Raw genomic sequence first — 57,671 nt, forward strand, 5'->3', positions numbered from 1 at the left:
TCCTGATGTTCCATCACGGGGAAGGAAACTAGCATCCGCGCACGTTCGCAGTTTCTCGGCCCCGTGTCCCCCAACCCCTTAAGGTCTGGCTGTCCGATCACATGATCACGGGACAGGCCCTAGTTCGGCCCCGGCGGGGAGGTTGGCGGTGGCGGGGTTGCGGGTGAGTGCGCGGACTTTGTGGCCGGCGCGGAGGAGTGCGTGGACGAGGGGGCGGCCTACTGCGCCGGTGGCGCCGGTTACCAGGATCATGGTCGGTAGTTTCATCCAGATGGATGAAGTTGTCAACCAAATGGATGGATGATGGGCGCTAGCATGCGGGGCGTGGAGGAAAAGGGGCCTCGGAGGGCGCCGCGGGACGGTGAGCGCAAGGTGGACGCCGAGCGGTCGCGGCGGCTGCTGCTCGACGCCGCGCTGGAGGAGTTCGCCGCCAAGGGGTACGCCGGTGCCCGCGTCCAGGACATCGCCGATCGTGCGGGCGTGAACAAGCAGCTGATCAGCTACTACTTCGGTGGCAAGGAGGGGCTGTATCAGGAGTTGGGGCGGCAGTGGCTGGAGCATGAGGCCGCGTTCAACGATCCCGATATTTCGCTGGAAGAGCTTCTTATGCGTTACCTGCGCGATTCGCTGGACGATCCGCGCGGTGCCCGGCTGAACGCGTGGGCGGGGCTCACTGGGGACGTCGTACCGGAGGATCCCGCGGAGGATCTGTCGGATCTGCGGCGTCGCCAGGCGGAGGGGGAGATTGCGGCCGAGCTTGAGGTCGAGGCGGTGATGCTGCTGATGACGGTGATGGTCGCGGCGCCCGCGACGATGCCGAACGCGGTGCGGCGCATTTACGGGATGAGCCCTGACTCGCCCGAGTTCAAGCAGCGGTACACCGAGCAGTTGCGGCGCATCGTCCGGCGCCTGGGCCAAGTGGAGTGAATCTCCGCACGCGCTGTGCGCCTGGGAGTGAAGGTCGGTGGACGGTACGAGCTGACGCACGGCCCCATCCGCGGGGGGCGGGTGGCCCGTGACACCGAGCTGGGACGGGCCGTCGTGCTCAAGCGGGTTGAGAGCACGACGGCGTTCAAGGCCCGGGCGTTGGCGCGGTTCAGTCATCGGCATGTGGTCACGCTCTATGACGCCGTGCGCGGCCGGGGGCGTTCCTGGCTCGTCCTGGAGTACGTGCCGAGCGGCAGCCTGGACCGGTGGCCGACCATCGAACCCGAGCTCGCGGCCCGTGTCGGCGCCCAGATAGCCGATGCTGCGACTGGCACAGCACCACCCGCGACCAGCCGCTGACCGCGGCGGACGGTAGCCCGGCCCGGCTGCGGGGCTACCACGCCTGCCCCTATTAGGGCGGCCGCCCGGCGGTTGAGATGGTCTACCTCGGTGTCCGAGCGGCTATGTGGCGGTCAGGCGGGCGCCGCCGCCCCTAACCGGACGTTCTCCGGACGTTCGGCGCTGGATGTCGGAGGCATCGCCTAGCGTGGGCCGCTATGGACGATCAGCTCCCCGACATGCCGGACACCTGGCGCCGGCAGGTGCATCCGCGGCGCGGTGGCCGCCATGTTCCCGAGGTCGAGATCGACGCCTCCGCCCCGGGTCGCCTGGCCGCCTGGGTCGAGGAGCACAGCGCCCACGTCCAGAAGGCACTGGAGGCGGGCGGCGAGCCCGCTGCGGTTGCGAGCACCCGCCGTTACCTGGGCGGCGAGGCTGATCCGGTGGGTGCGGCAGTGGTGGTCCTGCTGTTGGTCAGCGCGACCCCTGTGCGTCCGGGGCCGCTGCCGGACTGGATCGTGGACGCCTGGACGGCCCAGCACGGCCTCGCGTTTGCTGCGTGCGCGACCGTGCATCTGAACGCGGTCGAGGTCTACCAGACGCCCAACTCCAGCGCCCTGTCCATCCATCACCGGGACGACGGCACCATGCGCGTCCGGGGCAATGCCTGCCTGCGCCGCGCGCGCATCCTTCTGGCCGCGGCGGACGAGGGTGACTACGGGGCGGCCGTCGAGGGTCTGGAACGGCATCGGAAGTCCTCGGAGCAGCGCCTGGAGGCGGCGTACCTGGCCCCCACCCGGCACGACTGGGTGGAGGAGTGCTGCCAGGACCCCGCGGTCAACGATTACCGCGCGCGGTTGAAGCACTGGATGCTGATGTGCTCCGTGGGCACGCAGGCCCACGCCGACCTGATGGCGCTCCACTTCGAGCCGGTCCACTACGGGTATGACGAGGACGCCATCGCCACCCTGGTCGACGGGCTCGGCGCGGCCGCCGTGCCGTTGCTGAAGGCGTGGCTGGACAGGTTCAGTGTTGAGTCCGGCAAGCAGCTTCTCAGGGGCCTGGCCATTCTTCCGGCGGACGAGGCGTTCCAGATCCTGGTCGACCGGGTCGACGACAAGCACGCCCAGCCCGTGCTGATCGACGCAATGGGGCGGTTCCCCGTCCGGGCGTTGCGGCTGCTGGGGCCGGTCGCGGCCGGGACGTCCCGTACCGCCGGGGTCGCCGCCGATCTGCTGCGCGGCCACCTGCGCGCGCACCACGACACGGTGGTGTCCGCGCTGCCCGGTCTCCCGGACGAGGCCCGCGAGGCCGTCGCGCCGATGCTGGAGGCCCTGGCCGGAAGCCGGGTTCCGGACGCGCCCGCCGACGCGCTCCCGAAACTGCTGGTTGAACCGCCGTGGGCCGCGCGCGGCAAGAAGGCGAAGCCGGTCGTCATCAACGGCCTGACGGCTCCGGAGAGCCGGTCGATCGTCTGGGCGCCGGGCGAGCGCGAACGCTGGGCGACGCCGCGGTACGGCTGGGGGATCCACTGGAAAGACGAGGACGACCCCGTCCAGGTGTTCCGCCGGTACGGCGTGCACAACCAGCTCTGGGTGCTCGCCAGCGCCCCCGAGGAGCAGGCCCGGTCGCTGCTGCCGATGTGGGCGCCCAACTACGACCACGTCTACCCCGCCGATCCCCGCGTGCGGATGATCCTGGCGAGGTTCGAGGACGACGCGTTCCACGTGTTCTCCGCCCTGCTCAAGGCGCAGCAGTCCGAGACCGGCGATCTGGTGCTGCCGTTCCTGGACGCGGAGACGGCGGCGTACGCGGCCCGCTGGCTGGTCAGGGTGCGGCGGCTGCGTAAGGTCGCGCTGGCCTGGTTCGACCGGCACGGGCTGAACGCCGTCCCGTACCTGCTGCCCGCCGCGCTCGGCAAGCAGGGCGCGGCGCGGGGCAATGCCGAGGCCGCGCTGCGGCTGCTGGCGTCCCGGCACGGCACCGGCCCGATCGCCGAGGCCGCGCGGGCGCACGGCGACCGTGCCGCCGACGCGATCGCGGCGATGCTGGCCGCCGACCCCCTGGACGCGCTGCCGGCGCGGATGCCGAAGATCGGCGCGTGGGCCGACCCGGAACTGCTTCCCCAGGTGCTGCTGCGCGACCGCGAGCGGGCCCTTCCCGCGCAGGCCGCCGGGCACCTGCTGAGCATGGTGGCGATCTCCAAACCGGACGAGGTGTACCCGGGCGTGGGCATCGTCCGCGACCTGTGCGACCGCGAGTCGCTGGCCGAGTTCGCCTGGGAGGTCTTCCGCCGCTGGGACACCCACGGGGCGCAGTCCAGCGACGGGTGGGCGCTCGCGCAGCTCGGCTGGCTCGGCGACGACGGCACGGTGCGGCGGCTGACCCCGCTGCTGCGCACGTGGTCGGCCGATCGCCGCACGCCGAGGGTGGTGGCCGGGCTGGACGTCCTGGCCGCGATCGGGTCCGACGTCGCGCTGATGCGCCTGAACGGCGTCGCCCAGTCGGCGCGGTCCACGTCGCTGCGGAAGCGGGCCCGGGAACGGCTCGACGAGGTCGCCGCGGAGCTGGAGCTGACGCCCGAGCGGCTCGCCGACCGGCTGGCGCCCGACTTCGGCCTGGACGCCGACGGCGGCATGACCCTCGACTACGGGCCGCGCCGCTTCCGGGTCGGCTTCGACGAGCAGCTCAAGCCGTGCGTCATCGACGAGGACGGCAAGCCGCGCAAGTCGCTGCCGCGTCCGGGCGCGGCCGACGATCCCGAGCTGGCGCCGGCCGCGCACAAGCGGTTCGCCGCGCTGAAGAAGGACGTGGCCGCGGTCGCGGGCGACCAGCTCCACCGGCTGGAACGGGCGATGGCCGACCTGCGCGAATGGCCGGTGGACGAGTTCCGCACCTTCATCGTGGAGCACCCCCTGGTCTGGCACATCGCCCGCCGCCTGGTGTGGACGTCCCGGTCCGGCGACGGCGCGTTCTCCTTCCGGATCGCAGAGGACCGCTCCTTCGCCGATGTCAAGGACGCGGAGGTGACCCTGCCGGAGACCGCGCGGATATCGATCGCGCACCCGCTCCACCTGGACGGGGAGCTGGGCCCCTGGTCGGAGCTGTTGGCCGACTACGAGATCATCCAGCCGTTCGCGCAGCTCGGCCGTCCCGTCCACGCCCTGACCGAGGAGGAGCGGGACGGCGACCGGATGGGGCGGTTCGAGGGCGTGGAGGTCTCCACGGGACGGATCCTGGCGCTGCGGAGCCGGGCCTGGGACGCGAGTGAGACCGAGTACGGGAGCATTGTCGACATCGCACGGAAGATCCCCGATGGGTGCCGCGCCGTGATCGCGTTCACGCCGGGGATCCAGCCGGAGATCATGGACCCGGCCCAGGAGCAGAAGATCACCAGTGTGTCCGTCGTCCGCGACGGTGACGAGTCGGCCGCCGTCCGGCTCGGCGACGTCGACCCGGCCGTCGCGTCCGAACTCGTCGCCGACCTGACCCGCCTGACGGCGTCCTAGGAACGGGCGTAGCGGGCGGGGGAGGTGCCCACCACGGCGGTGAAGTCGCGGGTGAGGTGGGACTGGTCGAAGTAGCCCAGGTCGCCGGCCAGGCCCGCCCAGTCGATGCGGGCGCCCTGGTCGGCGCGGGCCGCGGCCTCGTGCAGGCGTGCGCGGCGCAGCACCCACTTGGGGCTCGCCCCGACGTACTCGGCGAAGAGCCGCTGGAGGGTGCGGGTGGAGACGTTCAGCGTCCCGGCGGCCTCGTCGACGCGGAACAGCGCCGGGTCGGCGGTGATGCGCCCGACCATTTCCGCCACCTCCTCGGCGACCGGGTCCGGGACGGCGGGTAGCAGGGGCAGCAGGAACTCTTCCGCCCGGCGCACCATCACGGCGAGGTCTGTTGTGCCGAGGACGGCGCGGTTGACCTCCTCCACGGCCGGGCCGAGGAACTCGGTGGCCGGGATCCGGCGGTCGGCCAGTTCGATGACCGGGCGCCCCGCGAACGGGCGGAAGTAGCCGGGACGGAACTTGACCCCCAGAACCTGCCCGCGCCCTTCGAGCTTCCGCACGAACAGGGCGCGGTCCACGCCGTACACCAGCGGGGCGGGCTCCTCGAAGACGAGGTGGACGTTCGGGTGGGAGAGCACCTTGGTCTCATAGGGCTCGTCGGTGTCCCACCGGACGTGCCAGTAGAACTCCACGAACCGCGCCAGCTCCGGGCAGGGGGCTTGGCGGTCCACGCTGACGATGGACTCGTGCTCGTGCGGGTACAGCACCCCACGTCCCATATCCGCCACCTGACCAGGGTACTTGGCGCGTTTCTCCAAGAGCCGCGTCCCGGCCGGTCCGTAGCGTGGACCGCATGAACGAACTCCACGTCCACATGAAGGAATGCGCCGCCGAGGCCGCCCGCGTCGCCCGTGGCGTCCACCGGGAGCGCCTGTCCGATCCGACTCCGTGCGGGGAGTTCGACCTTCGCGCCCTGGTGAACCACTGGGTGCTCTACACGTCCCATGGCCTGGAGCACAGGGCGCTGCGCGAGCAGCTTCCCGAGTCGCTCACCCAGCGCGACTTCACCGTCGACCGGGACTGGGCGCAGGAGTACGCCGCGCAGCTCGACCGGGCCGTCGCCGCCTGGGCGGACCCGGCGGTGTGGGAGGGCGAGATCGACCTCGGGTTCGCGTCGTCGCCGGCGACCGAGGTGGCCTCGCTGATCATCAAGGAGACGGCCGTGCACGGCTGGGACGTCGCCGCGGCCACCGGCCAGCAGTTCAACGTGTCGCCGGAGGCGGGCGCGTTCCTGCTCCGGGTCGTCCAGGAGAACGCCGAGATGTACCGGCAGTACGACGGCTTCGCCGACCCGGTGGCCGTGGACGCGGACGCCCCGGCCTTCGAGCGGGCCCTGGGCGCCTCCGGACGCGACCCCCGCTGGCGGCCCTAGTCCTGCCAGTAGAACAGCAGATCCCCCACGGCCAAGGGCTCGCGTTCTCCGAAGAAGTACACGTGCAGCTTCTCGAAGCGGATCCCGGCCAGCACCTGGTCGATGTGCCGGAACCCGGCCGCCCGCAACGCCGCGATCGCCCGCCCGTCGGCGCCGGTGCCGCCGAAGAACGGCCCGAGCGTGCTCACCATGAGCTGGCCGGCACTGATCTTGATCACGTCGTAGGTGCCCGACCCGGTCCCCTCGTGCTCGCCCGCCGCCACCGGCTCCTGCGGGTCCAGGCCCGCGGCGGTGAGGGCCTCGGCGGCGCGGTGGAGGCGGTCCTCGACGAAGTCGCTGTCCCAGGGGTCGGGCGCCGGCTCCAGGCACGCCGCCTCGAGCAGCCACCGGGGGTCGGTGTCGCGCTGGCCGGGCGTGTACTGGCGCACGATCGCCTCGCGCACGTCCGCCGGCACCCCCGGCAGCTCGATGCGGGGCGGGCCGAGCTCCTCCCACATCGCCCGGATCTCGTGGCCGCGCCGGTGCAGCACGGCCAGCGCCCACAGGTGGCCGGGGCGCCGTTCCTGGGCCATCGCCAGGAGCGGGCCGTCATCGCGGTCATCGGCCGTGCTCAGCAGCTCGTACGCCTTGCGGGCCACCATCGTCGAGGCGTCGGCGAGCGCGGGCGTCACGTCGCCGCCCGCCCGCCACGCGAGCCGCACGCCCAGCAGCCGATCTGCCGCCGACCTCCCGCCGGTCACGAGCTCCTCCGGTGAGCCGGCGCCGAGCGCGCCGAGCACGGCGGGGAGCCCCCGCGATTCGACCAGGACGTCGACGGCCTGCTCTCCGACCTTCCGCCGATGCGCCCAGGGGTCGGCGGCCAGCAGGGCGAGACGTCCCGCCGCGCTCACGTCGCCCATCTCCGCCCTGGCCAGGGCCATCGCCGTGTCCAGGTTGTACCGCTCGGTCTCCGGGGCGCCGTCCTGCGCCCGCAACCAGCCGAGCAGCTCGTCCGAATGTGGCCGCCCCGGCACGCCCAGCGCGCCGAGCAGCGCCCGCCGGATCTCGGTGGTGACGCCGTCGTCGCGCACGCACTCCAGCAGGGCCGCCGCACGCCCGTCGGGGACGCGTCCGGTCAGCGCCCGGGCGCAGGCCATCCGCCGCCACCAGGGCTCCTGCGCGTCCAGGACGAGGTCGGCCAGCGCGTCCGCGGGGACCTCCGCGAGCCTCCGCACCAGGCCGTCCACCGACTCGGTCCGCACCCGCGCCTCGGGAACGAGAGTCCTCAACCGCGCCCGATGATCGAGATCGCCTGTCACGTCCAGATCATCACCTATCCGCCCTGCCTGTGCAATCCGCCGCTTTTATGCGTCAGGACCGAAAAACCTTGAGACGCGGGACCCTCCGCACGCGAAATCAGTGTGTCTGCAATAGGTAGGAAAAATCCGACGTATAGTGGAGGTCATGACCGTGACCGAGGATCGCCTCTTCGCCGCGCTGGCCAGCCCCGTACGCCGCGAAGTCCTCCACCTGCTGCGCGAGCGGGGCCCGGCCTCCGTCAACGAACTGGCCGGGCACTTCACGATGGCCCGCCCCAGCTTCTCCGAGCACCTGCGGGTGCTGCGCGAGGCCGGCCTGGTCCACGAACGCCGCGAGGGCCGCCACCGCCTCTACCGCCTGCAGGCCGCACCGCTGGAGGAGATCCAGCAGTGGCTCCACCCGTTCGAGCGATTCTGGCGCGAACGCCTGACCGACCTCAGCGACGTCCTCGACACCCTGGACGGTGACGAATCATGACCACCAGCGACACGATCAGCGTCGACCAGTTCCTCGCGCACCCGCCCGCCAAGGTGTGGCGGGCACTCACCGAGCCGGAACTACTGGCCAGGTGGCTGATGCCCGGCGACTTCCGGTTGGAGGTGGGACACCGCTACCGCATGCAGACCCGTCCCGTACCGGCCACCGGGTTCTCCGGCACGGTCCTGGCCGAGGTGCTCGCCTTCGAGCCGGAGAAGATGCTCCGCGTCTCCTGGCAGGACGCCGAAGGCGGTGGTGACACCGACTGGACCATTACCTGGACGCTCCAGCCCGAAGGCCGCGGCACCCGGCTGTTCCTGCTCCACGAGGGCTTCGACCCGGACAACCCCCTGCACCAGCGCTCCCGCACCATCATGGGCGGCGGCTGGCGCTCCCACGTAATGAACGCCCTGCAACGCGTACTGAAGGAAGACGCCATGTCGGACCAGGCCGAACGCTTCCGCCTCGCCGCCGACGGCTTCGCCGCCAGGATCGCCGCCGTCCCGCCGCACCGCTGGGACGACCCGAGCCCGTGCCCCGGCTGGTCGGCCCGCGATGTGGCCGCCCACGTCATCTCCGAGACCCGCCGTATCGCCTCCACCGTCCGCGGCACCGAGCCCGAGCCCGTCCACGGCGTCGGCCTGGCCGAAATGGGCGCCCTGCCGCACGTCGAGTCCGACGCGTCCCTGCACGCCGCCTGGATCCAGATCAGCGCCGACCTGACCGCCGCGATCGACGACCCCGCCTGCCGCACCGCACAACTGCCCTCCCCGGTCGGCATGGTGCCGTTCGCCGACACCGTCGAGGCCCTGCCGGAGGACGTCCTCGTCCACACCTGGGACCTGGCCCGCGCGACCGGCGGTGACGAACGCCTGGACCCCGGCCTGGTCGCCCACGTCTACGAGCACCTCAAGCCGATGGACGAGGCACTGCGCCAACCCTGGGCCTTCGGCCCCAAGGTCCCGACTCCGCCCGGCGCCGACCTCCAGACCGAATTCCTCGGCTTCACCGGCAGGACCCCCTGATCGCCGGCTCTACTGGCGGCTGATGGTGCGGGTGATGCCGGCGGCGATCGTGGTGGCCAGGATCCACCCCGACAGGATCAGCGCGTACGACAGCCACTGGTACCAGCCCTGCGGCTTGAACGCCTTCTCCTGACCGAAATCGATGATCGGCAACAGCAGGTCGAAGGTGTAGAAGAGCGCGTTGAAGGCCGGGGCCTCACCCGGCTTCAGGGCGGGCGGCCGCTTCTGCGCGTAGGCCAGGGTGCCGGCGAGCAGCAGCGCCACCAGCCAGGCCGCCGCGCGCATGGGCCGGAAGCCGTAGCCGACGGTGCCGTCCTGCAGGTAGCCCCAGATCTTGGCGTACCGGGGAAGTGTGGCGCGATGGCGTCGCTGCTTGGCCAGCTGCACCATGCGGGCCGCCGCGTCGTCGCCGATGCGCCGGTAGGCGGCGGCGAGCTGCTCGTAGGTGTAGGGGACGTAGCCGTCCTCCTCGCGTTCCAGCAGCGGCAGACGCTGTTCGGCGGGAAGGTGCGGGGTGAGCGCGCTGTAGGTGAGGCCGTCGAGCTTGACGACGTCCGGCCACACGTCCGGGGCGGCGTGGAGCAGCTCGAACTGCGAGCGGCGCAGGTTGACCGCGCCCTCGATGGGGTGCGTGTTCCGCAGCCAGAACTCACGGGCGATGACGCTGCTGGCCCGGAGCGCCACACCGCCGGGGTTGGAAAGCCGCGCTCCGGTGAGGTCGATTCCTCCGGCGACCGTGGTGCCGCGCAGGTTGACGCGGCCCTGCGCGCGCATTCCCACGGCCTGCATGTCGGTGCCGACGGAGAAGGACTTGGCGTCCAGCGCCGTGTCGCCGGGATTGACGAGCACCGCTTCGTCGAGGTTGACGGTGCCGGAGACCTTGGTGCCGTTCAGCCGGATCCGGCCGTGGACGGTGAGGCCCCGGGCCCACATGTCGTCGTCGATGGCGGCGTGGTTGAGGTGCAGGACGTCGCCCTGATCCTCGTCCTCGTCGCCGAGCCGCGCCCGCTCCAGGAACAACGCGCCGGACAGCCGCGCGCCACCGAGCCGGACCTGCCCCGGGATGAAGCACTCGGAAAGCCGCATGACGCCGTCGACCTGGATGGTGGCCGCCTCAACGGCGGGCAGGTAGGAGCGGCCGAGGTTGAGCTGCCGGACGTGCGCGCCGTAGAGGATGGCCGCGCGTTCGAAATGGCAGCCCCACAGGCGGATGGCGTGCTCGACGGTCGCGTACTGCAGGTCGAGCACGCCGGTGATCCGGGCACCGACGACCCGCAAGGCCGCGACCTCGCCCTCCTCGGCGGAGCCGGTGAGCAGGAGGGCCCGCAGGACCTTGGCGCGAACGGTGCGCTCCGGGCCCCAGGCGTGGCCGTCCTCCGGGTCCTCGTCGTCGGATCGGCGGAAATCGACGGTGCCGCCCCGCGGGAACGCCCGCCACACACGGCGCTCGGCGGGCGACAGTTCGTTGATCTCCATCGCCGGGACCTTCTCGTGCCCCCCACCCCCTGTCAACCGGATGCCGGGACGGAACCGTCGGGAGTGGTCCCGGACGGCCGGCCCTACCCTGCGGCCAGGGCTACGACGGAGGGCAGAGAGCATGAAGCAGAAGCGGCACCTGGATCGTTGCGCCTCGTGGGCGCTGCTCATCACCGCGGCGGCCCTGCCGCTCGCGGGGTGCGGCGAGGACGAGCCGGACACGGCCGCCCCGCGCGCCTCCACGTCCGCACCGAGCACCCCGCCGCCGCCCGCCCCCACGTCCGCCGCGCCGAGTGCGAGCCCGGCGGCGTTGAAGGCGGCCGACGGTACGCGCCTGAAGTCCTGCGCGGACGCCAGGTGCGAGGTCGAGATCAAGGCCGGCGACGTCATCCGCTTCAACGCGACCGGCGAGAGCAGGGCGGGCTTCGGTGACATCACAGTGAAGAAGGTGAGTGAGAAAGAGATCACCTACGACCTGGCGTCCGGCGCCGCCACCTTCACCCAGCCGGCAAGGAAGGTGCCCGACTCCGGCAACCTCAACGGCATCTCGCTCACCCTGGTCGCCGTCCAGGGCGAACGCGCCGTCATCCGCCTGGGAAAACCCGTCTCCGGCGCGTTCTCGGCCGAGGTAGGCCCCGGCGGCATGACCGTGACCACCCCCGGCGGCTGACCAACCCCGCAGACCTGATGACCCACCTCCACCCCGGTTCCGTGTCTCCGTGAACGGGGTGGCGACCCGGCGGCGGGGCTGCAAGGCTTTGCCCTGGCTTGTTCGGCTTGATGGTGACCGGGAGGCCGGGGCGCTCCTGGGGAGCGCGCGGCGCAGGGGACACAGGGAGGCGACGGTTGTGACCGTCTCGATGGTGAAGGGCCAGCGGATCCCGCTGGAGAAGCCGGGCGGGGCGCTGCGCATGGTCCGGATGGGGCTGGGCTGGGACGCGGTGCGGAAGCAGGGCTTCTTCGGCTCCCGGCAGCGGGAGATCGACCTCGACGCCTCCTGCGTGCTCTTCGCCGACGGACGCATCGCCGATGTCGTCTTCTTCGGCAAGCTGGTCAGCGACGACGGCTCGGTCCGGCACACCGGGGACAACCTGACCGGCGCGGGCGACGGCGACGACGAGTCGGTGATCGTCGATCTGGCCCGGCTGCCGGTGCACGTCGGCTCGCTGGTCTTCACCGTCAGCTCGTTCAACGGGCAGACCTTCAACGAGGTGGACAACGCCTTCTGCCGGCTGGTCAACGAGATGGACGGCGGGGAGCTCGCCCGGTACACGCTGACCGGTGGAGGCACCCATACCGCCATGGTGATGGCCCGGATCTACCGCCACGGCGAGGGGTGGAAGATGAACGCGATCGGTGAGCCGTGCCACGGACGCACCTTCGAGGACATGCTGCCGACGATCGCCGGGCTGGCCTGACGGGCGATGCTCGAACTCTCGCACGGCGCCAACGCCCCGCTGCCCGCCCGACGGGTGACCGCCACCGTGTCCTGTGCCGTTCCCGTCGACGTCAGTGCCCTGCTGGTGGGCCCGGACCTGCGCGTGCGCTCCGACACCGACCTGGTGTTCTTCAACGCCCCCGAGGCGCCCGGCGTGCGCTGGAGCGAGGGCGGCGGCCACCAGCGTGTCGACCTCGACCTCGACGCCGTTCCCGCGGACGCCCAGGCGGTGCTCATCGCGGTCAGCCTCGCCGGGCGGGGTGTCTCGTTCGGGGCGGTGTCACCGCCGCAGGTCCAGCTCCTCACGGCCGGTGGCGATCCGGTGGCGCTGTTCACCGTCGCGGGGCTGGGCCCGGAAAAGGCGATCATCGGGCTGGAGATCTACCGGAGGGCCGACCGGTGGAAGGTGCGTGCCGTCGGGCAGGGCTACGCCGGCGGGCTGGTCGAGCTGGTCGAGGCGCACGGTGTCGAGGTGGAGGACGCGGGCGAGGAGACGGTCGCCTCGCCGCCCGGTCCCGTCGTCGGGGCACCGCCTGGCCCGCAGAGCACCTCCGCGCCGCAGGGGCCGCCCGCCGGGGAGGTCGGCTACCTCGAACGGTGCTGGCTGGTCTGGGAGGACGCGAGCCGCTCGCTGGCCGCGTTCCGCGCGTCCACCGAGCACGCGCTCAACATCCGCAACGACGAGGTCGTCGGCCGGGCGCCGCGCGGGCGCTTCGACCAGCTGATGGCGGCGGCCGACCAGCGGCTGCGGTCCGATGCCGCGCAGCTGCGCGACGAGCTGGCCCGGGTGGAGCAGCACGTCACCGCCGAGGCGGCACCCTTCGACGCACCCTCCTGGCTGACGTGGCGACCGCGCACCGACCTGGCCGAGGGGGTCCTGCTGGGGCGGCTGTCCACCGCGGAGATGCCCGACCTGCGGGTGCCGCTCCTTCTGCCGGTGCCCTGGCGGCGCGGCGTGTGGATCTCGCGGGGCACGCTGCCCGGCGACGCGGCGGCCTATGCCTGGTCGCTGGTGACCCGGTTTCTGGCGGCCGTCCCACCCGGGCTGGTCGGGCTGGAGGTGATCGACGCGGTGGGGCTGTCGGGGGCCGGCTGGCTGGACTCGCTCGACCCGACCGGCAGGGCCGGGCTGCTGGGCGGCGGGGTGGCCACCGGTCCCGCGGCGGCCGAGCGGCTCCGGCGGTTGCTCGACCTGGTGGACCTGCGCCGGATCGGCGGCTCGGACGGCGGTCCGGCCTCGGGGCCGGGTGGCGGCCCCCCGGTCCGGCTGGTGGTGATCATGGACGCCGGGGCCGCCCTGGACGGTGAGGACGCGGACCGGCTGCTGCGCCTGGTGGAGGACGGACCGCTGGTCGGGGTCCCGGTGCTGCTGGTGGAGACCGACACCGCGGCCGCCGAGTCCGTGCGCGCCATCCGGATCCGGCAGTCCTGCAACAACCTTCCGTCCGGCCAGGGCTCGGTCGGCGATTCGTGGGTGGGCATGGATTGGACGCTCACCCCGGAGGTGCTCCCGGACGGCGGCGACGGCTCTCGTGCCCCGTCGCTGCTCGCGCACGTGCTCGGCGCCCACGCGCGCGCGACCGCCTTGCCCGACTAGCGGCGTCAGACGTGGGCGGCCTCCGCGGCGGCGGTCTTGTCCCAGGAGGAGGGAGCGCGGTTCGCGTTCGGCGAGGCTCTGCATGCCGCGCGGGCGGAGGTCGGGACATGCGAGCGGCGTTCCGGCCGCCTGATCGGAGGCTAACCTGCTGCCAGGCGGGTGAGGCCGGTGATCAGCCACCGCTCGTACTGCTCGGGGCTCCAGCCGTGCATCCGGGTGCCGAGCAGGTAGGTCTCGACGTGCACGAGGATCGCTGAAGTCTCCGTCAGCCAGGCGATGTCGCGGTCGGCCGGGAGCAGCCCGTCGCCCGCCGCCCGGGTCCAGAAGTGCCGCAGGTTGTCGCGCGTCGCCTCGCGGGCCGCCTGGGCCGCCTCGGCCAGGACCGGCTCGGTCGGCGCGGCCTCCAAGGCCACCGCGAGCAGGCCGCTCGCCCGGACCATCATCTCGCGTCCGCCACTGGCCATCGCGGTGATCCGTTCGTCCAGGGTGGGGGCGCTGCCGGACAGGACGAACCAGGGCCGGCCGCTGACGGCCACCGGGGCGGTGTCGCCGACCATGGCCACATCGGCCACCCGTTTCAGCAGGGCGGCCTTCGTTCCGAACCGCACGTAGACGGTGCGGACGCCGACGCGGGCCTGTGCGGCGACGGCGGTGAGCGTCGTGCCCGCGTAGCCGTGTTCCAGGAACAGCCGGGTCGCGGCGCTCAGGATCTTCTCCTCGGTGTCGGCGACCCGGGCTGCCCGCAGATCGGCCTTGACGTCGTCCACCATGAGTTGCAGTATAACTGCATCGATGCAGTGAGACTGCATATACGTGGGGAACGGGGATCATGGAGAATGCGCCGACCCTGGCCGGGGTCCATCACCTGAAGCTGCCGGTGCGCGACATCAAGCGGTCACTCGCCTGGTACGAGAGCCGCCTCGGCTACGAACTCCTGATCGAGTTCGTCGAGGAGGGCACGCTGATGGGCGTCGCGATGCAGCATCCGCGCGGCGGGCCCGGCCTCGCCCTCCGGCTGGATCCCGAACGCGCCGAGGCGGCGGCCGGATTCGACTACTTCGCCATCGGCGTCCCGGACAAGGCCGCACTGGACGACCTCGCCGCCCGCCTCACCGGCATGGGCGAGTCCCACGCGGGGCTGCACTCCGCGAGCATCGGCTGGGTCCTGCCCGGCCTGCACGACCCGGACGGCCACGAGGTCCGCTTCTACACGATCGAGCAGCACACCGACCCGTCCGGCCCCACGACCATCGACGACCCGCGCGAAACCGCCGAACGGCGCGAGCGCGAACTCCAGCAGCGCTCCGGCTGACGGGCGGCGGATGCCGATCGCCCGCGGGGACGCTCGCGGGCGATTGGCGAGTTCTAGACACAGCCGGTTCTTTCGGCGCCGCTCCAGCCTATAGTCGCCACGGCGATTGGTTTCAACGCCTGATTCGATGCGCTGCGGTGGAGGTCGTACAGCCATGGTTCCATGGGCTATCGAAAGGCGGGTTCTCGCGGCGCTCTCAGGTGTGGTCACACGCCTCCACAACCGCCTCAACCTGTGGTTCCTGAATACCGCCGGGGGCGATGAGCGCCCGGTGGTGTTCGACATTGACGAGACAATTCCCGAGCTTCGTGAGCTCGAGAAGAAGTTTCACGAGATCCGGAGCGAGTTCCTGGTCGCGGCGGACCGGGTCGCCGTCATGCCCACCTACCATGAACTCGACCCGCTCCAGCGCTACATCTCCGCGACCACGCCCCACGACTGGCGGATGTTCTATCTGTACGCCATGGGCGGAGTGGCGGAGGAGAACGCGGCGCTGTGCCCTGAGACGGTCGCGGCACTGAAGAGGGTCCCGAACCTGTTCCAGGCGAGTTTCTCCGTCCTGGACCCCGGAAAGTCGATCCCCGGGCACAGCGGGCCGTACTTCGGCTACCTGCGTTATCACCTCGGCATCGAGGTGCCCGAGGACGCTCCGCCGCGCATCAGGATCCGCGACCACGTGCACACGTGGCGGGACGGAGAGAGCATCCTCTTCGATGACAGCTGGAACCACGAAGTGATCAATAATTGCGCGGAACGGCGCGTGGTGCTCATCGTGGACGTGCTGAGGCCGATGCCGAGAAGGCAGCACCTCGCCAACCGCTTCTTCACCTTCGTCACGCGCTTCTTCTACGGCCGCATGCTGCTGCGGCGCCTCAAGGAGCGGACCGCCACGGCCGGCGCGGTCGCCTGAGCGCCGCCCGATCCCGGCGAGCTCGGACAGGAGGAGAGACCATGCAGAAATCCACCGGCGACGCCGCCGGAAGCACCCCGTTCCTGATCATTTCTTCCGACACCCATGCCGGGCTGCGGACCGATCAGTACCGGGAATTCCTGGAAAGCAGGTACCACCCGCAACTGGATCTGTACCTGCAGTGGCAGCAGTCGACCGCCGGTATGCGCAAGAAGACGCAGAACGACGAGTTCGTGCGCGAGTGGTACGAGGAGAACGACGAGGGCCTGCGGGGCGGCTGGGACGCCGAGCGCCGGGACCGGGAACTGGACCGGGACGGCGTCGCGGGTGAGGTGATCTTCCCGGACGCCGACGCCGTGGCCGCCACCACGGCGGTGCCCTTCGGGGCGGGCATCGGCATGTCCGGTGCCGGTTACGATCCCGAGCTCGCACTCGCCGGTGCCCGTGCGCACAACAGGTGGCTGGCCGACCTCTGCCGGCAGAGCCCGGCACGCCGGCGCGGCGTGATCGTCGCCCCCATCGTCGGGAACGTCGAGGGGGCGGTGACCGAGATCCGCCGCGCCCACTCCGACGGCCTGCGCGGCGGCATCATGATCCCCTCCCTGTGGGGCCACGGGAACCGTCCGTACCACGATGAGGAGTACGACCGGGTATGGGCCGTCTGCGAGGAGCTGGGGCTGCCCGTCCAGACGCATGCCGGCGCGGCCCCCGGCGAGGATCTGGGCCCGCACCTGGGCCTGTACGCGACCGAGGTCTACTGGTGGTCGGCGCGCCCCATGTGGTTCCTCATCTGGACCGGCGTCTTCGAGCGGTTCCCGGGGTTGAGGTTCGGCGTGCAGGAGTGCGGCCTGTGGTGGGTGGCGGACATGCTCTGCCAGATGGACGTGGCGTTCGACCGTGAGCACGGCACGAAGAAACTGGCGGGCTTCGGCGGGCACATGAAGCGGCGTCCGAGCGAGTACTTCGACGCCAACTGCTTCGTCGGAGGTTCCACGGCCAAGCGCAGGGAACTGGCCGATCGTCACCAGATCGGCGTGGGCAACATCCTGTGGGGCAACGACTTCCCGCACCCGGAGGGCTCCTGGCCGCACACCCGGGAGTGGCTCACGCACCTGTTCGCCGATGTGCCCGAGGACGAGACGCGGGTGATGCTGGGCGAGGCGGCGGTGGAGATGTTCGGCTTCGACCGCCAGGAGATGATCTCGGTCGCCCGGCGCGTCGGCCCGCTCCCCTCGGAGCTCGGCCAGAGCGGATCGTCCCGCCCGAGCCTGCCCGGCGCACCGGGCCGCCACTGGCTGGACGGGCCCGACGTGCCGGAGATCGGCCGGTCCGCCTGAACGGTCCCTCCCGAACGGGGGCGCGCTCCGGGACACCGGGCGCGCCCCGGAACGTTCCGCCCGTCAGACGGTCTCCTGCCGGGAGCCGGCGGCCGTGGCCCGGGACTCCGCCTCTTCGCGCTCGATCACCCCGGCGAGGAGGGTGAAGGACGTCCAGGCGAAGACGTCGCGGGGTGTGATCGTCCAGCCGTGCCGGCGGGCGGCCAGGGTGCACAGCCGGGCGGCCGCCATGGAGTCGCCATGGTCGAAGAAGTTCTCTTCGGGATCGCAGTTGATGCCCAGCACTTCATAGGCGAGGTCGAGAAGAGCGGAGAGGGGATTGTCAGCGGAACGGGGCGACATCGGCATCTCTTCCTTAGGGCGCGGACGCGGCATCGGAACGCAGGAAGCGCTCCACCTTGCCGGCGTGCGAACGCGGTAGTGCGTCGACGATTTCGGCCGTCATCGGGATTTTGTGCGGCGATATCAGCCCCCGGCAATGCTCGTGCACGGCGGCGATGCCCGGGGGGTCCGCCGGGTCGGCGGGAACGATCAGCGTGTGGAGGGCGTCTCCCATGAGCCCGTCGTGGCGCCGCACCACCACCGCGTCCGCGATGCCCGGATGGGTCAGGAGCACCCGCTCCACTTCGCGGGTGTTCACGTTGGCGCCGCCCACGATGACGATGTCGTCGAGGCGGCCGGTGAGATACAGGTAGCCGTCGGTGTCGACGCGGCCGGTGTCGCCGATGGAGAAGAATCCGTCGCCGCGGCCGCGCAGTGACCCGAAGCCCTTTCCGCCGAATGTCCGGGTCCAGGGGCTGCGCATGAAAACCTCGCCGGTCTCGCCGGGGGGCAGCGGTTCGCCTTTCGGGTCCGCTATCAGTACCTCGTTGTCCCGGAAGGGCCTGCCCGCGGTTCCCGGGCGGGCCAGCCATTCGTCGCCGTCGCAGAACGTGGAACCGGTCACCTGGGTGGAGCTGTAGGTCTCGAACACCCGGTCGCCGCCCAGCCGGGAGATCCAGCGGCGCTTGACGTCCTCCGGGCATGGCGCGGACGTGTGCAGCACCCCGGTGAGCGAGGAGCACAGGGCGTCCCAGAGCGATGCGTTCGCGTCGAGCAGTGCCATCTGGTGCGGCGTCAGCTGGCACCAGGTGGGGCGGAACCGTTCGACCGCGGACATCACCGAGGCGGGGTGGAGCCTGCGCGGGAGGATCACATGGGCTCCACCGGTGATACCGGCGACGCAGGTCAGGAGGGGCGCCGCGTGCGACAGGGGCCCGACGGAGAGCTGGACGGCGTCGCGTCGCCAGGCGGCGGCCCGCATGATCTCCCGGACACCGCTGAGCGTCCTGCCGGGCCCGGGCACGACGGGATACAGCCGTGGGAGGCCGGTGGTGCCGCCGGTCGGCAGGTGCCAGGTCACCTCCGGCTCCGGCGCCGGCGAGACTTCCTGGGGCGGCGCGAGTCGCAGCGCCGTCGCCAGCTCCCGTTCGCCGAGCGGCAACGCGTCCGTGAAGGCCGTGCCCAGGTCCGCGCCGAGCGTCTCGCGCTCCAGGTCCGTCGCCTCGGGCGGCAGGATCAGCGGGCTGGAGCCCAGCGTCCAGGACGCCAGGACGGCCCGGACCAGTCCCTCGCCGTTCGGCAGCGCGACGACGATGTGGCGGCCGGGTTCCCACCCGCCGTCCAGGAGGAACCGGGCCGTCGCCGCGACCCGTCCGGCCAGGTCCCCGGCGGTGTGGTGGGCCCATTCCCCGGACGGCTCCTCGACGCTGAGCAGGGGGCGGCCGGGCGTGCTGCGGGCCATCGAGAGCAGGCGGCGGGACTCCGTGCTTTGCAGGCGAAACAAGGTGCTCAGGCTCCCCTCCGGGTCACGCGAGACCGGAACCGCCAGGGTATTTCCCGCACCGGCCGCAGAAGGCGCCGTGGCGAATTGTCGCCAACTCACTTCCCTGTCCTCCCGAGGCCGCTCGATACTTCTGCCGCGAGCCGGGAACGCGGCGAGCGAACGCAAAGCGGAGCGGGAGAAGAGTCCTTGAGAATGTCCAGCGGATCCCAGGACCGGGACGAGGCCCTCTCGGACAATGACTCGAACGATGAGGATCGCCTGGTGCGCGGGCTCGTCAGGAAGCTGGTCGCCGAGATCGCCCCGCCGGAATCACCGGCGGTGCGGCCCGGCCACATCCTGCGGGACGAACTGGGGTTCGACTCCGTGCGCGAGGTGGAACTCACCTTCGCACTCGAGGAGCTCTTCGGTTTCGAGCCGTTCGTCGTCGAGGATTCTCCGCCGCTGGAAACCGTCGAGGATCTGGAGAACTTCACCCTCGACGTGATCGCTCAGGGACGCGCCACGGTTCCCTCGGTCGCCTCCACGTCCGCGCGGCCGAATTGACCGAGGACACCCGGAGAGACCGGAGAGAAAAGCCCGAGGGGTAGGGAATGACGGTGGCCGACGGCTCGGAGCGCACGGGCGACGCCGAGGCCCGGTTCGTCTGGGACTACGCGCGGACGGACGAGCGGCTGCGCGCCCTGTACGAGCGCGGCAAGGCGGCGCAGTGGAACGCCACGACGGACATCGACTGGGCCGCGGGCGTGGGCACCCCCGCCCAGGCCGGGCTCCTCGGTCCCGATCTCCCGATGGGACGCGACGCGTCCCCCGTCCCGCCCGAGCGCTGGGCCGGATTCCAGTGGGAGTTCCATTCGTGGATGACGAGCCAGTTCCTCCACGGGGAGCAGGGCGCCCTCCTGGCCACCGGGCGGCTGGTGGCGCTGGCCCCCGACCTGGACGCCAAGTTCTACGCGGCCGCCCAGGCGGCCGACGAGGCACGGCACGTCGAGGCGTACGCCCGCTACGTCGACCTGCTCGGCAACGGCTATCCGATCAACCCGTCGCTCAGGCGGATGCTGGACACGGTGGTGTCCGAGAGCCGCTGGGACATCGTCTTCCTCGGCATGCAGATCATCGTCGAGGGGCTGGCGCTCGCCGCGTTCCGGCTGGAGCACACCCGCTCCTTCGACCCCGTCATCGCCCAGATCACCCGGCTCGTCGCCAAGGACGAGGCCCGGCACGTGGCCTTCGGCCTGGTCGCCCTGCGGAACGTCTACGGCGAGCTGACCTCGGGGGAGAGGGCCGAGCGCGAGGAGTTCGTCAAGGAGGCGGCGCTGCTGATGTCCCGCAGGTTCCGCCTGGAGGAGATCTGGGAGCGCCTGGACGTGGACGTCCGGGCGGGCACCGACTACGCGCTCCGGGACCAGAAGATGATCGACTTCCGCCGGCTGATGTTCACGAAGATCGTCACCTCGCTGGCCGGAGTGGGGCTGCTGACCCCAGGAGTCCGCGCGCACCTGGAGCAACTCCAACTGCTGCGCACCGTCTCTCGGAGGTGATGGCTTGACCGCCGCAACGACCGGCCCGGCCGCCACGGGCACGACCGCCGACCCGCGTTTCGAGCACCTCCTGTCCTGGGTGGAGCATCCCGGCCTGGAGCAGGCCATCCGCTTCTCCGACGGCCACGGCACCTGGACCGGCCGCTCCTACGCGGCGCTGGCGGCGGGCGTGCGCCGCAACGCTCACCGGCTGCGCGCGGCGGGCATCGGCTCCGGCGACATCGTGCTCCTCGTCGGCGGGAACACGCCCGGCTTCGTCATGTCCCTCTACGGCGTCATGCACGCCGGGGCCACCCCCTCCATCGTCGCTCCGGCGGGTCCCGCGGAACTGGACGCCCGCCTCCGGGACGTCATCGGCACGGTCGGCCCCGCCGCCCTCCTTCTCACGCGGGAACAGGCACCGTTCCTCGACGGCTCCGGCCCGCTCGGGTGCCGCGTCCTGACGGAGGCGGCCGAGGACGACCCCATGGCCGACGGCGCGCCGGAGCCGCCCGAGGTGGGTCTGGTCCAGTTCAGCTCGGGGTCCACGGGCGTGCCGCGGGGCGTCCAGATCGAGTGGCGGGCACTGAACGCCCAGGTGCGCGCCCTGCACGACTGGCTGTCGATCACCGGTGACTCCCGGGTCGTGTCGTGGGTGCCGTTCCACCACGACATGGGGCTGGTGGGCTGCCTGCTGATGCCGCTGGCGCGGGGCGCCGGGGCGTCCTACATGCCGCCGCAGGAGTTCATCGGGGCCCCGGCCCGCTGGTTCGCCGAGATCTCCCGATCGGGCGGCACCGCGTCCGCCATACCCTCGTTCGCCCTGGGCCATGTGCTGCGGAAACTGCGCCCGGCCCACCTGGAGGGGGTCGGCCTCGGCAGCTTGGAAAGCCTCATCATCGGTGCCGAGCGCGTCGCTCCGGACGCCCTGGACGCGTTCCACCGGCTGCTGAGCCCCTTCGGCCTGCGCCACGACTCCCTGCTCCCGGCCTACGGCATGGCCGAGGCGACGCTGGCCGTGACCGGTGTACGACCGGACCCCGCGGCCATCGGGACCCGGCTGGTGGACACCGAGTCGCTGGAGCCGGGCAAGCCGGTGTCCTTCGCCGACCGCGGCGCGCGCCTGGCCACCCGGCTCATCTCGTGCGGCCGCCCGCTCCGGGGCGTGGAGGTCGAGATCCTGGACGCCGACGGCGCGCCGCTGCCGGAGGGCGCGTTCGGGGAGATCGCGGTGGGCGGGGAGAGCCTGGCGGCGGGATACGCGGGCAAGGAGTTCACTCCGCTCGGCGACCGTCACCGCACCGGGGACATGGGGTTCGCCCTCGACGGCGAGCTGTACGTCGTCGGGCGGGCCGGGGACGGCATCAAGGTGGCGGGCCGCTGGCTGTTCGCCGAGGACGTGCAGATCATCGCCGAGGCCGCGGCGTCCAGGCCGCGGCGGACCGTCGTCCTCCTCGGCACCGTGCGGGGGCGGGACACGGCGGTCATCACCGTCCGGAACTGCGCGGCGGAGGAGGCGGCCGCCGTCGGGCGGGCCGTGGCCGCCAAGCTGCCCGGACTGCGGGTGACGGTCCTGCAGGTGCCGCGCGGCACCCTGTTGCGCACCACCAGCGGCAAGCTCAGGCGCCGCGCCATGTGGCGGAGCCTGGTCATGGCGGGCGACCTGTCCGCCCACCAGGTATGGGACTCGGCGACGGACCGGGCCTGAGGGACGTCGTGGGACGCGGCGCCGGATCGAGAGGAGGATCGGTGGACCGTAAGGGGATCATCGAGCACATACGGCGGGCGCTCACCGCGGCCATGGACCGTGAGGTCACCCAACTGCGCGAGACCACCCTGCTCTTCGAGGAGCTGGGGCTGGATTCGGCGGGCACCCTCGAACTGCTGCTGGTCCTCGAGGACGGCTTCGGGTTCGAGGTCGACCCCGAGGACCTGGAGATGGACGTCTTCCGCACGGCGGGCAGCCTGGCCGACTACGTCACCGGGCTCCTCGCCGCCGAGGCGGCGGTATGACCGCGGGCGCGCCGGTGGAGACCGGGCGCGGGTCCCCGGTGCTGTCCCGGGTGTCCGTACGGCTGCCCAGGGGCGTCGAGTCCGTCGACCGCGTCCTGGAGCGGGCCGGCCATGGCCCCTTCGAGCGGCGGATGTTCAGGAGGTTCCACGGACTGCGCGACAGCCCCACCCTCGCCTCCGGCGAGCGCATGGAGGACCTGCTGGTGGGGGCGGGCCGGGAGGCTCTCGGGGGGCGCGGCGCCGACGTCGTCCTGTACGGGCACTCGCATGTCGTGCAGGGGTTCGCGGACCGGCCGGGTTTCGCGCGGCGGCTGTGCGCCGCGCTCGGCGTCCCCGGAGCGGAGTTCTACGGGATCTCGCAGGTGCACTGCGTCAGCGTGCTGCGGGCCGTGGAGGTCGCTCGCCGCTACCACGCCCGCCCCGGGGCACGGCCCGGGGACCGGGTCCTGGTGCTCGGCGGTGACCAGGGCAGCTACGACGATTCGGCGAGGATCATCCCGAATGTGACCGTGGGCGGAGACGCGGCCGCCGCCGTCGTCGTGCACGCGCCGCACGGCCGGCCCGACGAGCACGGCGAGCCCGGCGAGCACGGCGAGCACGACGAGCACGGCGATGGAACACCCCGCTACCGCTACCTGTCCGGTGCCGCGCTGCGCGACCAGCGGTTCCACCGGGCCCTCCGCATGACGCAGCGGGAGCAGGCGCTCTACGCGAAGGCGTGCATGGAGCACGTGACCACGGTCCTGCGTGAGGCCACCGGACGTGCGGGCTTCGGCATCACGGACCTCGACTGGATCATGCCCGACCTGACCAACGCCGTGTTCTGGCGCAATTTCTGCCGCGAGACGGGCGTCGAACGCGGCCGCGTCCCGCTCGACCTGCTTCCCCTGCGCGGCCACAACTACGGCATCGACGCGCTGTCGGCCCTCCAGCACGCCGACGCGACCGGGCGGCTCCGGCCCGGCGACCGGTGCGCGCTGGTCGCGCTCGGGCACGGCGCGTACTTCCAGGTCGTGGTCGTCGAGGTCCTGGGCGGGTAGCCATGGCCGATCTGTACATCGACGCACTCGCGACCTCGGTCCGCTCGCGGCCGCGGCTCCGGCCGTCCGCCGAACTGCCTCCGCGGAGCATGCGCCGCCTGATGGCGAACATGATCGCGCGCGACCGCGGCGTCCCGGCGGAACGCGTGCACGTGCGGGAGCCCGTGCCCGGCGACCCCGCCGACGCCGCGGACTACGGCACCACCCGGCGGGCGCTGGACGCGCTCGGGCGCCCGGACGACGACCAGCCCCTCTTCGTGGTGCGCTCCGGCCCGGTGGCCGACCCGATGACCTCGCCCCTGGCGGGCACCGTGCACGCGGTCGGCTGGACGGGCGACGACGTGGGGGTCACCCACCTCCGGGAACACGGCGGAACACAGGTGTTCCGCCTGCTCACCTGGGCGATCCCCGAGGACCTGGGGGCCACCGTGGTGATCGTCGACGACCCCGCCTTCGTGGCGGTCGAGGCCGAGAAGCCGGCCTTCGCGGCGGTCGCGGTGAGGGTGGCCCGCACGGGAGCGCTCCGCGTCGTCGCCGCCGGTGAGGACCTCCCCGGGGCGGAGGCGGCGGCACGGGACGCACGGGTCTTCTCCGGCACCGGCGCCTGCGACGCGTGGCTCGACCTGTACGCGGCGCTGTCGTCCGGCGCGGTCGAACCGGGCGAACACGTGCTGCTGCGCACCGTGGGGGACGAGCGACAGGGCCGGCTGCTTCTGGAGGCCGTCCGGCCGCGCGAACTGAGGACGTCCAGCGCACCGATCGGAGAGTGACGGAGCATGGCACCGGACCGGCCCGAGCAGCGCCTGCTCCACGAGGCGTTCCTGTGGAACGTCGAGCGCGACGGGAGCGCCGAGGCGCTCCGCGTCGGCGGCGAGAGCATCAGCTACGGACGCCTCCACGAACGCGCGCTGCGGCTCGCCGGCGGCCTCCTCTTCCACGGACCCGGCACCGCGGGCGAGCCACTGCGCGTCGGCGTGCTCGGCGCCCGCAGTGAGGACGCGTACGCCGGTCTGCTCGCCGCCCTCTACACCGGCGCGGCGGTCGTCCCGCTCAACCCCGCCTTCCCGCCCGAGCGCCTCCGCCACATGATCGGCGCCGCGTCGCTCGACGGCCTCATCGTCGACGACAAGGGCATGTCCCTGCTGCCCGAACTGGCCGACGCGCTGGACGGCGTCCCGGTGGTGCACCGGCCCACCGTGCCCGCACTGGACGAGCCGCTGCCGTCCTTCCCCGGGGACATCGCCTACATCCTCTTCACCTCCGGCTCCAGCGGACGTCCCAAGGGCGTCCCCGTCCGGCACTCCAACGTGGTCGCCTACCTGCGCCAGATCAGGGCGCGCTACGGCTTCACCTGCGACGACGTCTTCTCCCAGACCTTCGACCTGACCTTCGACCTGGCGATGTTCGACATCTTCGCCGGGTGGGGGGCCGGGGGCACCGTCGTCAGCGTCCCTCCGCACGTGTACGTGTCGCTCCCCGACTTCGTGGCCAGGCACGGCATCACCGTGTGGTTCTCCACCCCGAACATGATCTCCCTGGTCCGCAGGGGAAGGGGGCTGGAACGCGGCTCCATGCCGGGCCTGCGGTGGAGCCTGTTCTGCGGCGAGGCCCTGCTGGTCCAGGACGCCGCGCGGTGGCAGGAGGCGGCCCCGAACTCCCGCCTGGAGAACCTTTACGGGCCGACCGAGCTGACCATCTCCTGCAGCGTCCACCGGTTCGACCCCGAGCGGTCGGCGAGACTCGCGGTCAACGACATCGTCCCCATCGGTGCCGTCCACCCGAGGCTGCCGTACCTGCTCCTCGGCGCGGAGCAGGACGGGGACGGCACCGGCGAGCTGTGCGTCACCGGCGAGCAGATGTTCTCCGGCTACCTCGACCGGGCCGACGACGCGGGCCGCTTCCTGGATCACGAAGGGCGCCGCTGGTACCGGACGGGCGATCTGGTCCGCCGCGTCGACGGCGGCGAACTCGCCTACCTCGGCCGGGCCGACCACCAGGTCAAGATCGGCGGCTTCCGGGTGGAGCTCGCCGAGGTCGAATCGGGGCTGCGCCGGCTGCCCGGCGTGCGGGACGCCGCCGCGGTGGCGGTGGACGGACGGCTGGTGGCCTTCCTGGTGGGCGACGAGCGGCCGGTGCCGGTGCTGATGAAGGAACTCGGGTCCTTCTTCCCGCGGTACCTGATCCCGCGCCACTACGAGTACCTGGACGACCTCCCGCTGAACGCCAACAGGAAGACGGACCGGCCGGAGCTGACCGCGCGGGCACGGGCGCTGCTGAGCAGCTGACCCGGCCGCGCGCCCCTCCTGCGCGCCCCCCTGCGTGCCCTGCCGCGCGAACCCGATGCGGGTCGCGCGGCAGGGCACTGGCGGGTCACAGGCGGGTCAGCGCCGCCTGCACGGCCCCGGCGGCGACCCTCAGCGTCCGCCAGTCGAACAGCTCCCGCACGGAGACGTCCACCCCGAACACCTCCGGTATCCGCCCCACCAGCCGCACCGCCGTGATCGAGCTCATGCCCAGCTCCTGGAAGTCGTCGTCCAGCCCGACGTCCTCGATGCCGAGGGCCCGCCCCCACAGCGCCGCCAGCCCCCGTTCGACATCGGTCCGCGGCGGCGCGTACGGAGAGTCGACGTACCGGGCGGCGGGAGCGGACCCGGAAACCTCGGCATCGGTCCTGCTCGCGTCGGTGGCGACCCTGTCGGCGAGTCGCTCGCGCTCGCGCAGCCCGCCCGGGCTCACCACGACCTGCGGACCGGCGCCGGAGGCGAGAATCGCGCGCAGCACCCCGGCCGCCTCCGCCGGGCCGATGGCGCTCTCGCGGTACGCCGCCGGCACGGTGTGCTCCGCGCGGGAGGCCATGCCCACGTCCGTCCACTGCGGCCAGTTGACGGAGACGACATGGCGTCCCGCGCCCCACCGGGCCTGGGCGTAGGCGTCCAGGACGGCGTTGGCCCCGGCGTAGTCCGACTGGCCGTAATCACCCGTGATCGCGGCGATGGACGAGTACAGCACCAGCAGGGGCGGCCGGAACACCCGGTCCAGCACATAGGTGCCCAGTACCTTCGGCGCGAGGACCCGCTCGACGGCCTCCTGCGCGCGTACCTCGATGAGGCCGCCGCCCGCGACACCGGCCAGGTGGAACACGCCGTCGACCCGGCCGTGGGCGCGCATCACCTCCGCGCGGATCTCCCGCATCCGGGCCTCGTCGGCCACGTCCCCGGCGCATGCCAGTACCCGGCCCCCGGCCTCCTCCACGGCGAGGACCCGCCGGAGCCGTTCCCGCAGGGTCTCGTCCGGTGATCCGGCGGCGAGCGGCTCCCACTCCGATCGGGGCGGCAGCCCGGACCGGCCCACCAGCACGACCCGCGCCCGCACCAGCCTCGCCAGTTCCCAGGCCAGTTCCAGGCCGAGACCGCCCAGGCCGCCGGTGATGACGTAGACGCCCTCCTCCCGGAGCACGGACGGGACGTCCGCGGCCTCGTCGAGCCGGATCGCGGAATGTCCCGCGACCCACCTCTTGCGCCCGCGCAGCGCCACCTCCCGCTCGGCCGACCCGGATCGCAGCTCCCGGAACACCTGCGTGGCGATGTTCCCCGCCTCACCGGCTCCCACATCGATTCCGCGGACGGCGACCGAACGCAGCTCCCGGGGCACGGTCTTGAGGAGCCCGCGCACGGCGGCCTTCGCCGGGTGGACGTCGCCGTCGCCCAGGACGTCCTGCATGTCGCTGGTCAGGACGTACAGCTCCAGCGCGGTCCCGGAGGCCCCGCGAGAGAACTCCTGCAGAGTCAGCAGGAGGCTGTGCAGGCCGAGGTCGAGGTGGCTGCGCACGGCGGCCCGTTCCGTGCGCGCCGGGACGCCGCCGAGGAGCCAGGCGTGCACCAGGCGGACCCGTCCGGGCCCGGTGCCGAGGACGGCGGCGGCCAGCCTGCCGTAGTCGGCGGCCTCGCGCGGCCGGACGGTGCGGCGGCCGTCCCCGGTTTCGGCGTACCGGCCGCCGGGCGAGACGACGACGACGTTCCCGCGCTCGGCCCGCGTCAGCCGGATCAGCTCGTTGGTCACGGCCTCGTCGGGATGGGCGAACACCACCCACGCACCGTCGTCGTCGGCGGGAGCGGCGGGGGGCCGCGGCGGACTCGTCTCGGTCCAGGTCGGCGCGTAGAGGGGTCCCTCGTCCGGCGGCTCCGCGGCGGCGGGTTCGCCGCTCACCGGCTGCACCCAGAACGATTCGCGCTCGTAAGGATAGGTGGGGACGTGCACCCGGCCGCGTTCCTCGCGCGCCCAGAAGCGGTTCCAGTCCACCGGACAGCCGTGAGACCACAGCCGGCCCACGCCCTCCAGCAGGACCCGCAGGTCGTCGCGGTCGTCCCGGGCGGTGCGGAGCAGGGGGACCGCCGGGACATGCCGCGACCGGTCCGCGTCCAAGGCCGTCGCGGTCTCGGCGACGAGGTTGGACAGCGCGTGCCCGGGGCCGACCTCGGCTGCGCGGTACCCGCCGTCCGCGAGCAGCAGCCGGGCGGCGTCCGCGAAGCGCACGCAGGCGCGGATGTGCCGCGCCCAGTACGCCGGGTCGGTGGCCTGCTCGGGGGTGATCCAGTCACCCGTCACGTTCGACACGAACGGGATACCGGGCTCCCGAAGCCGCACCTTGGCGACACGCTCCGTGAACGCCCCCAGGATGGGTTCCGTCATCGGGGAGTGGAAGGCGTGCGAGGTGCGCAGGCGGCTGGTCCCCACCTTCCGCGCGGACAGTGACGCCTCCAGTTGGCGGACGGCGGCGCTCGGACCGGAGGCCACGCACATACCGGGCGCGTTGACGGCCGCGAGGTCGACGCCGGGCGGAAGAAGCGGCCGGAGCTCGTCCTCGGGCAGCGGGACGGCCGTCATGGCGCCGGGCGGCAGCGACTCGATCATCAGGCCGCGATCGGCGACCAGCCGCAGCGCGTCCTCGGCGTCCATGACCCCGGCCAGGGTGGCGGCCACGTACTCCCCGATGCTGTGGCCCGCCATCGCGGCGGGTTCCACGCCCCAGGAGATCAGGAGGCCGGCCAGCGCGTACTCCACGGCGAACAGGGCGGGCTGGGTGACCGAGGTCCGGACGATCTCGGTCTCGGCCCGAGCGGCAGCCGCGGCCGTCGCGGGGAACAGGACGGCCTTGAGATCGAGGCCGTGCGACCGCTGGAGCACGGTACAGCAGTGGTCCAGGATCGCGGCGAACTCCGGCTCTCCCTCGTAGAGCCCGCGCGCCATGCCCACGTACTGGGAGCCCTGTCCGGGCATCAGGAAGGCGGGCTTCGGCGGACGCCCGCGCGGCACCGGGTGCGCCGGCGTGGCCCGTCCCGCGCCCAACTGCCTCACGGCGTCCTCCCGGTCGGTCACGACCAGGGTGCGGCGCACGGAACGTTCAGGACGTCCCTCGGCCAGCGTGAAGGCGATGTCCGCGAGTTCCCCGTCCCCGCTCCCCCCGCTCCCCTGGGACGCGCACAGGTGATCATGGAAGGTCTTCTCCATGGCCGCCAGGGCGGTCGGGGTGCGGGCCGAGAACGTCAGGAGGTGGTACGGCCCCGGCGTCGCGCCGGTCTCCACCGCCGGGGGCTGCTCCACGATCACGTGGGCGTTGGTGCCGCCGACGCCGAAGGAGTTCACGGCCGCGCGGCGGGGGCCGGCGTCCCGCGGCCACGGCATCGTCCGGTCCGCGACGTAGAAGGGCCCGCCGTCGAAGTCGATGCGCGGGTTCGGGTCGCTGAAGTTGAGGCTGGCCGGGACGACGCCCTCCCGCACGCTGTGGACGGCCTTGACGAGCCCGCAGATCCCGGCGGCGGCACCGAGGTGGCCGACGTTGCTCTTCACCGAGCCCAGCGCGACGTCCCGTGCGCCGCGCCGGTCCGCGCCGTAGACCCGGTTCAGCGCGGCCACCTCGACGGGGTCGCCGACCAGCGTGCCCGTGCCGTGGCCCTCGACGTACCCGACCGACACCGGGTCGATCCCGGCTCTCCGCACGGCGGACGCGAGCGCCTCCGCCTGGCCCCGCTCGCTCGGTGCCTCGTAGGCGGCCTTCGCGGCGCCGTCGTTGTTGATCGCCGAGCCGATGATCACCGCGTGGATCGCGTCCCGGTCGGCGACGGCCGCGCTCAGCCGTTTGAGCACCACCACACCGGCGCCCGCCCCGAACACCGTTCCGGTGGCTCCGGCGTCGTACGGCCTGACGACGCCGTCGGCCGCCAGGATCCCCCCGCCCTCGCTGTACCGGTAGCCCTGGTACGCCGGAAGCGGGATCTCCACGCCGCCGGCGATCGCCATGTCGCACTCGTCGTTGAACAGCGCCGCGCACGCCATGTGCACGGTCACCAGGGAGGTGGAGCAGGCGGTGAGGCTGGTGATGGACGGGCCGCGCAGCCCCAGGTAGTAGGAGACGGCGGTGGACAGGAAGTCCGCGTGGTTGGTGATCCGGGCGCGCGCCTCGCCGATCGTCTCCATGAACCGGGGGTTGGCGCGCAGGTTCCACGCCAGGTACTCGTTGTTCCCGGCCCCGGCGTACATCCCGATGCGGCCGCCGAAGCGCTGCGGGTCGTACCCGGCGTCCTGCAGGGCGTCGTGGCAGATCTCCAGCAGGACCCGCAACTGGGGGTCCATCGCCTCCGCCACGCGCGGGGTGATGCCGAACAGGGCGGGCTCGAACAGGTGGAAGCCGCCGAGCAGCGAGGCGACCTTGACGTAGTCGGGGTCCGCCAGCGCCTCCCGCGGCACCCCGGCGCGGTGGAGCCGATCGTCGTCCAGCCGGGTGAGCGACCCGGTGCCGGCGCACAGGTTGCGCCAGAACCTCGGCAGATCGCGTGCGCCGGGGAACCGGCCGGCCATGCCCACGACGGCGATCGCGTCCCCGGACTCTGCGAACACGTTCCTCTCCTCGTGCTCTCCGGGCCTACTTGCCCGACCCTCGGTTGTCTCCCATGCGGACCTTCGCGGCCCCCGGGACCAGCCCCGCGAACGCGGGGCAGCCGGCCGCCTCCGGAGGCAGGGTCGCCGGATCGAGCCCGGCGCCGACCTCGTCGTGGGTCGGTCCGACCCGCTCGGCGACGCCGCGCAGGCGGTCCAGGTCGAACCCGTACATCTCGGCCGCGTTCCCGGCCAGCATCCGCTCGGTGTCCGCGACCGGGACGCCGGAGAAGGCGGTGCGGACGGCCTCGCTGGAGAACGGGTAGGTGGACTCCAGATGCGGGTAGTCGCCGCCCCAGAGGATCTTGTCGACGCCCACCGCGTCCCGGATCGCCATCTCGGTCGGATGGACGAACGTGGCGCCGGCGTGGCACTGCCGGTGCCAGTACTCGCTGGGCCGCAGGGACAGGTCGTCGATCGCGCTCGCGGCGTCGTAGGCGATGCCTCCGCCGGTCCCCGTGGAGCGCATGGAGTCGAACAGCCGGTCCAGCTTGCGCAGTTCCCGGGGAATCCAGCCGATGCCGGATTCGGTGAAGACGACCTTCAGGCCGGGGTGGCGGGCCAGGACGCCGCCGAGGACCAGGTGCCTGAACCGGTTGATGTCCCACCAGCGCAGGTCGAGCAGGAAGAACATGTCGTCGACGGGCGTGTCGCCGGTCCTCGGGCCCGCCCCGCCGCCGTGGCAGTTCACCGGGACCCCGAGTTCCTCGCAGACGCTCCACAGCCCGTCGTACGAGCGGTCGTACAACGGGGGCACGCCGGCGCCGGGAGGGGCGCCCGGCAGCAGCACGCCGCCGGTCAGGCCGGCCTCGTGCGCCCACCGGACCTCGGCGATCGCCGCGTCGACATCGTGCAGCATGATCTGGAAGACGCCCGCCCGCCGGCCCGGAAGGTCCTGGCAGAACTCCGCCAGCCACCGGTTGTGCGCCCTGAGCCCGGCCCACCGGCGTGCCAGGTCGGCGGCGCCGGCCACCCCGTCCTGGCTGCTGGCCAGCGACGACGTCGGGAAGAACGGCGGCACGGTGTTGGGGTAGATGACCTCGGCCACGATCCCGTCCGACTCCAGCTCGGCCGCCCGGCGCGAAGAGTCCCAGTTGCGGGAGGCGTCAGGGCCCTTCATGTCCTCGTAGGGGACGGTGAACTCCGCCGCCCAGCGGTCGAAGTCGTCGACGAAGGCGGGGGCGAGGTAGTCCCGGTACTGCGTGAGGTCGGCGCCCCCGTGGCAGTCCGCGGAGATGATGACGTGGCGGCTGTGGTCGCCCATGGTTCTTCCTTCCCTCCGGGAGAGCCCGGTGACGGGGAGCGGCGGCCGTTCCCGCCGCTCCCCGTCACCGGGCCGCTACCGGTCAGACGCGCGCGTAGCTGAACGAGTACGCGCCCTCGGTCTCGTCGAACTCCTCCGCCTCGTCGGCGACGAAGTTGTCGTCGTCGACGCTCCAGGACTGGGGCTGAACGTTGACCTCCCGCATGTCACACCTCCTCTCGGATGCCGGCCGAACACGACCCGGGCCGTGCGGCGGCACGGCCCGGACTCTCAGCGGAAGTGGTGCTCGCTTTCGGGGACGACGAAGTCCATGTGGGCACCGGTGATCCCGTCTCCGAACCCGATGTGCATGACGCCGGCCCCCTCGTTCAGCTGCGAGTTCACCGGCCAGTCGACCTCCGGCAGCACCCCGAGGTTGGTTCCGATGCCGAGTTCGAGGGCCTGGAGGCCGTGGTCGGGGTTGGTCGCGCCGAGCAGTTCCCGGGTGAAGTCCCTGCCGCCCGCGGTGGCCCGGGTCAGCACGTTGTCCTCCATCTCCAGCCGGACGGTGCCGAACCCGGACATCTCCGCGCGCAGCCTCCGGGCCGTCTCGAACCGCTCCCGCCCGGCTTCGGTGCACCGGGGATCGCGTGCCGCCAGCACGGCCGATGCGTTCGCGGTCCCGTCCATGCTGAACGTGTCCGCACCGGTCTGGCCGGGCCGCCTGGTGATGGACAGCTCGCAGCAGCTCCCCACGCTCACCCAGTCACCGGGCCCGATCACCGCGCGGGGCCACGCGTCCACGGTCAGGGCGGTGCCCAGCGAGCACACGAGCCGCATGGTGTCCGTGTCCCCGGCGTCCCTCCCCGGTGCCTCGGGCGGCCCGAACACCACTCGCGAGGCTCCCTCCCGCAGCTTGCCGATCCAGTAGGACGCCCTGTCCGCGGCCCGGACCCAGTCGGTCCGCAAGGTCATCTCCAGCGTGTAGCGGGCGGCGCCGGGCGAGCCGTCGAAGCTGGCGATCGGCACCACCAGCACGCTGTGATGCTTGAACGCGAGCCTGATCCGCTTGCTGATCATGTGGTGCTGGAGGAGGAGGACGACGCTCGCGCCCGCGGGCAGGTCACCGGCCCGGTCCAGGGGGACGTAGGCCAGCCCGTGCTCCGTCGCGGCCCGTCCCAGCTCGGCGTCGTCGGCCACGGCGAAGATCTCGCCCTGGGGGAAGAGCTGCCTGAGCAGGCCACCGCGTGCGTCGGGTCGTGCGTCGGGTCGTGCGGCGGGTGTCGTCATGCGTGCCGCCCCTCCGCCGCGGCGAGCGCGGGCGGCGGGCTGTCGCGCGGCACTATGGGGTTCTGCGCGAGAAAGTCGGCGACGATTCTCCGGGCCGTGTCCTTGTCCTCGGCGGGGACGATCTCCGCCGGCGGGCGCCGCGCGTAGTACTCGTCCCTGAGGATCGAGCCGATCAGGGCATCGTGATAGGCGCCGTCAACGAAATAGTAGTCCCGGAGAACACCCTCGACGGTGATCATCCCCGAACAGAAGTTCTCGACCGCCCGCCGGTTGAAGACGCCGCAGGTGAATTCCACCCGGTGCGCGTTCTTCGAGTCGAAGAGCATTCCCACGAGCAGGATCGTCGCTTCCAGCCCGAAACCGGCGCCCCACATCTCGGCGTCACCGATCATCGCCCCGACGACATAGTTCCCCGGCGTGTCGGTCGGCTTCCAGCCGACCATGCCGAGCGCCTGCCCGTCGGGCGTGCACACGATCAGGAACTCGTCGTCGGCCCGCTCCAGGAATGCCTTCAACTCGGCCGCGCCGGTATGGCTCTGAATACCTGAGGCGTACACCCAGGTATTCGATGAGGTCCATTGCGAGAGGAGTTCGTAGTCACCCTCCGTCACCGGAGCCAGCGTTACTGAATGCTTGTCGGGCATGCGCGGTCCCAGCCTTCCGATGCCTTACTGCGTCGTCAAAGTAACGGCCTGCGGGCGGCCGGGGAAGACGCCTGGCTACTTCTCGCCATCATCCATTCGGAAGGTGTTCTCCGGCCCGCTCGTCGCTTACGTTCCTGCCCATGTGAGTGCCTGCGCATGAGGCCACGGCCTCTCACGTGTCCCTGGCGGCGGCAGCCGTGCCGGACATCGCCCGTCCGAACGGGCCGGCCGTGACCACCACCACCACGGAATGCCGGAAGGAGGTACCAGCCGTGAGCAAGAAGGAGAAGAAGGAAGAGACGGTCGACATCACCGCGCTTGCCGACGAAGAGCTCGATGACGTCGTCGGCGGCAGCGACGACGTCGTCGTGCCGTACGGGAAGAAGAACTGACGGGCCGGGCGGCACGAGGGAGAAGCCGACTTTCCTTCGTGCCGCCCCGCTCGCGACACCGCTTGCCGCCTGATGCGAGGAGCCGGGGATGACGGGTTCCCCAGAGACCGCAGAACTTCCGCTCACTCTGGGCCAGTCGCAACACTTCACGGTGGTGCACGAAGATCCCGCACTGCGTACCGCACTCTGGTCCTGTTTCCGCATTCCCGGCGAGTTGGACGTCGACAGGCTCACCGACAGCGTCGAGACCCTGGTGGCGCGGCACGAAGCACTGCGCATCGAAATAGTGGAGCGGCCCGGAAGGGAACCGTGCCAGCGCATCAGAGGGCTGCCGCCCCGGGACGACCTGATCATTTTCCAGAACGTTCTCGCCCGCTCGGAAGAGCAGTTCAGCCGCTACGTCCGGCACATCCTGGTCCAGGAGCACCGCCGGGTGTGGGACGCCGACGCCTACCCCTTCAGAATCCGGCTCTTCCGGTACGGCCTCGGCGTCCATGTGCTGATGGTCGGCCTCTCCCACATGGCGGTCGACGGTGTCGGTGCCGAGATGCTCATCCGCGATCTGATGCGCACCTACGCGGACGCCCTGGCGGGCCGCGCCGTCCGCGGTCCGTCCGGCCGGAGCTATGCCGACTCGGTCCTCCGGCAGTCCGCCGCGGGCCGCGCCGGCGCCCGGCGCCCCGCCGACCGGGTGCGCTCCGCCCCGCCCCCGCTCACCTGGTCCGACCTGCCGGCCCCTGATCCGGGCGAGCCGGGGTGCCGGACCAGGCAGTCCTCCTTCACGCTCGCCGGGACCGAACTCGCGGCGCTCAGGGAGCAGGCCGGACTGCACGGCGGCACGGAGTTCGCCTGGGTCCTGGCCGCCTTCGTCAGGACCGTCTTCCAGTTCACCCGTCAGGACCGGATCACCGTGTCCGTCCCGGTCAATCTGCGCAGCCCCGCGGAACGCGACGTCGTCGGCATGTACGTCGTGGAGCTCCCGGTGGTCGTCGAGAGACCGGGAGACGCCGGCGCCGGACGCGATCTCGTCGCCGCGGTGGGGACCGCGGTGCTCCGCGCCACGGTCCGGTACCGGCGGGGCCGTGGCCGGGACGAGGCGTACCCGACCGACCTCTCCGTCAACTACCGGAAGATGTCCGCCCTGGACAGCCGCGAGTTCTGCCGGCTGGGCGGGACCGGCTACCAGCCTCGGGTCGACTACCGGGCGGCGGGCGTCGGACTGCGGGTCTTCAGCTACCGCGACGTCCTCGACGTCCAGACGGTGTTCGCTTCCCATCTGTTCTCGGCGGACGGCGCGAAGGGCGTGTCCGAGGTGCTCAGGACGAACCTGACATCGCTTTCAGGCCGGTGAGGAAGAGGAAGAGTGCCGGGTCAATCGTCGTTCGACTTCTTCGCCCACCCGCGTGAGCGCGGTGACGGGTCCGGCGGCCCGACCGAGCCCGCGCCGGGGAACGGGCGCACGCCCCGGCCCCCGCGTTTCCGGGAGGAGGCGCGGCAGGCCGCCTCGGTCGACCGTGAACTGGGCCCGCCCATGGAGAAGGGCGGGCTCCCCCGGCCGTCGTGGCCCGCGGACGTCCGGAGCCTGCGGATCCCGGCACGGCGGCGGCGTGCGATCCCCGTGCACCTCCAGTCGCAGCTGAGCGACTGCGGCCCGGTCAGCCTGATGATGGCACTGGGGCACCACGGCATCGAGGTCGGCCTCGAACAACTGCGGCAGGACACCGACTGCGGGCGGGACGGCGTATCGGCCCGCGCCCTCCTGACGGCGGCCCGCAGGCACGGACTGCCCGGCCGGGGGGTGCGGACGTCCCTGGAGGGGCTGCGGAGCCTGCCGCCGGGATCCATACTCTTCTGGAAGTTCAACCACTTCGTGGTCCTTGACCGCGCCACGCGCCAGTACGTCTATATCGTCGATCCCGCCTACGGACAGCGACGGCTGCGCATCGCGGACGTCGACCGGCTCTTCACCGGTGTGGCCGTCGAGTTCGACGCTCCGCTCCGCACGGTGCGCCGGCAGAGGCGGGCCAGGCGTGCCAGGCGGGCGCGCAGCCCCTGGCGGCACCTCGCCTATTTCTTCCCCCGGTCGAAGAAGTGGCTGGCGCTGGTGGTGGCTTCGCTGTCCCTTCTCGTCTTCGGCCTGCTGACGCCCCTGGCGTCGGCCTACGCCGTCGACCACCGCGGTCTCGGGGGCGAGCTGACGCCCGTGCGGGCGGTCGCGGCCGTCGCACTGTCCGCCCTGTGCTTCTTCCTCCTCCAGCTGCTCCGCGGCACCGTCATCCTCGAACTTCAGGCGGCGGCGGAGAAGCGGGTGACCCTCGGCATCTTCAACCGGCTGCTCGCCCTTCCCCTCGGCTTCTTCACCCGGCGCGCGCCGGGCGACCTGGCGCTGCGCGTGCGGACCAGCACGTCGGTCCGGAACGTGCTGACCGCCTCCATGCTCTCGGCGGCCTTCGACGGGGTGCTGGTCGGCTGCTACCTCGCCGCGTTCTTCCTGGTGGAGCCGCGGATCGCGGTATGGGTCTCGCTGCTGGCGGTGATCCAGGTCGGGCTTCTGCTGCTGGCCTGGCGGTCGCAGGTGTACCTGGCCGCCGACGAACTGGAGTGCCAGGCGCACTCCAACAGCACGCTGAACGAACTCCTCGAAGGCATCGGCACCGTGAAGGCCGCCGGCCTGGACGAGGTGATGGGCGGCAAGTGGACCCACTCCCTCATCGAGGAGATCAACGCGGGAACCCGGCGCCGCCGCCATTTCACCCTGTTCTCCTCCCTCGTCGCGTCCGTCCAGTTCACGGCGCCGCTGCTGGTGCTGATCATCGGCGCCCTCCAGGTGAGCGGCGGGCGGCTCGGGCTCGGCCAGATGACCGCCTTCACCTCCCTGTCCATGGGGATCTTCATCCCGCTGACCGGCCTGGTGCAGGCGGGCTTCCAGGTGGCCACGCTGAAGGCTCCCCTCACCCGGCTCGGCGACATTCTGGACGCCGAGCTCGATGAGACCGGGCGGACGGCCGAGTCCGGCTTCGACACCCGGGGAGACCTGGCGGTCAAGGGGGCGTGGTTCCAGTACCCGGGCGCCGCGGCCCCGGTTCTGAGGGACATCGACCTGACCGTCCCCGCCGGGAGGTTCGTGGTGTTCCTGGGCGCCTCCGGATGCGGCAAGTCGACCCTGGCGATGATGCTCGCGGGTCTGTACCGGCCCAACGCGGGACGGGTCCTCATCGGCGGGAAGCCCTTCGACCACATCGACCGTGCCTCCCTGCGGCGGTCGATCTCGTTCGTCGACCAGGACGCCCGCATCTTCGCCGGATCGATCCGCGACAACATCACGATGGGCGCGGCCATCGAGGACGGTTCCACCTGCGACTACGTCCACGCCGCCGGCATCGCCCAGATCCACGACGAGATCGCCGCGCTGCCGATGGGCTACGAGACCTTGCTGGGCTCGGGCGGCACCGGCCTCTCCGGCGGCCAGCGCCAGCGGATCGCCCTGGCCCGCGCCCTCGTCCGGCGCCCCCGCATTCTCATCCTCGACGAGGCGACCAGCGCCCTGGACCGGGTGACCGAGGCGAACGTGATCTCGAGCATCCGGCGGCTGGACTGCACGCTCCTGGTCATCACCCACCGGCCGGCCACCGCGGCCGAGGCCGATGAGATCTGCGTCTTCGGCGAGGGGCGGATCGTGCAGCGCGGCGACCACGGCCGGCTCAGCCGTCAGCCCGGCCCGTACCGTGACCTGATGGCGGCCTCGGGCCTCGCGAGCGGCCCCGGCGCGAGCGGCACGGGCGCCGAGGCCCGGCCGTCGCCGCCGGGTCGCGACGATCAAGGGCACCTGCGGAATGAGCGGCTTCAAGCCGATCGGGCGAACTGACCCGGCCGAGTACGACGGCGGCACACCTCACCACGAGCGTCCGTCCCCGCGTTGATCAGGGTGCTCGGCCGTCCCGCCCACCCGGGATCACCGCGCGAATTCACCCGGCGTCCATTGGCCCCACGTGTACCATCGCCGTGACCACCGCCCGGATCCTCCTCCGCCGACGCATTTCCACCACCCTGCTTCAGCGGTGCGAACTTCGGGAGCAACGGCTCGGTGAGCTTCACCCACCGAGATCGCCATCGGCCGAGGTACCAGAACATGGCAGACGAGATGCTGACCGAGGGTCCGGTTTTCCGGGTTCTCGGACGACTCGAGGTGCGGCTGGGCGGATCCCGCGTCGCGGCGCCCGGCTCCGCCGTTCTCCAAGGGCTGCTGGGAGCGCTGATCCTCGCGCGCGGCGAACCGCTGCCCGCCGACCGGCTCATGGATCTGGTGTGGGCGGACCAGCCGCACAACTCCGGTCGCGCCTCGGTTCATGTCGCCGTCTCGCGGCTGCGCAAATGGCTCGCCCAGTTCGACGGCACGGCGGAACCCCTCTCGATCGGCTACGCGGATGGGTACCTGCTGCGCTGCCCGCCCGAGCGGTCGGACCTCGGCCGGTTCCTGTCGTTCCTCACCCGGGCCCGCGCGGCGCCCGCCCCGGAAGAGCGCTTCCAGGCCCTTTCCGCGGCATTCCGGGAACATTCCGGCCCGCTGCTGTCCGGGGTGGCGAGGATCGACCGTTCCGACCCCCTCGTCCGCTCGCTCGAAGAAGGCATCGGCCAGGCGGCCCTCGACCTCGCGACGGCCGCCATGGAGACCGCGGCGCCGGGGGACGCGCTCAAGGCGGTGCGCCGGCTCGCCCGCGAACGTCCCTACGACGAGCCGCTCCACGCCGCGCTCATCGATCTCCTCCTCGCGGCCGGCAGGCCCGGGGAGGCCGTCCGCGCCTACCACGAACTCGCCGCGCGCCTGTCGGACGAACTGGGCATCGAGCCGAGCGAGAAAGTGCAGCTCGCCCACCTGCGCGCCCTGTCCGCCGACCGTCCCGTCCACGCCCCGGGCCCGGCGCCCGAGCCGCGGGTGGCCCCCACCCCCGCCGAGCTGCCGCCGGACATCGCCGATTTCACGGGCCGGGACGACGAGGTGGCACGCCTCACCGAGGTCCTCACCGGGCCGCGGCCGGGCACCGTCGCCATCGCCGGCATCGCGGGCCTGGGCGGGCTGGGCAAGACCACGCTCGCCGTGCACGTCGCGCACCGGATCGCCGATTCGTTCCCCGACGGCCAGCTCTACGCGGACCTGCGCGGCGCCTCCGCCGACCCCGCCCGCCCAGAGGACGTGCTCAGCAGATTCCTGTTCGCCCTGGGCGTCAGCGCCGCCGGCATACCCGAATCCCTCGAGGAACGTGCGGCGCTCTTCCGGAGCTGCCTGGCCAGACGCAGAATCCTCATTCTGCTCGACAACGTCGCCGGGGAGGAGCAGGTGCGGCCGCTCCTGCCCGGTGCCCCCGGCACGGCCGTGCTCATCACCGGGCGCGTCCGCCTGGTCGGCCTCGAGGGCGCGAGCCTGCTGGAACTCGACGTCCTGCCGACCGCCCAGGCCGTGGACCTGCTCATGAGAATCGTCGGGACCGAACGCGTCCGCGACGCCCCGGCCGCGGCCCTCGAGATCATCCGGCTGTGCGGCCGGGTTCCGCTGGCGGTGCGCATCTCGGCGGCCAGGCTCCTCGGCAGGCGGCAGTGGAGCCTGGACCACCTCGTCGGCGCCCTCGGGGAGGAACGGCACCGGCTGGACGAACTGGTCGTGGGCGACCTCGACGTCCGCGCCGGATTCGAGATGAGCTACCGGACGCTGCCCACCGGCGCGCGGCGGGCCTTCCGGCTGGCCGGGCTGCTCGACGCGCCCGACTTCGCCTGCTGGGCGGTGGCGGCCCTGCTGGACGTGCCGGTGCGGCAGGCCGAACGCGAGATCGAGATCCTGGTCGACGCCCACCTGGTGAACCTCGTGGGGACGGACGAGACCGGCGCGCTCCGGTACAGACTCCATGACCTGGTCCGGTTGTACGCGCGCGAGCGGGCCGTGCGCGAGGACCCCGGACCCGAACGGGAGGCCGCGATCCGGCGGGCCCTCGGCGCGTGGCTGGCGCTGGCGGAGGTCGCGGCGGAACACGTCCCCGGACCCTGCTACGCGATCATGCACGGTCCCGCGCCGCGCTGGCGGCTCCCCGCGGAGGTCGCCGGCCCGCTGCTGGCCGATCCGATGGCATGGTTCGGCGCCGAGCGCGCCGCGCTGGTGGCGGGGGTGGCGCAGGCGTGCGAGGGGCGGCTGACCGAACTCGCCTGGGACCTCGCGGGGTCCACGGAGAAGTACCTCAACGTGCGCGGGTCGTACGACGGCTGGCAGCGCATGCACGAGCGGACGCTCGCGCTCTGCCGTGAGACGGGCGACAGGCGCGGCACGGCCGTGCTGCTGCGCGGCCTCCTGGAGGTCACCACCTGGACGGCCCCGGCGGGCCCCGGACCCGCGATGACGCGGATGCAGGCCGCGGCGTCCGAACTCCTCGACCTGTTCGTCCAGCTGGACGATCCCGTCGGAGTGGCCGACGCCACCGTCGACCTGGCCTGGGGCATGACGGCCGACGGGAACGGCGCGCAGGCCCTCGCCCTGGCGGAGCGCGCCCTGCGGATCGCCGTCGACGCTGACTACCTCGGCGGGCAGGCGCGGGCCTACCACGTGATGGCGGTCGTCCACGGCGAGGAGGACCCCCAGGGCGCGGTCGTGGTCCTGGAGAAGGCGATGGGGGTCGCCGAGGCACTCGGCAACGCCCGCTACACCACGACGGTGATCCAGTTCCTCGGCGCGGCGAAGTCGTTCTGCGGTGACATCGCCACCGGGCGGAAACTGCTGGAAGAATCCCTGGCGATGGCCCGGCGGCTGGACGATCGCTATCTCGAGACCTTTTCGCTGCTCTACCTCTCAAAACTGTTCGCCGCGACAGGGGACGAGCGGGCGAGGGCGACCGTCGAACTGACGCTGGCCCACAGCGAGAACGGCAACTTCGGCCATTTCCTCGCCGACGCGCTCAGCATCCTCGGGCGGCTGAACCTGGCCGAAGGAGACGTGCCCGCCGCCATCGCGGCCCTCGAACGCTCGGTTCAGGTCTGGAGGACCCGCGGCTGGATCCCCTACCTGGCGCGGACGCTCCGCTACCTCGGCGACGCCCACGGTGCCGCCGGCGACCACCTGGCGGCGGGGGCCAGCCGGCGGGAAGCCCGCGAACTCCTCAACGAGATCTCGGGCGAGAGCGACATGAGGACGCTGGAGGAGCGGCTCGCCCACGAAGGGCCGGGGGGCGAGAAGAACGCCGCACAGACCCCTCCAACATCAGGAAACCTCGCGGTTAGCAACACGTTAGGCGAGTGTCGCTAGCATCGCCATCGCTGATCAAGAGTGCCATTAAGACGGCTCGCAGCGATGCCGGCCGTGCAGTTCGGGCCACCCGGCTGCGCACAGGAAGCGAGGCAAAGAATGACACGCCATTCCCATGCCTATCACCAGGCCGCGCCGGAAGCTTTCGATCTGCACAACACCCATGCCATGGGAAGGAACGCGCCGAGAAGGGGAGCCGAAAGGATCTCGGCGGGACCGTGCCGTTCCGCCCGTGACGTACTTCCGCCGGACGCTCCCGCCTATCTGCTCCCGATCGTCGAGGCCCTGCTGTCCGGACAGACGGACGAGGCGGCCAGCAAGCAACTCGGGATCTCACCCCGGACCTTCAGCCGGCGCGTGGCGGAGCTCCTCGAGCATCTGAACGCCGTCACGAGGTTCCAGGGCGGAGTGGAGCTGGTGCGCCGCGGCTGCCAGAACTGTTCCGGCTGCGGCGAAGGCCGCTCTCGCCGGGCCGGCCGCCCCTCGTCCGGGGCGGAGCCCGGTCATTGAACGCTTTCGGGCGGGCGGATCGGAAGCAGCGCGATCAGCCCGGCCAACAGGATCAGGGTGATGCCGGCCATGCCCGCCCGCTGCGTGTTGAACAGGGCGATGAACCCGCTGAAGGCCAGCGGCCCGAGGAAACCGACGGCGCGCCCCGTGGTGGCGTAGAGCCCGAACGCCTCCCCTTCTCGCTCGGGCGTGACGATGCGGGTGAGGAAGGTCCGGGTGGACGACTGGGCCGGCCCGACGAAGGTCGCCAGGGTCAGCCCGCACACCCAGAACGCGATCTTGCCCGGTAGCACCACCAGCGCGCCGCACACCAGCACGAGCCCCAGCAGCGCCACCACGATCACGGGCTTCGGGCCGAAGCGATCGTCCAGCCGCCCGCCCAGGACGGCGCCGACACCGGCGGTGAGGTTGGCGCCGATCGCGAAGATCACCACCTCCGTGGTGGTGAAGCCGAACGTGCCGGCCGCGACCACGCCGCCGAAGGTGAAGATCGCCGCGAGACCTTCCCGGTAGACGGCGCTGGCGGCGAGAAAGCCGAGCGTGCGCCGCTCGCCGCGCCACATCCTTTTCAGGCGCCTGCCCAGCTCCGCGTACTCGGCGAAGAAGCCGCGGCGCACGTGCTCCCGGGACGCCGGCGTCTCCGGCACGAACAGCAGCAGCGGGAGCGCGAACAACGCGAACCACAGCGCCGAGAACAGCGCGACCACACGAATGTTGAGCCCGTCCTCCGAGGTCACGCCGAACAGGCCGACGTCGGGCAGCACGAACGCGAACAGCACGACCGTCAACGCGATCAGGCCCCCGAAGTACCCCATCGCCCAGCCGAAGCCCGAGACCCGCCCGAGCGTCGCCTTCGTCGACACCTGCGTCAGCATCGCGTTGTAGTTGACCTCGGCGATCTCGAAGAACACGCTGCCCGCGGCGATCAGGACGAGCGCCGGCAGCAGGTACGACGGGTCGTCCTGGATGAAGAACAGTCCCGCCGTACAGGCCACCACCAGCCCGCTATGGACGGCCAGCCACAGCTTGCGTCTCCCGCCGGCATCGCCGCGACGGCCGATCACCGGTGCGAGCAACGCGACGAACACCCCCGCCACCGCGAGCGAGACGCCGAGCGCCCGGGACCCCGACTCCTCATCGGCGGCCACCGTACCGGTCACGTACACCGTGAAGACGAAGGTGAGGATGACGGCGTGGAAGGCGGACGCTCCCCAGTCCCACAGCGCCCAGCAGATCGCCTGGCGCCCGGAACGCCGTGTGGCGACGGATGAATCAGTGACGTCCGTGTGCACATCGCGACGCTAGCCGATCTCCCCATGAGACCGGCACCGGTCACGCCAGTCGATCCAACGCGCGCTCGTGGTCGGGCCGGTCGATCGTCCGGCCGGTGCGGCGGGAGCGGACCAGAGCCAGATAGCCGAGGACCGTGGCGATCAGCCCCAGCACCAGGCCGATGGCGCCGCCGGCCACTCCGTTGCCGGTGCCGAGGCCGCCGTCGGCGACGGCCAGGTTCAGCGCGCCGATGACCATGCCGGTCAGCCCCGCCACCAGGGAGACCATGGCCCCTCTCTTCCCGTTGCGGCCGGCGGAGCGGGCCAGAGCCAGCCCGCCGATGACCACGCCGGCCAGCGACACCAGTGCGGCCGCGGTGCCCACGAGCCGCCCGCCGGTCAGGTCGTAGGCATCGGCGGCGACCACCTGGGCCGAAGCGTGCGCGGCAAGCACAGATGTGACTGACATGTCTCCTCCTGAAACTGGATGTGCTCCGAGCATGTCCGTCACGCCCACCGCCGGTCGTCCCGCAGCCGGACGCACTTCGCGCTGCCGCCGATGGCGCACCCGGCTACCGCGGACGCGGCAGAAGCAGGGGGAGTACCGCGTGTGCGGTAGCCGCCGTTCGTCCGTGAGCGGGACTTCTCCCGCGGCGGCGCCCGGCTAGGGTGCGCTTGTGAGGATTGGACCCGGTGTCCGGGACTGGGCGATCGCCGTCGGCGTGGCGGCCACGCTGCTGGTCACCGGACTGTCCCGCCAGCACTCCGTCACGAGTCTCGACCTGCTCGGCTATGCGCTGCTGACGGCCGGCGGCCTGGCGCTGGCCGCGCGCCGCCGCGCGCCGGTCACCGTCCTGGCCGTCACCGGGCTGTGCGCGGCGGGTTACCAGGCGGCCGGTTTCGATGTGCCGGCGGTCGCGTTCCTGTTCGCGGTGTACGCCGCCGTACGGGCCGGGCACCGGATCATCGCGGTGGCGGCGAGCGTGGCCCTGCTGGCCGCCCTGCCGCTCGCGGCCCTGCTCTCGGGCTTGCACGACACGGGCGAGGCGTTCGCCCAGGCCCGGGGCGCCCTCGAGATCGCCTGGCTGATCGCCGCCGGCGCCGCGGGCGAGGCGCTGCGGCAGGCCGAGCGGCGGGCCGATGAGGCCGAGCGCACCCGGGAGGAGACCGCGCGGCACCGCGCCGACGAGGAACGGCTGCGCATCGCGCGGGAGCTGCACGATTCGCTCACCCACCAGATCTCCGTCATCAAGGTTCAGGCCGAGGTCGCCGTCCACGTGGCCCGCAGGCGCGGCGAACCGGTCCCGGAGGCACTGCTGGCGATCCAGGAGGCCGGGCGCGAGGCGACCCGGGAACTGCGCGCGACCCTGGAGGCGCTGCGCGACGACGACACGGCCCCGCCGCGCGGGCTCGACCATGTTCCGGAACTGGTGGAACGGGCCCGCACCATCGGCCTGGACGCGACGCTGACGATCGAGGGACGACGGCATGGCGTGCCGGCCGCGGTGGACCGGACCGTCTACCGGATCGTCCAGGAGTCGCTCACCAACATCGCCCGGCACTCCGGCGCCGCCACGGCGTCGGTCCGCATCGACTGCCGTCCGGACGTCCTCGCGATCCGCATCGACGACGACGGCACGAGCGCGCCGGACACCGCTCCCGCGCCCGGCCTCGGGCTGCTGGGCATGCGCGAACGCGTCACCGCCCTCGGCGGCCGGCTGCGCGCCGAACCGCGCGGCGAGGGCGGCTTCACCGTCCAGGCCGAACTGCCCGTGGAGCGGACGTCATGATCCGTGTTCTGCTGGTCGACGACCAGCCGCTCATTCGCAGCGGCTTCCGCGCGCTCCTCGACCTCGAGGACGACATCGAGGTGGTGGCCGAGGCCTCGGACGGGAAGGAGGGCATCGCGCTGGCCCGCAAACACCTGCCCGACGTCGCTCTGATCGACGTCCAGATGCCGGTCGTCGACGGTATCGAGGCGACCCGGCGCATCGCCGCCGACCCCGCCCTGGCCGGGGTGCACGTGGTCATCCTGACCAACTACGGCCTGGACGAGTACGTCTTCAACGCGCTGCGCGCCGGCGCCGCCGGTTTCCTGGTGAAAGACGTCGTGCCGGAAGACTTCCTGCACGCCGTCCGCGTCGCCGCGCGCGGCGACGCCCTGCTCGCACCGTCGATCACCCGCAAGCTGATCAGCCGGTACATCACCCAGCCGCCCGGCACCGGCACCGGCACGGGGCTGGAAGAACTGACCAACCGCGAACGCGAGGCCGTCGCCCTGGTCGCGCGGGGCCTGTCCAACGACCAGATCGCCGACCGCATGGTGATCAGCCCGACGACCGCGAAAACCCACATCAACCGGGCCATGGCCAAGCTCCATGCCCGTGACCGCGCCCAGCTCGTGGTCCTCGCCTACGAATCCGGCCTGGTCACCCCGCGCGATTCCTGACACCCGCCCAGCGGACTTCGCGAAGCACCGCACCCATGCTTGCTGTACCCCCTACCGGAACCGAGACGTACGGCTGCACCACCAGCCCCCACCACCTCAGGGGCTGTGCCCTACCCGTCACCAACCGATTCGACATCCCCTGACACCGAGGGTCACCTTGCTCCGTGATGATGTGCCACCGTGTAGCACCGCGTGGCGCTGGGCCGGTATCGTGATGGTATGAGCCCGCAGCCTGAGATCACTCAACGTGACCTGCGTAACAGGTCTAAAGAGATCATGGACGCGGTCCAGCGTGGCCAGGCGTTCACGGTCACGCGTGACGGACACCAGATCGGCGAACTGATTCCGTTGCGGCGGCGCAGGCGGTTCGTGCCCCGCAGCGAGTTCGCGGCGATGTCCCGCAGCGCCCCCGGCATCTCCCTGGATGCCTTCCGGGCCGACCAGGATGCCACAGCCGACCGGGAGCCGGACGATCCTTATGGCCGGTGAGTACGCGCAGGGGCTGCTCGACACGAACATCATGATCCTGCGCAAGTGGGTGGATCCTGAAGAGCTCCCTGTAGAGATGGCGATCAGTGCCATCACCTTGGCGGAACTGTCCGCAGGGCCGCATGAGGTGCGCAGGAAGGAGGAGCAGGACGACTACGACGAGTACGCCGAACGCGCCCGGCGGTTGGACGTGCTCCAGCGTGCGGAGAACGAGTTCGACCCCATCCCGTTCGAGACGGAAGCAGCCCGCGCCTACGGCAGGGTCTGCGCGGCCGTGATCAGCGCCGGGCGCAAGCCCAGACGCCGAGTGGCCGACCTGATGATCGCCGCCATCGCCATCGCCGAGGACCTGCCGCTGTTCACCACCAATCCCGACGACTTCAAAGGATTGGACGACCTCCTCACTGTCGTCCCCGTAACGCGCCCGAGGACGCCCGGCGGCCGGTAAGGCGCTCTACCGTCAGATGAGCCGGCCGACTGAAAGCGTTCTGCGAAGTCGCCGACGAGAGGGTGGAGACGGTGGTGGCCTCTGCGGCGGAAGGGGCGCCGCTAGGGCGATGTCGCCGAATGCGGGTGTTCAGTGCGAAGGCGGCGGGAGAATGTCCCAGGGTGAATGACGACGCCGTTTGACGGGGGAAGTCAGTGGAGCAGTTGATCCCTAGGCCGTTCGCGCATCTTGACGCGCCGCTGTCGGAGACCTATCGCCGGATCATGCGGGTCTTCGTGGACAACAAGCGCCGTTTCGTGGTGCATCTGCGGCCTGAGGACGTGGCCGAGGTGCTTCGACGGGACGGCGGCCCGGCCCTCGTGCAGGAGGCGGTCGACAAGGCGTTGGAGAGTCTGGCCGACTGGGGGAATCTGCGCGCCGATCCCGACACCAGCAGGGTCACCACTGTCGAGGACTTCTACCGGGCTCGTTACCTTTACCAGCTCAGCCGTGAGGGGGAGGCGGCCGAACGTGCCCTTGTGGTCTACGAGGAGGAGATCGGGCGGCGCGGGGAGTTGCAAGCGGTCGCGTTGGAGGACATCCGGGTGCGGTTGCGGGCACTGCGCGATCTGCCCGGACATCCGGATCCCGCCGTCGTCCACAGCCTGCTGCTGGAGCTGATGAGCAGGCTGGACAGCCTGGCGGCGAACGCGAGCGCGTTCATGAGCGGGCTCCAGCGCACCATTGACCTCCAGGACGTCGACGAGGAGGCGTTCCTGGCCTACAAGGACCGGCTTATCGCCTATCTCGAACGGTTCGTGTCCGAACTGGTCGTGAAGCACCATGACATCGCCACCACGTTGCGGGCGCTGCCGCCGCAGCGGGTCGCGGCGCTGCTGGCGCTGGCCGCGGAGCGGGAGGCCGCGGATGCCGTGCCCGACGGGGCGGCGGGCGGCGTGGCCGTTCCGGACGGGGCCGCCGGATCCAGCGGGGACGACGCGTCCGCGCGGTCGGTGAGCGTGGCCGCCGCAGAGAAGCTGGCGCTCTGGGAGAGCCGCTGGTCCGGTCTGTGGTCCTGGTTCGTCGGTGGCCGTGGCCATCCCTGCCAGGCCGACCTGCTCCGTACCCGGGCGCGCAAGGCGATCCCGGACCTCCTCGCCACGATCAGCGTGCTGCAGGAGCGGCGCGCCGGGCGCAGCGACCGGTCCGCCGACTTCCGGGCGTTGGCCCGCTGGTTCGCCCAGGTCCCCACCGACGAGGACGCTCACCGGTTGTGGCGGGCGGCGTTCGGCCTGTCCACCTCGCGGCACCTCACCGCCGAGCCGGGGGCGTCACCCGCCGAGGTGCCCGCGGCCACCAGCTGGCTGGACGCGCCACTGGTAGAGGTGTCGGCCCGGTTGCGCGCCAGCGGCCGGTACGCCCGGCGCGGTGCGCCGCGGCGGGTCCGTGACCGCGCGGCCGAGCGTGAGCTGCTCGCCCGGGAGGTGGCGGCCGAGCGCGAGCAGACCGAGGCGGCCCGCCGCCGCCTGGCCACCGGACGGCCCACCCGGCTCAGCGATCTGGGCAAGCTGGACCGGCAGGAGTTCCGGCTGTTCCTGCGGTTGCTGGGCGACGCGCTGGCCGCGGGCCCGCCCGGCCCCGATGGGGTGATCCGGACCCGTACCTCCGACGGCGCGCTGGCGGTGATGCTGGAGCCGGTGGACGGCTTGGCGGAGGTGGTGACCGAGGACGGCGTGCTGCGCGGTCCCGACCACGAGATCACCATCGCCGATCTGATCAGCTCCGGCCGGGCGGTGGTCTCATGACCGGGGCGCTGTCCGATGTGCTGGAGGAGCAGCGGGACGCTGAGCGGCGCCGGGCCGTCCGGGCGCTGCTGCGCACGCCGCTGCTCACTCCGCGCGACGCCGGGTACGCGCTGGTGCGCAAGCACGCCGGGCATCTGGCGCAGTGGTTCGCGCGGGAGGCGGGCTGGTCGCTGCACACCGATCCCGGTGTCGCCAGGCTCCGGAAGGTCCCCGGTGATCTGGGCGACGGGAGCCGTGCCGCGAACGTCAAGGACGGCGGGGCACGGGCGCGGCAGCCGTTCAGCCGCCGCCGCTACGTGCTGGCGTGCCTGGCGCTGGCCGCGTTGGAACGCGCGGAGGCGCAGGTCACGCTGGGCTGGCTGGTGGACCGGGTGGTGGCGTTCGCCGCCGATGAGCAGATCACCCGCGCCGGGATCGCCTTCGCCATGGAGGACAGGGACGAACGCGGCGATCTGGTCGCGGTCGCACAGTTGCTGCTGTCGCTCGGGGTGCTGGTGAAGGTGGCCGGTGACGAGCAGGCGTTCGTCAACCGCAGCGGCGACGCCCTCTACGACGTGGATCGCCGGGTGCTGGCCGTGCTGCTGTCCACTCGGCGGGGGCCGTCACTCGTGACGGCCGACGGCCATGGCGCGCGGCTCGCCGCGGTGACCGAGGACTTGGTCCCTGACACGGAGGACGGCCGCAACCGGGCGATCCGCCACGCCATCACCCGGCGGCTGCTGGACGATCCGGTGCTCTATTACGCCGACCTGACCGCTGAGCAGCGCACCTATCTCGACAGCCAGCGCGGCCCGCTGCTCAAGCGGCTCACCGAGGCGACCGGGTTCATGGCCGAGGTCCGCGCCGAGGGCATCGCCCTGATCGACCCGACCGGGGAGGCGACCGACTTCGGGATGCCGGAGGAGGGCACCGAAGGGCACGCGACCCTGCTGCTGGCCGAGTACCTGTCCGAACGGCTGCGGGCGGACCAGGGGGTGGTCTCGGTCACGGCGGCCGAGCGGCGGATGGCCGAACTCATCGGCGAGCACAAGGCGCACTGGCGCAAGAACGTCCGCGACCCCGGCGCCGAACGGATCCTGACCGCGCACGCGCTGCACCGGCTGGCCGCGCTCGGGCTGGTGCGGTGGCACGGTGACGAGGTCACGCCGCTTCCGGTGCTCGCCCGGTTCGGCTACCTGGAGCCCACCATCATCGGAAAGAAGGAGCCGTCATGACCGCGACCACCCATCCCGGTGGCTCCGGCCCGGGCGCCGGCGGCTCGGATGTAGCGGCGGAGTTTCCGGTGGCGCACACCCCGCGGTGGCAGCCGCTGCGCACCGGACTGGTCGACCTTTTCTACTACGACCACCAGGAATTCTGGTTCCGCGACGGCCGGGTGCTGTTCCGGGGCAACAACGGCACCGGCAAGTCCAAGGTGCTGGCGCTTACGCTGCCGTTCCTGCTGGACGGCGACCTGACCCCCAGCCGGGTCGAGCCGGACGGTGACCGCAACAAGCGGATGGAATGGAACCTGTTGCTGGGCGGCCGCTACGACGAGCGGCTGGGCTACACCTGGCTGGAGTTCGGCCGGGTCGCCGAGGACGGTGAGCGTGCCTACCTCACCGTCGGAGCCGGGCTGAAGGCCGTCGCCGGGCGCGGCATCGCCGACCGGTGGTTCTTCGTCACCTCCCAGCGGATGGGGCAGGACCTGTTCCTCATCGGCCCGAGCGGCGCGGCGCTCACCCGGGACCGGCTCACCGAGGCGATCGGGCTGCACGGCCAGGTGACTCAGCGCGCCGAACGCTACCGGCGGATGCTGGACGAGCATCTGTTCCACCTGGGCGAGGAACGGTACGACGCGCTGATCAGCCTGCTGATCCAGCTCCGCCAGCCGCAGCTGTCCAAGCGACCCGACGAGAAGCGCCTCTCGCGGGCGCTGTCGGACGCCCTCACGCCGCTCGACCAGGCGGTGCTGAGCGACATCGCGACCGCGTTCCATGACCTGGAACAGCAACGCGCCGAGCTCACCGGCCTGCGCGACACCCGCGGCCACGTGACCCGTTTCCTCGACCGCTACCGGCGATACGCCTCGGTCGCGGCGCGCCGTCAGGCCCGGGAGCTGCGCACCGCGCACAGCGCGTACGAGGCCGTGCAGCGGTCACTGGCCGGGGTACGCGAGGAGATCGACCGTACCGAACGAGAGGAGACGGAGGCTGCCGGCCGCCTGGAGGCGGCGCGGGTCGAGCACGCCGGGCAGACGGCGGTCCGCGAAGAACTCGGTTCCGACCCGCGGCTGAAGAATTTCGCCGACGCGCAGCGCTATGCCGAGCAGGCCGAGCAAGCCGCGGCGCATGCCAGGCGGGCCGCCGAACGTGCCGAAAAGGCCCGCACGGAACGCCTGGCACGGCGGGACAAGGCCGCCGAGGCGGCCGAACGCAGCGCCGCCGACATCGTTGACGCGCACGTGCCGGCCGCGGACGCCGCCGGACGCGCCGGCATCGGTGACCGGCATGCCGCGATCACCCTCGACCCGCCCGCCGAGAGCACCCTGGTCGCGGCCGGGCGCGAGACCGCGCGGCTGGCCGACGGCCGTGCCGAGGCCGTGGCGCACGTGACCCGCCTGGCCGACAAGGCGTCCCGGGCCGAGGCCGAACTGGTCCAGGCCCGCCGCGTCCTCGGCGAACGCGAGTCCGACCGGGACGCCGCCGCCGACGCGCTCGGCGAGGCGACCGACGCCCTCGCCACGCAGGTGGGCCGGCACGTCGAGGAGTGGCGGGAATACGGCCGGTCACTCACCGAGCTGACCGTTCCCGATCCCGACGACGTGGACCTGACGGGCTGGGCCGACAGCCTGGAGGGCCCGCACCCGCTGCTGGCCGCGCTGCGGGCCGGCGCGGACGGCGCCCACCAAACCCTGGCGACCGCCCGCGCGGAGGCCGCGGCACGCGTGGAGGCGGCACGGGTCGAACTGGGCGAGCTGACCGCCGAACGCGACCGCCTGGAATCGGGCGTCGTGGACCGGCCGCCCGTGCCCCGCACCCGCGGCGCCGACACCCGCACCGGCCCCGGCGCCCCGCTGTGGCAGGTCGTGGACTTCACCGCAGGGCTCGACCCCGCCGACCGGGCCGGACTGGAGGCGGCGCTGGAGGCATCCGGGCTGCTGGACGCCTGGATCACCCCCGAGGGGACGCTGCTGGACCCCGCCACCCACGACGTGATGGCCCGGGCGGGAGTCCCCGCCCCCCGCCCGCTGACCGCGGCGCTGACCGCCGTGATCGACCCCGACGACGAGCACGCCGCCGCGCTGTCGCCGCAGACCGTGACGGCCGTGCTGGCCGGGATCGGCTTCGAGGAGCAGGACACCGCCGCCTGGGTGGCGACCGGCGGCCGCTGGCGGCTCGGACCGCTGCACGGCGCCTGGTCCAAGGACGCCGCCCGCTACGTCGGCGCGGGCGCCCGCGAAGAGGCGCGCCGCCGCCGCCTCGCCGAGCTCACCGGCCTGATCGAGGCCGCCGAGAACACCGTGGCGCGGGCGCGTTCGGCCGCCGAGGCCGTCGACCGACGCCGCGCAGTGCTCGCCGCCGAACTCGGTCGCGAACCTTCCGACCAGCCGCTCCGCGACGCGCACGGCACCGTCGCCGGTGCCGCCGGCCAGTTGGAGAAGGCCCGCACTCGCGTCGAGCGTGCCGCCGACGACGTCGGCTGGGCCGAACGTGATCACGCCGAGGCCGTCGTCGACCGCGACCAGGCCGCCGCCGACGTCGGCCTGCCCGCCGACGTGGCCGGACTCACCGCCGTCCGTGCCGCGCTGGAGGACTACCGGCGGGCGACGGCGCAGCTGCTGGCCGCCGCGCGCCGCCACGCCGACCGCCTTGCCGAGCTCACCACCTGGACCGAGGAGCTCGCCGCGGCCGAGGCGGCGGCCGGTGAGGCCGCCGCGGAGGCCCGCGATGCCGAGGTCCGCGCCGCCGAGGAACGCGGGCGCCTGGAGGCGTTGCGTGAGTCGATCGGCGCGTCCGTCGAGGAGCTCCGCGAGCGGCTGCAGAACGCCAAGCGCCGCCTCGGCGAACTCGACGCCACCATCCGCCGCCTGGATGGCGAGCACCGTCGGGCCGGGGAACTGCGCGCCAAGGCGCAGGGCCGCGAGGAGCAGCTCACCGGCCAGCTCTCCGAGGCCGGCGACCGCCGCGCCGCCGCCGTCACCGAGTTCCAGCGCTTCACCGCCACCGGCCTGCTCGAACTCTCCTGCGCCATGGAGGTCCCCGGCACCGGCGAGGACCCCTGGGCGGCCGACCCTGCCGTCCGGCTCGCTCGCCGTGCCGAGGAACGGCTCCGCGACGTTGATGACGGTGACGAGGCGTGGCGCCGCGTCCAGGACGAGATCACCCGCTACTACTCCGACCTTTCCGAGGCGCTGTCGAGGCACGGCCACCACGCGCTGGCCGGGCTGGACGACTGGTTCGTGGTCACCATCCAGTTCCAGGGCCGGGAACGCACACCGGCCGAGCTGACCGAACTGCTGGATGGGGAGATCGGCTATCGCGAGCGCATGCTCACCGCCAAGGAACGCGATCTGCTCGAGGAACACCTGATCAACGACGTCGCCAGCCATCTCCAGGAGCTCATCGGCGAGGCCGAGGCGCAGGTCGGATTCATGAACGCCGAGCTGGAGGAACGTCCCACCTCCACCGGCATGCGGCTGCGGCTGCGCTGGGAGCCCAGCCCGGACGCCCCCGCCGGGCTCGCCGAAGCCCGTGCCCGGCTGCTGCGGCAGAACGCCGACCTGTGGTCGCCCGCCGACCGCTCCGCCGTCGGCGACTTCCTGCAACGCGAGATCGAACGGGTCCGCGCCGAGGACGAGCACCGCACCTGGCAGGAGCACCTCCGCGACGCCCTGGACTACCGCTCCTGGCATCGCTTCGTCATCGAGCGCTACCAGGACGGGCGCTGGCGCAGCGCGATCGGCCCGGCCTCCGGAGGTGAACGCGTGCTGACGGTGTCGCTGCCGCTCTTCGCCGCCGCGTCCGCGCACTACCGCTCCGCCCACCCGCACGCGCCGCGCATGGTCGCGCTCGACGAGGCGTTCGCCGGGGTGGACGACGACGCCCGCGCCAAGTGCCTCGGCCTGCTCACCACCTTCGACCTGGACGTGGTGATGACCTCCGAACGCGAGTGGGGCTTCTACACCACCGTCCCCGGTCTGGCCGCCCACCACCTCGTGCGCCGCGACGGCGTCGACGCCGTCCACGTCACCACCTGGGAGTGGGACGGTCAGGAGCCCGTCCGCGTCGAACGCGGCACGTCGGCTCGCCCACCGGCGCCCGAGTCGAGCCCGGACGAGGGACTGTTCTGAGGCGGGACGAGGATGAACGGCGATCTGCCCAGGCTGCGCCGGACGCTCGGCGATCCGGCACTCACCCGGCTGCTCGCGGCGCTGGCCCGCAGGATCGAGCTGGGGCGTCCGCTGACCGGGCCGCTGGTGCTGTCCCACCCCACCCCGGTCGAACTCCGCGCGATCCGGGCCCTGCTCGGCTCGGGCCGGGCCGGTAGCGGCGGCTCGGTCACGATCCCACTCGACCGGGTCGCCGCCACCCTCGCCGACGCGGGCATCGCCCCGGACCTACAATCGGCCGTTGAGGCACTGGCCGGTCCCATCACGCCCCGTGCCCGCGTCGCCGCCGCCGAACGGGCGGGCCGCAGCGCCGCGGCGGACAGACTCGACGCAGGCCGGCACGCGGGAACCGCCTGGTACGAGGAATGGGCCAAAGGACTGGCCACCGACGGGACGCTGACCAGGCTGATTCGCCGGGACGACCTCGACCTGATCAGCGCCGCCGTCGCCGTGCTCGACCTGATCCCCGCCCCGGGCACACCGCTTCCCGTCATCGCCGAACGCGCCACCGGTGACACCAAGGCCCTGTCCGGCACCCCGCTGGCGAGCATGACCCTGCGCGCCCTCGCCCTGCGCTCGGGCACCGCACCGCCGCGCGGCGCCGAGGCCGAACGCGCCCTGTGGGAGTCCGCCGGAGTGATCGTCGACGACCTGTCCAGCCAGGTCCTCGTCCTCGGCCTGCCCGCGCACGGCGACCAGCCTCTGGCCGGCTGGCTGACCCAGGCCGCCGCCCGCCGCACCCCGTTCCGGATCACCCTGCACCAGCTCGTCACCATGCCGATCACCCCGGACGCCACGGTGGTCCACGTCTGCGAGAACCCCTCCGTCCTGCGCGCCGCCGTGTCCACCCCGGTCGCCGCCCCGCTGATCTGCACCGAAGGGATGCCGTCGGCGGCGGCGAGCCGGCTCCTGCGGACCCTGGCGGACGCGGGCACGACGATCCGCTGGCGCGGCGACTTCGACTGGACGGGCCTGCGCACCACCGCCGTCGCGATCGCCCGCTACGCCGCCGAGCCGTGGCGGATGTCCACCGCGGACTACGAGGCGGCCCTGGCCACCGGCGACTCCGAACCGCTCCGCGGTGCCGCCGCACCCAGCCCGTGGGACCCCGACCTCGCCACCCGGATGCACGAGACCGGCCGCGCCGTCATGGAGGAACGACTGATTCCCCTGATGCTCGCAGACCTCGCCTCCTCGGTGCCCTGATGGTTCCTCCATCCCCGCCCGCGGACTGCGGATTGACGGGGTCAGGGTCAGACTGGGATTCCAGCGCGGTCGAGCCGTTGGAGCAGGCTGGGCTAGCGGTGATGCTCCTCGCGCAGTAGTAGCGCAAGGCCGAGTTGCTGGAGGCGGTTCTGCCAGGTCTGGGTGACGCGCAGCGGGTGCGGCGTCTGATCGAGACGGCTGCGCCCGATGGCTATATGGGTGATGACCAGGGCGTCTACCTGGTTCGGGATGACGGTTCGCACGCCTGGGCGCTGGCACGAGGGCTGCTCGTCCACCTCGACTGGTTGGAGCCCGTCATCCCGGCGGAGGTGGCGTTGGCGCTGCGCGGCCCGTCCTAACGGGCGCCTTTCGCGCCGGCCGTTCCGGCCACCGCCACGGTGGCGGTGGCCCCGCCCGCCGGGGCAGGCGGGGATCCTCACTGCCGGTCAGGGATCGGCGAGGTGACTCCGGCTCCGCTATTGGCCCCAATGAGCCGGAACGATTCCCCGGAGGTCACGATCAAATGTGCATGGTGGAGGAGCCGGTCAGAGGCCGACTCCAATCTGTCGCCGTACCGCACACAAGGCCCTGCGGAGCGCTTGACATGCTTCGGTGTTTCCGACCATGGCGACGAAACCGCACAGACCGGGTCGTACCCCCTACGGGGTCCTGCACAAACCGGCGCGCCCCGCCACCCCCGGCGCCCACCTGACGATCCCGTCCCGCTTCACGATCGGCTGACCGTGGCGTCCCCAACGGTGGCCCGATCGTGCCGGCAACCCCACATGAGATCACCGCCACCGGCACAAGGCCCGTATGGGGCCCCCGCATGAGCGGCACCATCCCATGCGCCCCGGACGATCCGCCACCACGGACATCCCCGCGCGTACGGGCCGACCGGCGTGACACCAGCCTTCTCGAAGTGACCCGTGGACCATCCCCGAGCGTGCAGGGCTGACGACGAGCGCCGCGATGGCTACGACCGCGACCTCACCGCTGGCGCGGACGATGGTGCTTCTGCGACGTACGCCTGCACCATCAACAACGGCCGTGGCGGCTGCGCTCCCCATCGTCAGCCGGGGGCTGCCGGGTCGGGGTCTGAGGGAACAGCGTAGGGGCGGGCGCACCGTCGTTGGCTTGCGCATCCCCGGCTCCGCCAGGACCGGGGGACTCAGTGAGGTGGGAGTTGGGCTGCTCCGGGTTGTGGACGTCTCCATTATTGTATAGATATACATGTTTATTTGACGCGGGGGTGGGCGTGCGGTCGCTGCAGCCGGGGGACCCTGTGCGGGTCGGTCCGTACCGAATTCTCGCTCGGCTCGGCGCGGGCGGGATGGGGATCGTCTATCTCGCACGGTCGCCGGGCGCCCGGCTGGCCGCGCTGAAGCTCATCCGGCGTGAGTTCGCCGGCGATACGGCCTTCCGGGAGCGGTTTCGTCGCGAGGTCGCCGCCGCGAGCAAGGTGAGCGGGCTTTACACGGCCCCGGTGCTGGACTCCGACGCCGACGCGCCGCAGCCCTGGTTCGCCGTCGGCTACGTCCCCGCGCCCACGCTGAGCGAGGCCCTCGCGAGCGTCGGAACGCTGCCCGAGTCCGCCGTCCGGGCGCTGGGCGCGGGACTGGCGGAAGCGCTGCAGGCGATCCACGGGGTCGGCCTGGTGCACCGCGATCTCAAGCCCGGCAACATCCTGCTGTCCGAGGACGGCCCCAAGATCATCGACTTCGGGATCGCCAAGACCACCGATGCCACGCAGCTCACCCGCACCGGCGCCATGATCGGCACACTGGCCTACATGGCTCCCGAGCAAGTCGCCGAAAGCAAGGACGCCGGGCCCGCGGCGGACGTGTTCTCACTCGCGGGCGTGCTGGTCTACGCGGCCACGGGCGCCAAGCCGTTCGGCGAGCGGGACCCGGCCACCGTGCTTTACGAGGTCATGTACGAAGAGCCGTGCCTCGACGGCGTGCCCGCGTCACTGCGTGAACTGCTGGCCGCCTGCTTGGCCAAGGAGCCGGCCGAACGCCCCGCGCTGGAGTCCGTGCTCGCCGCACTGACCCCCGCCGATCCCCGGGCGTTGAACTCACCCGCGCTGCGTCAGGAGGTGGCGGCCAGGGAGGCCGAGGCGACCTGGGTGGCGTCGCAGCCGGTCACGCCGCCCCCACCGCCACCGCGGGTCGATGACACGGAGGCGGGCAGGGTCAGGCGACGCCGGATCCTGGGGCTGGCCGCCGCGGTCGCCGTCGCCGGCATCGGCGCGGGAACGACGGGCTGGGCGATGACCCGCAGGAACTCCGATCCCGCCAGGCCCGCTCCCCGCGCCACCGCCCTCGCCGCGGCGCCCCCGCCCGCGTGGACGTTCACCCCGCCTCAGCCCGTCAGCGGGACGTCGACGGTGCTGGTGGCAGGCGGTGTCGTGCTGTGGGGCGGCGAACAGGAGATGTACGGGGTGGATGCCGACTCCGGGCGGCAACTGTGGACGAAGGACAAGGCCAACGCCGCGTATTCGGGCGACCTCGCCCGCGGATCGAGGTTCGTCGTCCTCGGCGGCGTGGTCGGCGACTTCAAGGACCAGACGATCACGTTGGTCGATGCTCCGACCGGCAGGACCACGAACCTTCCCACGCCGCGCGGCGTCACCGCCTCGCCCGTCCTCGGTGTGGTCAGCGACACGGTCATCGTGCGTTCGAGCGGGGACGTCTGGGCGCTGGACCTGACCAGCGGCGAGATTCGGTGGCACCTCTCCGGCCAAGGGTTGACTTCGGGAGCGGTCGACCAGTCCAACCTCTACCTCAGTACCGAGCCCTCCCTCGCCGCACTCGACCCCGTCACGGGCCGCAAGCGCTGGGTCCGCACGTGGTCTGAGAGCGGCGGCCCCCGGGACGGGGCGAGCCTGGACAT

At 72.2% G+C, this 57,671-nt stretch carries 45 protein-coding genes and 1 pseudogene (1 of these 46 running past the window's edge); 32 read left to right on the forward strand and 14 right to left on the reverse strand.

The window, feature by feature from the left end; genetic code table 11:
* Positions 1-120: 120 nt before the first annotated feature.
* Positions 121-267: pseudogene (locus tag ACFPZN_RS18680) on the reverse strand (NmrA family NAD(P)-binding protein); the annotation flags it as partial.
* A gap of 57 nt (positions 268-324) precedes the next feature.
* On the opposite strand from ACFPZN_RS18680, the gene ACFPZN_RS18685 reads away from it, so the two are divergent.
* The 3 genes from ACFPZN_RS18685 to ACFPZN_RS18695 all read left to right on the forward strand — a co-directional run bounded on the left by ACFPZN_RS18685 (position 325) and on the right by ACFPZN_RS18695 (position 4,775).
* On the forward strand, positions 325-927 hold the full coding sequence (locus tag ACFPZN_RS18685; protein WP_378283276.1) for a TetR family transcriptional regulator: 603 nt from the start codon (positions 325-327) through the stop codon (positions 925-927).
* A 15-nt stretch (positions 928-942) separates the two neighbouring features.
* Complete coding sequence (locus ACFPZN_RS18690) at positions 943-1,287, forward strand: protein kinase family protein (protein WP_378283277.1); 345 nt, start codon at positions 943-945, stop codon at positions 1,285-1,287.
* Between the two features lie 197 nt (positions 1,288-1,484).
* A complete protein-coding gene (locus ACFPZN_RS18695) occupies positions 1,485-4,775 on the forward strand; it encodes a DUF4132 domain-containing protein (protein ID WP_378283278.1) in 3,291 nt (1,096 codons plus the stop codon).
* Here ACFPZN_RS18695 and ACFPZN_RS18700 read toward each other — a convergent pair.
* Entirely contained in the window at positions 4,772-5,545 is a 774-nt protein-coding gene (locus tag ACFPZN_RS18700) for a DUF6597 domain-containing transcriptional factor (protein WP_378283279.1), read from the reverse strand. The genes ACFPZN_RS18695 and ACFPZN_RS18700 overlap by 4 nt on opposite strands.
* 74 nt (positions 5,546-5,619) lie before the next feature.
* Between ACFPZN_RS18700 and ACFPZN_RS18705 the strand changes: the two genes are divergently transcribed.
* Entirely contained in the window at positions 5,620-6,198 is a 579-nt protein-coding gene (locus ACFPZN_RS18705; protein WP_378283280.1) for a TIGR03086 family metal-binding protein, read from the forward strand.
* Here the strand turns inward: ACFPZN_RS18705 and ACFPZN_RS18710 are convergent.
* Positions 6,195-7,496, reverse strand: a complete 1,302-nt coding sequence (locus ACFPZN_RS18710) for a hypothetical protein (RefSeq protein WP_378283281.1) — start codon at positions 7,494-7,496, stop codon at positions 6,195-6,197. The two genes, ACFPZN_RS18705 and ACFPZN_RS18710, sit on opposite strands and share 4 nt — an antisense overlap.
* A 145-nt stretch (positions 7,497-7,641) precedes the next feature.
* Here ACFPZN_RS18710 and ACFPZN_RS18715 point away from each other — a divergent pair, with 145 nt between their 5' ends.
* Together ACFPZN_RS18715 and ACFPZN_RS18720 are read left to right on the forward strand one after the other, a co-directional pair.
* Complete coding sequence (locus ACFPZN_RS18715) at positions 7,642-7,974, forward strand: ArsR/SmtB family transcription factor (RefSeq protein ID WP_378283282.1); 333 nt, start codon at positions 7,642-7,644, stop codon at positions 7,972-7,974.
* On the forward strand, positions 7,971-8,999 hold the full coding sequence (locus ACFPZN_RS18720) for a TIGR03086 family metal-binding protein (protein ID WP_378283283.1): 1,029 nt from the start codon (positions 7,971-7,973) through the stop codon (positions 8,997-8,999). Before ACFPZN_RS18715 ends, ACFPZN_RS18720 begins: the two co-directional genes overlap by 4 nt.
* Before the next feature lie 9 nt (positions 9,000-9,008).
* Here the strand turns inward: ACFPZN_RS18720 and ACFPZN_RS18725 are convergent, their stop codons facing one another.
* Entirely contained in the window at positions 9,009-10,475 is a 1,467-nt protein-coding gene (locus ACFPZN_RS18725) for a translocation/assembly module TamB domain-containing protein (RefSeq protein ID WP_378283284.1), read from the reverse strand.
* 121 nt (positions 10,476-10,596) lie between these two features.
* Here ACFPZN_RS18725 and ACFPZN_RS18730 point away from each other — a divergent pair, with 121 nt between their 5' ends.
* The 3 genes from ACFPZN_RS18730 to ACFPZN_RS18740 all read left to right on the forward strand — a co-directional run bounded on the left by ACFPZN_RS18730 (position 10,597) and on the right by ACFPZN_RS18740 (position 13,510).
* Positions 10,597-11,145 (forward strand): hypothetical protein, encoded by a 549-nt coding sequence (locus ACFPZN_RS18730; protein ID WP_378283285.1) that lies wholly within the window; start codon positions 10,597-10,599, stop codon positions 11,143-11,145.
* A 178-nt stretch (positions 11,146-11,323) separates the two neighbouring features.
* On the forward strand, positions 11,324-11,893 hold the full coding sequence (locus ACFPZN_RS18735; protein WP_378283286.1) for a TerD family protein: 570 nt from the start codon (positions 11,324-11,326) through the stop codon (positions 11,891-11,893).
* A 6-nt stretch (positions 11,894-11,899) separates the two neighbouring features.
* Positions 11,900-13,510, forward strand: coding sequence for a TerD family protein (locus ACFPZN_RS18740; protein ID WP_378283287.1), 1,611 nt, complete (start codon positions 11,900-11,902; stop codon positions 13,508-13,510).
* Between the two features lie 140 nt (positions 13,511-13,650).
* Here the strand turns inward: ACFPZN_RS18740 and ACFPZN_RS18745 are convergent, their stop codons facing one another.
* Positions 13,651-14,280 carry a TetR/AcrR family transcriptional regulator gene (locus tag ACFPZN_RS18745; RefSeq protein ID WP_378283288.1) on the reverse strand — a complete coding sequence of 210 codons (630 nt, stop codon included), beginning with the start codon at positions 14,278-14,280 and terminating at the stop codon, positions 13,651-13,653.
* Positions 14,281-14,339: 59 nt separating this feature from the next.
* Here ACFPZN_RS18745 and ACFPZN_RS18750 point away from each other — a divergent pair, with 59 nt between their 5' ends.
* The 3 genes from ACFPZN_RS18750 to ACFPZN_RS18760 all read left to right on the forward strand — a co-directional run bounded on the left by ACFPZN_RS18750 (position 14,340) and on the right by ACFPZN_RS18760 (position 17,069).
* Positions 14,340-14,822, forward strand: a complete 483-nt coding sequence (locus tag ACFPZN_RS18750; RefSeq protein WP_378283289.1) for a VOC family protein — start codon at positions 14,340-14,342, stop codon at positions 14,820-14,822.
* Positions 14,823-15,093: 271 nt separating this feature from the next.
* Positions 15,094-15,732: an aspartyl/asparaginyl beta-hydroxylase domain-containing protein gene (locus tag ACFPZN_RS18755; protein WP_378283290.1), complete on the forward strand. Its 639-nt coding sequence runs from the start codon at positions 15,094-15,096 to the stop codon at positions 15,730-15,732.
* A 41-nt stretch (positions 15,733-15,773) separates the two neighbouring features.
* A complete protein-coding gene (locus tag ACFPZN_RS18760; protein ID WP_378283291.1) occupies positions 15,774-17,069 on the forward strand; it encodes an amidohydrolase family protein in 1,296 nt (431 codons plus the stop codon).
* A gap of 63 nt (positions 17,070-17,132) precedes the next feature.
* Here the strand turns inward: ACFPZN_RS18760 and ACFPZN_RS18765 are convergent, their stop codons facing one another.
* Positions 17,133-17,411: a phosphopantetheine-binding protein gene (locus ACFPZN_RS18765; RefSeq protein WP_378283292.1), complete on the reverse strand. Its 279-nt coding sequence runs from the start codon at positions 17,409-17,411 to the stop codon at positions 17,133-17,135.
* 13 nt (positions 17,412-17,424) lie between these two features.
* The gene (locus tag ACFPZN_RS18770; protein ID WP_378283293.1) at positions 17,425-18,894 is read right to left on the reverse strand and encodes a class I adenylate-forming enzyme family protein; all 1,470 of its coding nucleotides are present in this window, start codon (positions 18,892-18,894) and stop codon (positions 17,425-17,427) included.
* A 261-nt stretch (positions 18,895-19,155) separates the two neighbouring features.
* Here ACFPZN_RS18770 and ACFPZN_RS18775 point away from each other — a divergent pair, with 261 nt between their 5' ends.
* Genes ACFPZN_RS18775 through ACFPZN_RS18805 form a run of 7 tightly spaced genes read left to right on the forward strand, consistent with a single transcriptional unit; the run spans position 19,156 to position 25,749 of the window.
* A complete protein-coding gene (locus ACFPZN_RS18775) occupies positions 19,156-19,437 on the forward strand; it encodes an acyl carrier protein (RefSeq protein WP_378283294.1) in 282 nt (93 codons plus the stop codon).
* A gap of 47 nt (positions 19,438-19,484) precedes the next feature.
* Positions 19,485-20,432: a ferritin-like domain-containing protein gene (locus ACFPZN_RS18780; protein WP_378283295.1), complete on the forward strand. Its 948-nt coding sequence runs from the start codon at positions 19,485-19,487 to the stop codon at positions 20,430-20,432.
* 4 nt (positions 20,433-20,436) lie between these two features.
* Positions 20,437-22,119 (forward strand): AMP-binding protein, encoded by a 1,683-nt coding sequence (locus ACFPZN_RS18785; RefSeq protein ID WP_378283296.1) that lies wholly within the window; start codon positions 20,437-20,439, stop codon positions 22,117-22,119.
* Positions 22,120-22,160: 41 nt separating this feature from the next.
* Complete coding sequence (locus ACFPZN_RS18790) at positions 22,161-22,424, forward strand: acyl carrier protein (protein ID WP_378283297.1); 264 nt, start codon at positions 22,161-22,163, stop codon at positions 22,422-22,424.
* The gene (locus ACFPZN_RS18795) at positions 22,421-23,464 is read left to right on the forward strand and encodes a 3-oxoacyl-[acyl-carrier-protein] synthase III C-terminal domain-containing protein (protein ID WP_378283298.1); all 1,044 of its coding nucleotides are present in this window, start codon (positions 22,421-22,423) and stop codon (positions 23,462-23,464) included. The genes ACFPZN_RS18790 and ACFPZN_RS18795 overlap by 4 nt, the downstream gene beginning before the upstream one ends.
* Before the next feature lie 2 nt (positions 23,465-23,466).
* A complete protein-coding gene (locus ACFPZN_RS18800; RefSeq protein ID WP_378283299.1) occupies positions 23,467-24,234 on the forward strand; it encodes a hypothetical protein in 768 nt (255 codons plus the stop codon).
* Between the two features lie 6 nt (positions 24,235-24,240).
* Positions 24,241-25,749, forward strand: a complete 1,509-nt coding sequence (locus ACFPZN_RS18805; protein WP_378283300.1) for an amino acid adenylation domain-containing protein — start codon at positions 24,241-24,243, stop codon at positions 25,747-25,749.
* Positions 25,750-25,834: 85 nt separating this feature from the next.
* Here the strand turns inward: ACFPZN_RS18805 and ACFPZN_RS18810 are convergent, their stop codons facing one another.
* The 5 genes from ACFPZN_RS18810 to ACFPZN_RS18830 all read right to left on the reverse strand — a co-directional run bounded on the left by ACFPZN_RS18810 (position 25,835) and on the right by ACFPZN_RS18830 (position 33,574).
* Positions 25,835-30,358: a type I polyketide synthase gene (locus ACFPZN_RS18810; RefSeq protein ID WP_378283301.1), complete on the reverse strand. Its 4,524-nt coding sequence runs from the start codon at positions 30,356-30,358 to the stop codon at positions 25,835-25,837.
* Between the two features lie 25 nt (positions 30,359-30,383).
* A complete protein-coding gene (locus tag ACFPZN_RS18815) occupies positions 30,384-31,661 on the reverse strand; it encodes an amidohydrolase family protein (protein WP_378283302.1) in 1,278 nt (425 codons plus the stop codon).
* Between the two features lie 82 nt (positions 31,662-31,743).
* The gene (locus tag ACFPZN_RS18820) at positions 31,744-31,866 is read right to left on the reverse strand and encodes a hypothetical protein (RefSeq protein ID WP_378283303.1); all 123 of its coding nucleotides are present in this window, start codon (positions 31,864-31,866) and stop codon (positions 31,744-31,746) included.
* 65 nt (positions 31,867-31,931) lie between these two features.
* The gene (locus tag ACFPZN_RS18825; RefSeq protein ID WP_378283304.1) at positions 31,932-32,930 is read right to left on the reverse strand and encodes a hypothetical protein; all 999 of its coding nucleotides are present in this window, start codon (positions 32,928-32,930) and stop codon (positions 31,932-31,934) included.
* Positions 32,927-33,574: a GNAT family N-acetyltransferase gene (locus ACFPZN_RS18830; RefSeq protein ID WP_378283305.1), complete on the reverse strand. Its 648-nt coding sequence runs from the start codon at positions 33,572-33,574 to the stop codon at positions 32,927-32,929. Before ACFPZN_RS18830 ends, ACFPZN_RS18825 begins: the two co-directional genes overlap by 4 nt.
* Positions 33,575-34,054: 480 nt before the next feature.
* On the opposite strand from ACFPZN_RS18830, the gene ACFPZN_RS18835 reads away from it, so the two are divergent.
* The 3 genes from ACFPZN_RS18835 (at position 34,055) to ACFPZN_RS18845 (ending at position 41,248) form a co-directional block, all read left to right on the forward strand.
* Positions 34,055-35,317, forward strand: coding sequence for a condensation domain-containing protein (locus ACFPZN_RS18835; RefSeq protein ID WP_378283306.1), 1,263 nt, complete (start codon positions 34,055-34,057; stop codon positions 35,315-35,317).
* 12 nt (positions 35,318-35,329) lie between these two features.
* Positions 35,330-37,831, forward strand: a complete 2,502-nt coding sequence (locus ACFPZN_RS18840) for a peptidase domain-containing ABC transporter (protein WP_378283307.1) — start codon at positions 35,330-35,332, stop codon at positions 37,829-37,831.
* 264 nt (positions 37,832-38,095) lie between these two features.
* Positions 38,096-41,248, forward strand: coding sequence for an AfsR/SARP family transcriptional regulator (locus ACFPZN_RS18845; RefSeq protein WP_378283308.1), 3,153 nt, complete (start codon positions 38,096-38,098; stop codon positions 41,246-41,248).
* 503 nt (positions 41,249-41,751) lie between these two features.
* On the opposite strand, the gene ACFPZN_RS18850 is transcribed toward ACFPZN_RS18845, so the two are convergent.
* Both ACFPZN_RS18850 and ACFPZN_RS18855 read right to left on the reverse strand, forming a co-directional pair.
* Positions 41,752-43,050, reverse strand: a complete 1,299-nt coding sequence (locus ACFPZN_RS18850; RefSeq protein WP_378283309.1) for an MFS transporter — start codon at positions 43,048-43,050, stop codon at positions 41,752-41,754.
* Between the two features lie 40 nt (positions 43,051-43,090).
* Positions 43,091-43,498 (reverse strand): DUF6223 family protein, encoded by a 408-nt coding sequence (locus tag ACFPZN_RS18855; protein WP_378283310.1) that lies wholly within the window; start codon positions 43,496-43,498, stop codon positions 43,091-43,093.
* A gap of 208 nt (positions 43,499-43,706) precedes the next feature.
* Between ACFPZN_RS18855 and ACFPZN_RS18860 the strand changes: the two genes are divergently transcribed.
* From ACFPZN_RS18860 to ACFPZN_RS18905, 10 genes are all read left to right on the forward strand, one after another.
* The gene (locus tag ACFPZN_RS18860; RefSeq protein ID WP_378283311.1) at positions 43,707-44,819 is read left to right on the forward strand and encodes a sensor histidine kinase; all 1,113 of its coding nucleotides are present in this window, start codon (positions 43,707-43,709) and stop codon (positions 44,817-44,819) included.
* Positions 44,816-45,478: a response regulator gene (locus tag ACFPZN_RS18865; RefSeq protein ID WP_378283312.1), complete on the forward strand. Its 663-nt coding sequence runs from the start codon at positions 44,816-44,818 to the stop codon at positions 45,476-45,478. Before ACFPZN_RS18860 ends, ACFPZN_RS18865 begins: the two co-directional genes overlap by 4 nt.
* Before the next feature lie 219 nt (positions 45,479-45,697).
* Complete coding sequence (locus ACFPZN_RS18870) at positions 45,698-45,967, forward strand: type II toxin-antitoxin system Phd/YefM family antitoxin (protein WP_378283313.1); 270 nt, start codon at positions 45,698-45,700, stop codon at positions 45,965-45,967.
* Positions 45,957-46,415: a type II toxin-antitoxin system VapC family toxin gene (locus tag ACFPZN_RS18875; RefSeq protein ID WP_378283314.1), complete on the forward strand. Its 459-nt coding sequence runs from the start codon at positions 45,957-45,959 to the stop codon at positions 46,413-46,415. The genes ACFPZN_RS18870 and ACFPZN_RS18875 overlap by 11 nt, the downstream gene beginning before the upstream one ends.
* 194 nt (positions 46,416-46,609) lie before the next feature.
* On the forward strand, positions 46,610-48,199 hold the full coding sequence (locus ACFPZN_RS18880; protein WP_378283315.1) for a TIGR02677 family protein: 1,590 nt from the start codon (positions 46,610-46,612) through the stop codon (positions 48,197-48,199).
* The gene (locus ACFPZN_RS18885; protein ID WP_378283316.1) at positions 48,196-49,413 is read left to right on the forward strand and encodes a TIGR02678 family protein; all 1,218 of its coding nucleotides are present in this window, start codon (positions 48,196-48,198) and stop codon (positions 49,411-49,413) included. Before ACFPZN_RS18880 ends, ACFPZN_RS18885 begins: the two co-directional genes overlap by 4 nt.
* Complete coding sequence (locus tag ACFPZN_RS18890; RefSeq protein WP_378283317.1) at positions 49,410-53,531, forward strand: TIGR02680 family protein; 4,122 nt, start codon at positions 49,410-49,412, stop codon at positions 53,529-53,531. The genes ACFPZN_RS18885 and ACFPZN_RS18890 overlap by 4 nt, the downstream gene beginning before the upstream one ends.
* A gap of 12 nt (positions 53,532-53,543) precedes the next feature.
* Entirely contained in the window at positions 53,544-54,776 is a 1,233-nt protein-coding gene (locus tag ACFPZN_RS18895; RefSeq protein ID WP_378283318.1) for a TIGR02679 family protein, read from the forward strand.
* 215 nt (positions 54,777-54,991) lie between these two features.
* Entirely contained in the window at positions 54,992-55,135 is a 144-nt protein-coding gene (locus ACFPZN_RS18900; RefSeq protein ID WP_378283319.1) for a hypothetical protein, read from the forward strand.
* A 926-nt stretch (positions 55,136-56,061) separates the two neighbouring features.
* Positions 56,062-57,671: the 5' portion of a protein kinase domain-containing protein gene (locus tag ACFPZN_RS18905; RefSeq protein ID WP_378283320.1), read on the forward strand. It continues 445 nt past the right edge of the window; the window shows 1,610 of its 2,055 coding nt (coding positions 1-1,610); the start codon lies at positions 56,062-56,064; the stop codon falls past the right edge of the window.

The organism is Actinomadura rugatobispora (genome assembly GCF_042656285.1).
GTDB lineage: Bacteria > Actinomycetota > Actinomycetes > Streptosporangiales > Streptosporangiaceae > Spirillospora > Spirillospora rugatobispora.

What these genes read in the sequence shown, in the direction of transcription:
- ACFPZN_RS18740 (WP_378283287.1), top strand. Translation starts at nt 11,900, where the DNA reads ATGCTCGAACTCTCGCACGGCGCCAACGCCCCGCTGCCCGCCCGACGG.
- ACFPZN_RS18795 (WP_378283298.1), top strand. Translation starts at nt 22,421, where the DNA reads ATGACCGCGGGCGCGCCGGTGGAGACCGGGCGCGGGTCCCCGGTGCTG.
- ACFPZN_RS18705 (WP_378283280.1), top strand. Translation starts at nt 5,620, where the DNA reads ATGAACGAACTCCACGTCCACATGAAGGAATGCGCCGCCGAGGCCGCC.
- ACFPZN_RS18800 (WP_378283299.1), top strand. Translation starts at nt 23,467, where the DNA reads ATGGCCGATCTGTACATCGACGCACTCGCGACCTCGGTCCGCTCGCGG.
- ACFPZN_RS18855 (WP_378283310.1), bottom strand. Translation starts at nt 43,498, where the DNA reads ATGTCAGTCACATCTGTGCTTGCCGCGCACGCTTCGGCCCAGGTGGTC.
- ACFPZN_RS18825 (WP_378283304.1), bottom strand. Translation starts at nt 32,930, where the DNA reads ATGACGACACCCGCCGCACGACCCGACGCACGACCCGACGCACGCGGT.
- ACFPZN_RS18815 (WP_378283302.1), bottom strand. Translation starts at nt 31,661, where the DNA reads ATGGGCGACCACAGCCGCCACGTCATCATCTCCGCGGACTGCCACGGG.
- ACFPZN_RS18725 (WP_378283284.1), bottom strand. Translation starts at nt 10,475, where the DNA reads ATGGAGATCAACGAACTGTCGCCCGCCGAGCGCCGTGTGTGGCGGGCG.
- ACFPZN_RS18820 (WP_378283303.1), bottom strand. Translation starts at nt 31,866, where the DNA reads ATGCGGGAGGTCAACGTTCAGCCCCAGTCCTGGAGCGTCGACGACGAC.
- ACFPZN_RS18890 (WP_378283317.1), top strand. Translation starts at nt 49,410, where the DNA reads ATGACCGCGACCACCCATCCCGGTGGCTCCGGCCCGGGCGCCGGCGGC.
- ACFPZN_RS18720 (WP_378283283.1), top strand. Translation starts at nt 7,971, where the DNA reads ATGACCACCAGCGACACGATCAGCGTCGACCAGTTCCTCGCGCACCCG.
- ACFPZN_RS18900 (WP_378283319.1), top strand. Translation starts at nt 54,992, where the DNA reads ATGGGTGATGACCAGGGCGTCTACCTGGTTCGGGATGACGGTTCGCAC.
- ACFPZN_RS18745 (WP_378283288.1), bottom strand. Translation starts at nt 14,280, where the DNA reads ATGGTGGACGACGTCAAGGCCGATCTGCGGGCAGCCCGGGTCGCCGAC.
- ACFPZN_RS18760 (WP_378283291.1), top strand. Translation starts at nt 15,774, where the DNA reads ATGCAGAAATCCACCGGCGACGCCGCCGGAAGCACCCCGTTCCTGATC.
- ACFPZN_RS18695 (WP_378283278.1), top strand. Translation starts at nt 1,485, where the DNA reads ATGGACGATCAGCTCCCCGACATGCCGGACACCTGGCGCCGGCAGGTG.
- ACFPZN_RS18875 (WP_378283314.1), top strand. Translation starts at nt 45,957, where the DNA reads ATGGCCGGTGAGTACGCGCAGGGGCTGCTCGACACGAACATCATGATC.
- ACFPZN_RS18835 (WP_378283306.1), top strand. Translation starts at nt 34,055, where the DNA reads ATGACGGGTTCCCCAGAGACCGCAGAACTTCCGCTCACTCTGGGCCAG.
- ACFPZN_RS18730 (WP_378283285.1), top strand. Translation starts at nt 10,597, where the DNA reads ATGAAGCAGAAGCGGCACCTGGATCGTTGCGCCTCGTGGGCGCTGCTC.
- ACFPZN_RS18870 (WP_378283313.1), top strand. Translation starts at nt 45,698, where the DNA reads ATGAGCCCGCAGCCTGAGATCACTCAACGTGACCTGCGTAACAGGTCT.
- ACFPZN_RS18865 (WP_378283312.1), top strand. Translation starts at nt 44,816, where the DNA reads ATGATCCGTGTTCTGCTGGTCGACGACCAGCCGCTCATTCGCAGCGGC.
- ACFPZN_RS18715 (WP_378283282.1), top strand. Translation starts at nt 7,642, where the DNA reads ATGACCGTGACCGAGGATCGCCTCTTCGCCGCGCTGGCCAGCCCCGTA.
- ACFPZN_RS18700 (WP_378283279.1), bottom strand. Translation starts at nt 5,545, where the DNA reads ATGGGACGTGGGGTGCTGTACCCGCACGAGCACGAGTCCATCGTCAGC.
- ACFPZN_RS18750 (WP_378283289.1), top strand. Translation starts at nt 14,340, where the DNA reads ATGGAGAATGCGCCGACCCTGGCCGGGGTCCATCACCTGAAGCTGCCG.
- ACFPZN_RS18830 (WP_378283305.1), bottom strand. Translation starts at nt 33,574, where the DNA reads ATGCCCGACAAGCATTCAGTAACGCTGGCTCCGGTGACGGAGGGTGAC.
- ACFPZN_RS18845 (WP_378283308.1), top strand. Translation starts at nt 38,096, where the DNA reads ATGGCAGACGAGATGCTGACCGAGGGTCCGGTTTTCCGGGTTCTCGGA.
- ACFPZN_RS18885 (WP_378283316.1), top strand. Translation starts at nt 48,196, where the DNA reads ATGACCGGGGCGCTGTCCGATGTGCTGGAGGAGCAGCGGGACGCTGAG.
- ACFPZN_RS18805 (WP_378283300.1), top strand. Translation starts at nt 24,241, where the DNA reads ATGGCACCGGACCGGCCCGAGCAGCGCCTGCTCCACGAGGCGTTCCTG.
- ACFPZN_RS18780 (WP_378283295.1), top strand. Translation starts at nt 19,485, where the DNA reads ATGACGGTGGCCGACGGCTCGGAGCGCACGGGCGACGCCGAGGCCCGG.
- ACFPZN_RS18765 (WP_378283292.1), bottom strand. Translation starts at nt 17,411, where the DNA reads ATGTCGCCCCGTTCCGCTGACAATCCCCTCTCCGCTCTTCTCGACCTC.
- ACFPZN_RS18895 (WP_378283318.1), top strand. Translation starts at nt 53,544, where the DNA reads ATGAACGGCGATCTGCCCAGGCTGCGCCGGACGCTCGGCGATCCGGCA.